Genomic DNA, 57671 nt, shown 5'->3' on the forward strand with positions numbered 1-57671 from the left:
TATTATTATCCCACGGTGCCCATCTTATGATCTTAACAATGGGGAAATTAAAAACCGGACTGCCTCCAGTTCTTACGGAGGGAGTTACCGACTATACTGACCCATTACCACAAGCACTAATATTAACTTCTATTGTTATTAGTTTCGGTATAACAGGTTTATTATTAGTACTTGCATACCGAACCACACAAGAGAATAATACAGATAATATGGAACAGTTAAGGGGTAAATCAAATGAGTAATTTAGCAGTCTTACCTATTATCTTGCCGTTAGCTTCAGCCATAATCTTGATTTTCTTTAATTCAAATGTAAAGGTTTCAAGATTTCTAACCAAGATTTTTACATTAATAGGAGTAATAGTAGCAGGCTATATAACGTCTGAAACCCTATTCAATGGTTCGATCATACTAGAAACCGGAAGTTGGGTGGCTCCTTTTGGAATCATATTAGTTGTTGATACACTTTCAGCAGTACTTGTTTTGACAACTAACATTATTGCAGTTGCATGTGCATTTTATGCCCCCTACTCTAACTTAGGAGAAAAAGAAAATTATTATTTCTATCCCTTTTTCTTCTTTCTAATAACAGGGGTGTCTGGTGCCTTTGTTACAGGGGACCTTTTTAACTTATTCGTGTTCTTCGAAGTATTATTGATGGCTTCCTATGCATTAATCGTATTAGGCGGAGACAAGGTCCAATTTAGAGAATCACTAAAATATTTATTAATTAATCTATTCTCATCTATGTTATTTGTAACTGCTGTCGCTTTTCTTTATGGTGTTGTTGGAACAGTCAATATGGCGCAAATAGCTGAAAGAATATCTGAAGTAGATCAGCAGGGAATATTAACAACTATCGCCTTTTTACTTTTCTTTGTATTTGGAACGAAAGCGGCTCTATTCCCACTGTATTACTGGCTACCAAATTCGTATATTGTTCCAAATCCTATCATTTCAGCTTTATTTGGCGCTCTCTTGACTAAAGTAGGTGTATATTCTATTATTCGAGTGTTTACATTAATGTTTGTACACCGACTTGAACTTACGCATGAATTCTTTATTTGGATAGCTGGACTTTCTATGATTTTCGGGGTAATAGGAGCCCTTTCAACTAATAACATTAAACTAATAGTGGCCTATAATATAATCCCAGCAATCGGGTATATGATAATGGGAATTGGAATTTTCAACCAAGAAGCTTTAAATGGTTCGATTTACTACCTTATTCAGGACATGATTGTGAAAGCGGCCTTGTTCCTACTAGTTGGAATCATTGCCTATGTAGCTGGAACATCTGATTTGCGAAAAATGGGTGGACTCATTCACCACTATCCGCTATTAGGTTGGTTATTATTTATATCAGCATTTGTCCTAGCTGGAATCCCACCATTTAGTGGTTTCATCGGTAAATTACTTTTACTTGATGGTGCTTTTCAAACTGATCGTATAATTATTTCTATTATCGCTCTTGGTACGAGTCTATTAATACTATATTCTATTATCAAAATCTTTATTAGAGGGTTTTGGGGCGAAAAAGATACGATGAAAAACCTAGATATAAAATCAACAAAAGGGATGATTGGTCCAGTAGTATTCCTGCTGTTATTCACTGTAATCTTAGGGGTTGGAGCAGAATATTTCTACCCTATCAGTAATTCTATAGCTGAATATTTGCTCGATCCTCAAGTTTATATTGATTCTGTACTAAAGGAGTAGATGATAAATGGCCTTTCAAATTTTCATTAATATAATCATCGCAATTATGTGGATGTTTTTAAGTGAATCATATACAGCTCCAAGCTTTATTGCAGGATATTTCTTTGGTATTCTATTTATATTTTTACTAAGAAGATTTATCCCAGGGGAGTTTTATTTTAAAAGGGTATTTAAAATATTAAAGCTAACAATTATATTTATAAAAGAACTAATCTTGTCGAATATTGATATGCTCAAATATGTTTATTCACCAAAACAAATTGCAGAACCAGGAATATTTGAACTTCCATTAGATGTGAAAACAAATTGGGAAATAACACTTTTAACATCTCTAATATCTTTAACGCCTGGTACTTTATCTGTAGCTTTATCAGACGATAATGAAAAATTATTTGTACATGCAATGGACATTGATGATGTTCATGAATCAATTGAGTCCATTAAAGGAACATTTGAAAAGCTTATTCTGGAGGTGACAAGATGAATGAAGTATTGGCATTAACAGATCATTTAGTAAAAATTAGTGTTTGGATTGGATTTTTAGTTATATCCATTTCGGTTATTTTATTAATGTATCAAACAATTGTCGGACCAGAAAATGTGGACAGAGCTGTTGCTTTAGATACGATTGCTGTTAATTTAATGGCAGTGGCTGGACTTTTGGCTATTTATCTTGTCACCGATAAATTAAATGATATCGTCCTATTAATTGGTGTTTTAGCCTTCTTAGGAACAGTAGGAATTGCTAAATATCTGGAAGAAGGTGTTATCATTGACAGAAATTGATATGTTAATTCAAATTATTTTCAATGTCATTATCATATTATCGATTTTAATAGGTTCATTCTTTATGCTGTCAGCCACAATTGGCATTATTCGCTTTCCTGATGTATATACCAAACTACATGCGGCAACAAAAGCAACTACCTTAGGAATAGCTGGTATCCTTATTGGCGGTTTTATCTTCCTTTATGTGCACTACAACATTGTTAGCGGAAAATTAATTCTAGCTATATTGTTTATGATGATTACAAATCCGGTTTCCGCTCATATGATATCTCGAGCAGCTCACAATAAAGGAATTAAGCCTGTATTAAAAAATCGACAAGATGCGTATGATCAATACAAATCAAAATTAACGAGTAAGTGACCCAAAGTTTTGGGTCACTTTATTTAGTTTAAGCTAACTAACCCTTCGTGTAATACAAGGCTTTACCTGCATAATCATAATTTTTTACAAAATAAAATCGTTAACCTTCTCTGAAAACGAACTGATTTATAAAGAAGACTCGGTTCAGGTGGAGTTTTAGTAACGCCGCGTAGATAAAGGAAATTCTTAATTTTATTTGTTTGGACAGACACGAAACAAGCCCTCTCCTCATAAAGATGTTATATAGGCAAATACCCAACCAAGATTGATTGGATTTACCACTTTAGGAGGTGCATGTGTTTGTCTGGAATATTAACCGTTCTTGCTCTTCTTGTTAAGGAAGTACTTTTTTTTGTATCCTATGTAAAAAATCATGCCTTTCCTCAACCTTTGCCACCAGATGAAGAATTAAAATATATTAAGGAAATGCAAGATGGCAGTGAAACAGCTCGAAATAAACTTATTGAGCACAATTTACGGTTAGTAGCTCATATAGTAAAGAAGTTTGAAAATACAGGCGAAGATATGGAGGATTTAATTTCTATCGGTACAATTGGGTTAATTAAAGGGGTAGAGAGTTTTTCTTTAGATAAAGGCACTAAACTAGCAACCTACGCGGCACGTTGTATAGAAAATGAAATTCTTATGCATTTGAGGGCATTAAAAAAGGTCAAAAAGGATGTCTCTCTTCATGACCCTATAGGCCAAGATAAGGAAGGTAACGAGATTAGTCTTATAGATATATTAGAGGCAGAAAACGAGAACATCATCGAGTATATCCAATTGAATATGGAAATCGAAAAAATGCAGGAATATTTTACTATTCTAGATAAACGTGAACGAGAAGTTATCATTTATAGATACGGATTAAATAATACGAAAGAAATGACTCAAAGAGAAATTGCTAAAAAGTTAAATATTTCTAGAAGTTATGTGTCTCGAATCGAAAAGAGGGCATTAATGAAAGTGTTTCACGAGTATTACCGAAAAGAAAGAGATAACCATTAAAACATAAAGTAAAACCCAAATAATGAGTGTTCTTCCATCCCCACTGAATAAATTAAAGCACTTAATCCATCTGGATAAGTGCTTTAGTTTAGATGTCCTTACATTTTCTTTATCATTAACATAATTAATTCTGCAGCATGTTTAGCAGCTTTATCAAGGAACTGGTCGAAAGAGACAGAGGATTCTTTTCCTGCAATATCTGAGAGCGCTCGGATGATAACAAAAGGTTTTTCATATTGGTAACATACCTGGGCAACTGCAGCAGCTTCCATTTCCGCTGCAATCATTGTTGGAAATTTCCCCCTTACAAATTCCACTCTTTTAGAATCGTCCATGAAAGAATCTCCTGTTGCAATAACCCCTTCTTCATAATTCAATCCGATTTCGCCAATAACCTCTATTGCTGATTGTACTAAATTTGGATTTGCTTCAAACATCGGTGGCTGACCAGGAACTTGTCCATATTCATAGTTAAACGCTGTAACATCCACATCGTGATGTACAACTTTATTGGAAATGACAACATCCCCAACCTCTAATCGTTCTGAAAATCCTCCCGCTGAACCAGTATTGATAACAGATGTTGGTGAAAATCTCTCATGCATAATTGTTGTAGCCATTGCTGCATTTACCTTACCGATTCCTGATTTTAATAATACAACTTCTTTCCCATGTAATTGACCTTCTACAAAGAAACAACCAGCAACGGTATGTTCACTTTTATTAGTCATACTTTCTTGTAATAAACTTATTTCTTCATCCATTGCTCCTATTATGCCGATTGTCATAAACATATTACCTCCATTTTATTTGTGATTACTGATATTTTTTCCAATCATTTTCTTTTAATAATTCAACTTTTGTAGGTTGCCAACCTTCCCCATCATTCCATGCCAAATATACACGATATACCTCTGACTGATTTGAATCCGAAACAGTAGCAATAACTTTTTGATCGCCACCATTCGCTACCCACCATTCACGATAATTACCTTCTACCAACCCTGTAGCCGTTTGAATAGCTACTGTCATCTCTTTTCGGTCTTGTGAACCTTCTGAGTAATTTACGGTATGTTGACCTTCTTGTTCTGTCCCGACTGCTTCCCAATTTCCTTCATAAGCTTTGACTACATTATCATCTGAAGGATCTACTTCTTCTGTCGTAATTTCTTGCTCTTCGTTTTCTTTTTCTTCGCCACCATTATCGTCTTTTACTATTGACTGATCCTCTTGTTCACTGTTAGTGGTAGTTCCTGTTTCATTTGATGTGTCATTTTGTGCTTGTTCAGTTTCTTCAACGAGGGTACTATCTCCGTCACCAAACAACCAAATACTAATTAAGGAAATAAAAAGGATAATACCAATAACGATAAAAAATGAAATTAACTTTGTGTTTTTACGACGTTTTTCGTATTTATTAATTCGCGAACCATTTTCTTTTGCAGCCAATAAAACTCCCTCCCTACCATATTCTACTATCTTATCATAATTGCAATGCTTTCTAATAATAAAGTATTCATGAAGTGAAACTTATGAGATAATAAAACTTCTTTACTAATATCTGCCCAAAAATAAAAGCAGGAGTAGACTTCTCCTGCTTCATTTGGCTATTCTACTTTTATAATTTTAACTTGTATATCTCCACCAGGGGTTGAAACAGTTACTTCTGAACCAATTTCTTTACCTATTAAGCTTTTCGCCATAGGAGAATCATTTGAGATTTTTCCTTCAAAAGGATCTGCCTCAGCACTTCCAACTATGGTATATGTTTCTTCTTCACCCTCAGGAAGTTCTACAAAAGTTACAGATTTTCCTAATGATACGATATTCGCATTTGCTTCATCATTTTCAATAATTACAGCATTACGGATCATCTTTTCAAGTTGTGTAATTCGTTGTTCAACAAAAGCTTGTTCATCCTTTGCCGCATCGTACTCAGAGTTCTCCGATAAATCGCCAAAATCGCGAGCTATTTTAATGCGTTCCACTACCTCTTGTCTTCTATCCGTTTTTAAAAATTCTAATTCCTTTTCAAGTTTCTCTTTTCCCTCAGTTGTCATGTAATAACTTTTCTCTACAGCCATTTAAAACACTCCTTTTCACACTAAACATATCAAATGAACGTTGTATTACATTCAAAATACTAATAGTTATAATTATGCTAATCATTACTATGGCAGAATTTCAACAAATAATCAAGAATTTTATTTGTTATTTTCATGCTTTTTTGATAATATATTTTCAATTTTAGAAGCCATTAAATCAATCGCTACATGGTTTTCTCCACCTTCTGGAATGATGATATCTGCATAACGTTTCGTTGGCTCTATAAACTGTAAATGAGATGGTCTTACCTCATTTAGATATTGTTCAATTACTGAATCCAAGGATCTACCTCGTTCTTTAATATCGCGACTAAGGCGTCTTATAATTCGAATATCAGAATCTGTATCCACGAATACTTTAATATCCATTAAATTAACTAAACGTGGATCCTCTAGAATCAGGATACCTTCAATAATGATGACATCCTTTGGCTCGATCAAAATAGTTTCGTTCGAACGAGTATGTAACTTATAATCATAAACTGGTTTGTTTATCGATTTATTGTCTAATAAATCATGTAAATGCTCAATAAGTAAATCATTATCAAATGCTAGAGGATGATCATAATTCGTCTTTAATCTATCTTCAAACGGAAGGTGACTTTGGTCTTTATAATAATAATCCTGTTCTATAACCAAAATGGTTTTATCGGAAAATTTATTACAAATAGATTTGGTCACGGAAGTTTTACCACTACCACTGCCACCAGTAACTCCAATAATAACTGGTTTTCTTTTCATAAATTTAACTCCTTTTTACTTGTAACTACTTAGAGCGACTCCATCTCCAATTGGTATAATTGACGTATTAAATTCAGGCTGATTCATAAGAAAATCATTATATTTTATTATTTTTTCAACCATTTTTTCATATCGCTTAGGGCTTACTTCAGGATTAGCTACATATCCTCTAAACAACACATTATCCGTAATAATTAATCCATCTGAATTCAACAACGGTAAAGAAAGTTCAAAAAACCGTTGATACTGCCCTTTTGCAGCATCAATAAATATTAAATCAAACTTTTCTTCTTTATCCATTAATTCTTCAAGCTTCTCTAAAGCATCTCCAAAAATAACATCGATATTCTTTTCTTTATTCAAATGTTTAATATTTTGAATAGCTTGTTTATAACGAACATCATCTCTTTCAATTGTCACAATCTGAGATTTTGGACATGCATCATGCATTCGTAGGGCCGAATAACCTATTGCTGTTCCTATTTCTAGAATTCTTTTTGGTTTTTTAATTTGAATAATTTGTGTTACAAAATGCATACTAACCTGATCCATAATGGGAATACTGTCTATTTTAGCTTGTTCCTCTATCTCTTTAATCCAAGTTTCCTTTTCCGGAAGTATATGTAGTAAATAGTTATTAATTAAATCATCCATCATAAGTACCTCTTTCATTATTAGAAAACTTAGCGTTCGCTTTTGTTTGGGCGAATGCCTTAATTGCACTTATGCAGGTGAAGAAAATTAATACTTTCTTCACCTGCAAAAATTAGAAGTGTGATCCTATGTCTCATTTTTTTATTATTTTAATTTAAATATTTTTTTATATTTTCACTATGTTCTTCATAGGTTTTCGCATAATGTATTTTTCCTTCATGGTCATGCAAGAAAAATACATAGTCGGAATTCTCAGGTTGCAATACGGCCTCTAAAGAACTTTTAGAAAAATTCGCAATTGGACCAATCGGTAAACCGTTGATTCGATAGGTATTATATGGTGATTCTACTTCTAAATGTTTATATAGGGTTGTCTCTAGGTGTTCTCCAAGCGCATATGCAACTGTAGGATCCGTTTCAAGTCGCATTCCTTTTTCTAATCGGTTATAAAATACACCCGCGATTTCTTTTCTTTGAACATTATTACTTGCCTCTTTTTCAACAAGTGAAGCAAAGGTTAACACTTCATGAAGACTAAATTTACTGTTTTCAATTTGATCCATATAAGGTGATACAACATCTTGTGTCTGAGAAACCATCCCTTCTATTATAGATCGGATGGAGGGCTTCTCTTCATAATATAAGTAAGTGGCAGCAAATAAATATCCTTCTAATGGAGAAATAATTTCATCCTGTAATATGTCTTTTGGTAAAATAGAATATTTTCTCATCAACTCAGATATAAAATCTCTATCGTTAACAACGTTTAAAAATTTTTCTTTTGAAAAATAAAAATCTTTTGCATAAATATCAGCTATTTGATCTATAGTTAGCCCTTCAGGAATCGTAACAGTATATAATGCTGTTGCTTTCCCCATTTGTAAGCTTTCCGTGATTTCATCTAGAGTCATGGATGGAGTGAACGTATAACTCCCCGGTTGTAAGTTGGATTCGTTATTTAATTTTATATATAATAGATAGATAATAGCATTTTTGATAACACCGTTTTCTTCTAAAATACTAGCTATTGAAGAAGAAGAAGAACCTAAAGGGATTTCTACGATAATTTCCTTATCACTACTAGGATCCACCGGTTTAAGTGCGGATTTCACGTAAAAATAGCCAGCAATTCCACTTAAACCTATTATTAAAACGATTGCTAGAATTACCAAAGATACTATCTTTCTGACCTTACTTGCTTCTTCATTCGTCGCAATGAGATTGTCCACAAACTTACCATTTGATTTCTTTTTGGACATTTGGTTTCCCCCTCTCATTCGACTTATTATACTAAAAAAGGGCAATATTATCCATGATTTTCACTAAAACCATAGGATGTTTGAATAGTTGGTATTCTCTATTCGATTACGGAATTCCATAGTTGCATTTCTGAGAATCTTTAATGTAGGGCGGGTTAGCGAAGTCCCGGACGCCTAATTTCTTAGGATCTAAGGGCGATTCTCTTTGGATTCACTCCCATGAAAAAACTGATACCAAAATAGGTATCAGTTCGGTTGCTTTCATAAAGAAGACTTGGTTCAGGCGGAGTTTTAACTTCACATGAAACTCAGTCGCCCTTATTTCGAAGCTTGGGGTAGATAAATTAAGAATCCAACTCTTCATCAGCAAGAGTATTCAACATTTCTTCAACCATTTCCCATTCCTCATCAGACTCAATTGGAAATAACGTTATATCCTCTTTTTCCGTTTCCTCATATCTAAAAGCGTAAACCTCTACTTCTTCATCATCAGCTTGTTCAACAGGTACTACCGCAATATATGAGTTTCCTGTTTGATCAACATCGAAAGTAAAAAGAACTTCAAATAAATGTTCTTCTCCATTCTCATCAGGAACAATAATACGTTCTTTTTTATCTAGTGACACACTCTCACCTCATTTTTGATCTAAGTATCCTTGTAATATCATGACTGCAGCCATTTTATCAATGACTTTTTTCCTTTTTTTTCGGCTAACATCAGCTTGTAACAAGATTCTCTCGGCCGCCATAGTTGTTAATCTTTCATCCCACATAACAGTTGGAATGTTAAAAGTTTCTTCAATATGTTCTGCAAATCGTTGGGATGCTTCTCCACGTTCACCAATCGTACCATTCATGTTTTTAGGAAGACCAACTATAGCCTTACTAATTTCATGTTCTTTTATTATTTTAGAAAGTTCTTCATCTGCTGATGTTATATTGGTTTCATCCCAATAAATTGTAGTTAATCCTTGTGCTGTCCACCCGAGTGCATCACTTATTGCGACTCCAATTGTTTTGGAGCCAACATCAAATCCTATTATTTTCATTTAATCCGCCTTTTTTTGTTCCAAATAAGATTTCACTAGTTCTTCTATTACTTCGTCACGTTCAACTTTTCTTATTAGATTTCTGGCATCATTATACCTTGGAATATATGCCGGATCACCTGATAATAAATATCCAACAATTTGATTAATTGGATTGTAACCCTTCTCTTTTAAAGAACCATGGACCGTGAAAAGAATTTCTTTTATGTCCTGTTCGTATGGTTCTTCGGAAAAGTTAAACTTCATTGTTTTATCAATTGAACTCATTTTGACACCCCGTTCTTAGAAAAACTATCATTTACTTAACTATTGGAAGCATACCATATGTTTATATAAAGTTAAACTTATTCAGTGGGTGTATTGTTCCAACTCCCACTGAATATTAATCGCCCTTATCAGGATTCTACTTTCTGACGGCCCCACTTACAATTCATGTTTTTAACTCAATTCCTCGAAATGCAGGCCTTCAATCATAAAAACGCGATAAAACATAAAATGTCGAATATTACTGTGTTCATTGTAACATGTAAGTAAATAAAGTGAAACATAGTAGGTGGAAAAATTTCCTTAATCCTTTTTATAGCATTTTACATTATTCTTTATTACTTATTTGGTTTTCTCCAGCACGTAATCTTTTGCAAATCGAACAGCTTCAGAGATTTTTGCGGGATCTTTTCCTCCTGCTTGAGCCATATCTGGGCGACCTCCTCCGCCACCTCCACAAATTTGTGCAGCTTGTTTAATTAATTTACCTGCATGGAAACCTTGCTCAACCAAATCCTTGGATACGCCAGAAGCAAGTTGAACTTTTCCATTATTCTCAGTTGCCAACAAAATAATACAAGAACCTAGTTTTTGTTTTAGATCGTCAATCATATTTCTTAACTGATTCATATCTTTCACATGAACTTGTTGTGCTAATAAATTGACACCCTCAATGCTTTCAACTTGTTCCAAAACCTGTGAACTTTCTGCATTTGCAATTTTGGCACTTAATGATTCGTTTTCTTTTTGCAATTGTTTTATTTCATGGAATAGATGATCAATGCGTTCTGGTAGATTTTCCTCTTTTGTTTTTAATAAACTTGCTGTGGAATGTAAAATATTTAATTTTTCATTTAAAAATTGATAAGCTTCTTTACTAGTTACAGCCTCAATCCTTCTTGTACCTGCACCTATTCCACTTTCTGAAACAAGTTTAAATAACCCGATGTCAGATGTGTTTCTAACATGGCATCCCCCACATAGCTCTAAACTATAGTCCCCCATTTGAACAACGCGAACAATATCTCCATATTTTTCACCAAATAGTGCCATAGCTCCCATTTCTTTTGCTTCTTGTAGTTTTTTAAGATTTATTTCTACCGGAATTGCTTCCCATACTTTCTCATTTACGATTTCTTCTATTTTCTTTAGCTCTTCATCAGATACCGGATTAAAATGAGAGAAGTCAAATCGTAATCTTTCTGGTGTAACTAAAGATCCTGCCTGATTCACATGGGAACCAAGTACATCTTTCAACGCTTGATGCAGTAAGTGTGTTGCAGAGTGGTTCTTAATGATTGATTGACGGAATTCAAAATCTACAACAGCTTTTACAGAATCATTTACGTTAAATTCTCCGTCTTTGACAACAATTCGATGGATATTTTGACCTTTTGGTGATTTTTGTACATCTTCAACAAACGCAGAGGACTTTTCAGTATAAATCCATCCCTTGTCAGCTACTTGTCCACCACTTTCTGCATAAAATGGAGTTTTATTTAGAAAAAGGAAAACTGTATCTCCTACTTTAGCAGTATTGATCATTTCATTTCCATCAAATAATGCTGCGACCTTGGTTTCTACCTCTACATTTTCATACCCAATAAATTCACTGTCAATTTTTATTTCACTTAATACCGTATCTTGAACCTGCATAGACTCTACCTTTTGTCTTGCGTTTCTTGCTCTACTACGTTGTTTTTCCATTTCTTGATTATAACCATCTTGATCAATGGAAAAACCATGCTCTTCTACATATTCCTCTGTTAATTCTTTAGGGAATCCATAGGTGTCATATAAACGAAATACTTCTTTCCCAGGGAATACCTTACTTCCATTTGCTTTCTCTTTTTCGATAATGGTCGTTAATATTTCTAATCCATCATTTAATGTTTCATGGAAACGTTCTTCCTCTACTTTTACAACAGATTCAATAAAGTCTCTTTGTTTTATTACCTCTGGGTAGAAATCCTTCATAATTTCCCCAACTGTTTCCACTAATTCATACATAAATGGCTTATTAATACCAATTTCTTTAGCAAATCTAACAGCTCTGCGTAGAAGTCTTCTTAATACATAACCTCTACCCTCATTAGAAGGTAGTGCACCATCACCAACAGCAAAACTAACGGTACGAATATGGTCAGCAATTACTTTAAATGCAGTGTCACTCTCTACTGATTTTCCATAATTCGTTGTCGCTAATTCTTCTGTCTTACGAATGATTGGTAAAAACAAGTCAGTTTCAAAGTTTGTAGGTGTATTTTGTATAACTGAAGTTACACGTTCCAATCCCATACCAGTATCTATATTTTTCTTAGGTAAAGGCGTATACGTATGATCCGAATTATGATTAAATTGAGAGAAAACTAAGTTCCAAATTTCTAAATAACGGCTGTTTTCTCCACCAGGATATAATTCCGGATCATTCGGGTCGTTCCCAAATTCTTCTCCTCTATCATAAAAGATCTCCGTGTTTGGACCACTTGGACCTTCACCAATGTCCCAGAAGTTCTCTTCTATACGAATAATTCTTTCTTTCGGCAATTTAATATCGTTTAACCAAAAATCATAAGCTTCATCATCTTCAGGATGAACCGTAACAGATAGTAATTCTGAATCTAAATTCAACCATTTTTCATCAGTTAAAAATTCCCAAGCCCATTCAATCGCTTCTTTTTTAAAATAATCGCCAATGGAAAAGTTACCTAACATTTCAAAAAATGTATGGTGGCGGGCTGTATATCCAACATTTTCGATATCATTTGTACGAATTGCTTTTTGAGCATTAACAATACGTGGATTTTCTGGTATCACTCGACCATCAAAATATTTTTTTAAAGTTGCTACCCCACTATTAATCCATAATAAAGTCGGATCATCTTTAGGTACTAAAGAAACACTAGGTTCTACACGATGACCTTTTTCTTTAAAAAAATCAATATACATTTGTCTAATTTCTGCTGATGTTAATTGTTTCATACATTAATCCTCCATTGTTGACATAATAATAACTAAAAAAATCTCCTCTCTGCATGAATGCAGGGACGAGATTTATTCGCGGTACCACCCTTTTTATGAACGAATTATTCAGTTCATCACTTATATCATCATAACGGTATGAGACCGACGAGTATTAATCGCACTCCAGTGTAGCTTTCCACGATAATGAACTAGGATTTTTTCCAGCCAATGAAAACCCTTCTCTGAGAGCCAAACTATCATGTACTTTTCACTTTCAACGTTTTTATTCATTTATTGATATAATTTTCCTTATTCCATTACTTTATACTTTAAGAAAATTAAGCTTTCCTAAAGTATAAAAAATATTGAAGTACTTGTCAATTACGAACAGGAACTGTAAAAATATGTTTCATAATGACTTTAATAATCGACAATACTGGAACTGCTAAAATCATTCCTATGACACCGAACAGTTGTCCACCTAATAAAAGTGCAAAAATAATCGCAACAGGATGAATTGCCACACTTCTACCAACTATGTATGGAGATAATAGATTCCCTTCTATTATTTGAATAATGAAAATACCAATAACGGCAAATAAAACTAATTTAACAGAATTTGTCGTTGTAAAAGCGATAATAACAACAGGTATTGCACCAATGATCGGTCCAAAATAAGGAATAATATTCATTACTCCCATAATAATGGCTAATATCAAGGAGTAATCAAAATTTAAAATCTTAAAAATAATAAATGCGGTTAAACCAACAAAGAAACAAACAATAAATTGTCCACGAATATAATCACCTAGACTATCATCTATCGCATGAATAATTCTAGTTGTTCGTGTTTCATACTTTATAGGAATAAATCGTTTTAAGAATTTTTTAATTTTGTCATAGTCCTTTAAAAAATAAAATACTAGTACTGGAATTACTGTAATAGTAATAACCATATCAAAAACTTTTGTAAAACCGCCAATTAATTTTGTTAATAATTGATCTAATGAACCTTCGATATTAATAAAAAACTCATCCATTTTATCATGTACCGTCTCTGGCATAAACGCGGTGTATTCATATAAACTATAAATCATCGTTTGATACGTTTTTGTCATTTCTGGTAAGTGATCAGCTAAATCCTGAATTTGATGAACTATCAATGGATAAAGTTTATACACTAAATATCCAACTCCACCAAAAAACAAAATATAAATCAGTAAAATCGCTATTCCCCTATGAATGTTATAACTACTAAGTTTTTCGATAATCGGATAAAGCAAATAAGCGATTAAGCAAGAAATTAAAAACGGGGTCAACAACTTCCATAAAAAGGAAAAGACTTTACCATAATAAGGAAAGGTTTTTATAAGTAAAAAAGCAAAAAGAATGAATAGTACTCCAATAATAAGCCAATATATAATTGATATTCTCTTTCCATCATCAAACATCATTTGACCCTCCTTAGCTTTATTTTTTTACAACTAAGGAGTTCTATTGTAATCTAAGTTCCTCATCGGAAAATAAATCATTTAATGAACTTAAACTACCATCCGCCTCTATTTGATGAACTGCTAACTCATTATTTACAACTGTCATTTCAATGAAACAAGACCAACAATAATAATTTTGTGCTCCAATTTTTCCAATGTCCTTGCTATTACAATTTGGGCAACGCAATACCATCTAAACACCTCTTTTTAAGATACGTTTTTTTAGAAAAACTCACATTCGTTCGTTCTTTAGCGAAGCAACTCCCTGGATTACTACTTGAATTTCTTCTTAAACATACTTCCTGTAGCTTTGCGAGGAGGACGCTTCCCTGAATAATCTTGCAACACAACGAGCACATTTGTGTTAGTTTTTCTTATACTTGGAACGTTAAAATTTTAACTACGTCGTAATGCTTCTTGCTAAAATTTTATAATTTCCTAACGTACAATGATAGGCTTGCCCATTTTTTTCTAAAATATACTTTTTACTCCATAAAATCATATGGAGATAGCTCTTCGTCGTTATTTCCTGTTTCGATGATTTTTATTTTTTCAATATCCAGTCTTTTGGAAAGTCGTTCTTTTAGTGAGGTAAATCTCCTATTTGTATCGATGGTTTGGATACCTTTTATAAAAGCCTTTCTTTCACCGCAGATAATTAAAGAATCCTTGCTCCTTGTAATGGCAGTATATAATAAGTTTTTTCTTAGCATTCTATGGTAGGTTGAAACTACCGGAAATACTACAATTGGAAATTCACTTCCTTGTGATTTATGGATAGAAATACAATATGCGTGTGTAAAGTTTACATAGTCTTTTCTTGGATATACTACTTCCCTATCGTCATAAGAAATGACTATTTGTTCTTCATTTTCCTTATTTTCGTCTGTCTTAAAGATAGCCACAATTTCGCCTATATCTCCGTTATAAACCCCATCTTCCGGTTGATTCACTAATTGAATGACTCTATCGCCAACACGATAAATAACGTCTTGGAATCTTACTTCTCTTTTTCCTTTTTTCTTTGGATTAATCAATTGCTGAAGATGTTCGTTTATAACTGTTATCCCCGCTTGGGAGCGATACATCGGTGCAAGAACTTGCATATCATTGTAATGAATACCTTTAACATTCGCCTTCTCAAAGATAGTTGTAATCGCCTGAATCATTTGATATTCATTACACGAAATAAAACTGAAATCCTTCGCGTTTTTTAAAGATTCAACTGTACAATTATTATTTTTAATTTCATGTGCCAGTTGTATAATCTTTGATCCTTCTTTTTGCCGGTAGACTTCCTTCAAGCTAACAGAAGGAATATATCCACTATTTAATAAGTCGGATAATACTTGTCCGGGGCCAACGGAAGGGAGTTGATCCTCATCACCAACTAATAATACTTGCATATCATCTGGTATAGCTTTAAATAAACTATTTGCTAACCAGATATCAACCATGGAAAACTCATCGACAATTAAAAATTTCCCGTCTAACTTCTCATTTTCTCCTTTATCAAATTCATTCATACCGTTCCAACCTAAAAGTCTATGAATCGTTGAAGCTGGAAGACCAGTGGATTCATTTAGTCGTTTTGCAGCCCTTCCAGTAGGAGCAACTAAAACAAATGGAAATTCAGCTTTATTTTTGTAGTCAGCAAGGTCTAATGAAAGGTTAAATATGGCAGCATATGCCTTAATAATCCCTTTAATTACCGTTGTTTTCCCAGTTCCCGGTCCACCTGTTAAGATCATTATTTTAGAATGAATTGCCTGATTAATTGCCTCAAATTGTTCTTTTCCATAACTTAACACTTCTTGTTCTTCTATTTCCCCAATAATTTTCATTAATTCAGCTACTGGAGTATGTTCATCATTTTCATTTTGGATTATTCTATTTAAGTGGGTTGCAAAGCCATCTTCCGCATAATACAAGGATGGCAAATAGACATTACCTTCCTGAATAATTACCTTCTTTTCTTGATTTAGTTCGTCTAGTCTATTTGCTATAAGGTTGTCTGTTAAATCAACACTTGAAGCAAGTAGATCCTTCACTTCACTTACACAGAAATCAAGCGGTATATATACATGGCCATCTTGTACACTTTTTTGCAAAACATAAATACATCCCGCACCTATTCGGTTAGGATGTGTTAACGAAAGTCCGTTCTGTTTTGCAATTGCATCCGCTGTTTGAAAACCAAATCCTTCAATATCAAATACAAACTGATAAGGATCCTCTTCCATGTTTTCAATCGTTGATTGTTTATAGGTAGCAAAAAGTTTTTGTGCCATCTTTAAACCGATTTGATATTTTGATAAATAAAGAACCACATGTTCAAATCCTTGATTTTCCTGAAGACTCTGTACTAAATGATCTCTAGTTTCTTTTTTCAAACCTTTGATATCATGAAGACTTTCTGGATCATCTAATATTTTTGAAATAGCATTCGAACCCAATTTTTTTACGATTCTTGATGCTAATCTTTTACCAATACCATGAAACAATTCGCTTGAAAGATACGCTATAAGTCCATCCTTTGAATTAGGTACAAAAGTTTGATAGGAGACAACATTATATTGTAATCCAAATTTGGGATGGCGTTCAAATTCCCCATAAAAATAGTAAGATGTTGCTTCTATCAAATTTGAAAAATACCCTTTTATGACAACATCTTTTTCTTTAAAATCTTCATTCGTCTCTATAACCTTTATTTTGGCTATGGAAAAATGTTCATGCTCATTGTGAAAAATCGTATATAATAATTCACCTTTAATATACTTTTTATCTTCCAAATTATGAACACTTTCCATAGTAAACCCCCACTATTCGTTGCTATTTTCTTCTAACAGGCTTTCCACATTCGTCTTTCCGTTCATTGCAAGTAGATGATCTGGTTGAATTCTTAGTGCTTTATTAAAGCAATCTAATGCATCTACCATATTTTCATTAAATAATTCGATGACTCCTAGATTATAGTAAGAGTCAGAATGATTTGGATTTAGTTTCAATACATCCAAAAACACTTGTTTTGCATCGTTTAGAATATTACTTTGCGCCAAGGCAAGCCCATACTGAAAAAGAATATCATCATCTTTACGGTTCAGCTCACTCGCCCTTAGTAAATATGGTAATGAAAGCTTGAACTGTTCTTGATTCATAAATGATAAACCCAACATAAAATATACATCAGCTTCATTCAGCCCTAACTGTTCAGCTTTTTGAAAGTTCGTTATGGCATGGTCAAATTGTGATTGTTCAAAGTAAAGATTACCAAGTCCATAAAAAGCTGTTGCACTATCATTATCCAATTCAAGTGCTTTATTAAAAAAACGCTCGGCACGTTCATATTCCTTTAAATGCAGCAATAGGTTACCAAAATTTATATAACCTAGTGGATCAGTTGGATTTTCCTCAATTACTTCATTAAATAGTCTTGCCGCTTCTTCATATTTTTGTTCTTGCATATAAGTAATGCCTTGTGTATTTTTATCCATATAAAAACCCCTCAACCTAACCTACATACGGAAGTGCTTCATTATTTTTTATAATCTCATCTATTGTTCCTCCGCCAAGGCATACATCCCCATCGTAAAAAACAACTGCTTGGCCAGGTGTAATGGCACGTTGATTCTCATGAAAATCAACTTTTACTTTACCATCATCCATTAATGTAACTGTAACCCCACTATCTTTTTGACGATAACGGAATTTGGCCGTACAAGTAAATGTTTTTTCTATATCATTAGGATTAATCCAGTTCACGTCAGTCGCAATTAGTGATTCGGAATACAATTTATCGTTGGAATATCCTTGTTCCACATAAAGCACATTTTCCTTTAGATTTTTACCTACCACAAACCAAGGATCTCCTGCACCACCAATACCAAGCCCTTGTCTTTGGCCAATAGTATAATACATTAACCCATCATGACGTCCTTTAACTTCCCCATCTAATGTTCTCATTTCTCCTGGTTGAGCTGGAAGATATTCACTTAAAAATTGCTTAAAGTTTCGTTCGCCAATAAAGCAAATTCCGGTAGAATCTTTTTTCGTTGCGGTAACTAATCCTGCCTCTTTCGCAATTTCACGTACTTTGGGCTTCGGTATTTCCCCTAGAGGAAACATCACTTTACTTAATACTTCTTCCGATAATTGATTTAGAAAATAAGTTTGATCCTTATTATCGTCAACACCTTTTAACATTTGTACCTGTCCATCTACTTCCCTTACACGAGCATAATGACCGGTTGCTAAATAGTCTGCCCCAAGAGATAAAGCATGGTCTAAAAATGCTTTAAATTTTATTTCCTTATTACACATCACATCTGGGTTTGGCGTTCTTCCAGCCTTATATTCATCTAGAAAATACGTAAATACTTTATTCCAGTATTCCTTTTCAAAGTTAACAGAGTAGTATGGGATGTCCAATTGATTACATACTCGAACAACATCATCAAAGTCTTCTGTTGCCGTACAAACACCAAATTCGTCCGTATCATCCCAGTTCTTCATGAAAATGCCAACTACATCATAGCCTTGTTCCTTTAATAGTAATGCAGCTACAGATGAGTCGACACCTCCACTCATACCTACTACAACACGTATATCTTTATTATCCTTCATTTATTTTCACTTTCCTTTTGTTAATCGATTTACTATTTTCGCAACACGCTTTGCTGCGTCTTTAACATTTTCATCTGTATTAAAGATTCCAAAACTAAATCGAATAGAATTAGTCGTGCAGGGGTTATCTTTTCCAAACATAGCAGAAAGTACATGTGAAGGGTCAACACTACCAGCTGTACAAGCACTTCCACTAGATGCGGCAATACCTTCTAAATCAAAATTAGTTAATAACTGCTCCACGTTCGTTCCAGGGAAACTAATATTCACAATAGAAGAAATCTGTGAATTATAATCTCCATTTATTTCGAATTCAACATCATTTTCATTAAGTTCGTTCAAGAATATTTTCTTATATGAATGATATAGTTCCCTTCTTTCTTCTTTCTTCTTCATCGCTATTTCAACCGCTTTTTGAAACCCAACTATACTTACTACATTTTCAGTTCCGGGGCGTCGTTTTCGCTCTTGTTCTCCACCAAAATGTAGCGTTTGAATAGCTATACCATCTTTTACATATAAAAAACCGACACCTTTAGGGCCATATATTTTATGGGAGGATACAGTTAATAAATCTATCCCTAATTCCTTCACATTAATATCTAATAGACCATAAGCTTGTACTGCATCTGTATGAAAATAAGCTTGATGATTCATTAAAAGTTTGCCAATTTCTATAACTGGTTGGATGATACCAGTTTCGTTATTTACATACATAACAGATACGATGATAGTATCGTCCCTTAAAGATTTCTTCAAATCTTCCACACGAATCTTACCATCCTCATAAACAGGTAAATACGTAACATCAAATCCACTTTCTTCTAGAAACTCTGCTGTGTGAAGCATTGCATGATGTTCTTGATTAGTCGTTATAATATGGTTCCCTTTATTTCGGTTAGCGAAAGCTGTTCCTATTAAAGCTAGATTATCTGCTTCCGTTCCCCCACTAGTAAAGATAATTTCCTTCTCATTCGCATGAATACTTTGAGCCATGACACGTCTCGCTTCATCTAACAATTGTCTTGCTTTTCTTCCAAATGAATGAACACTTGAAGGGTTACCGAATGTTTGTTGATAAATGGGAATCATTGCATCTATTACTTCTTGCTCCATTGGGGTCGTTGCAGCATGATCCAAATAAATTGGTTCCATTATCTTCTTTCCTTTCCTACATAACACTCACTGCTTACTATTCGTTTTAATATTCTATTAAATATAAAACATATAAGCTTGTTGTTTTTCACCGTCACCATAGTTTTTAAGGTCCTCTAGAGTTGTTTTATCTAATACATCTTTTATTGCATCGCGAATTCTCCCCCATAATTCCTGTTGGGCTGGTGGTTCATCTTCAATACCTTCGACAAGGGTAATAGGTCCCTCTAATACACGAACAACATCTCCTGCGGTTATATTTTTTGCATCTTTAGCTAATACATAACCCCCATAAGCACCACGAATACTTTTAATAAGTCCAGCGTTACGTAATGGAGAGGCTAACTGTTCTAAGTAGTGTTCTGATAAATCATTGTCTTTTGCTATAGATTTTAATGAAGTAGGGCCCTCTCCGTGCTTTTTAGCTAAATCAATCATAATAGTTAATCCGTATCTTCCCTTAGTAGATATTTTCATTATACGCACCTCAATTTTATAAAACTCTTTATTTGTTAGATTCTTTTTTTATTATTAGACAAACTTTACTTTTTTAGATTGCGAATATTCCTCGAACATAACCATTAAAAACACCATTGTAAACTAGTATGTCCGTATATACAATACTTGATATTATAGCATGAACACCATGCCTCTTGCATTTATGTCGAATTGGAATTAAGCTTTATACTAAAAATATCATAAAATAAGTGGCATCAAAAGGGATATATGATGGATGATCCACTTTGGCAAGGGGGAGCATTAAATGAATCACAAACCATTGGCCTATCGTATGCGCCCGACAGATATAGACGAAGTAATCGGTCAAAAACACCTAATCGGGGAAGGTAAAATTTTATATCGAATGGTTAAAGCTAATCTATTATCTTCTATGATTTTGTTCGGACCACCTGGAACAGGAAAAACCTCTATGGCAACAGCATTAGCTAGAACTTTAAGTCTTCCTGTAAAATTATTAAATGCTGTTACGGATAAAAAGAAAGATATGGAAATAGTTGTAGAAGAAGCAAAGATGCGGGGAAACATGGTTTTAATTCTTGATGAAGTTCATCGTCTTGATAAAGCGAAACAAGATTTTCTCTTACCACATTTGGAAAGTAATTTAGTTACCTTAATTGGTTGTACAACTAGTAATCCATATCATGCCATTAATCCAGCAATAAGGAGTAGATGTCATTTATTTGAACTACATCCACTAACAATAGAAGATATTCGTACGGCTCTGACACGTGCCATACAACAAAATGAGAAAGGATTCGGATCAAAAGATATACATATTAGTGAAGAGGCACTAAATCATTTCTCGTTTGCTTCCGGAGGCGATTTACGTTCATCTTTAAATGGATTAGAGCTGGCAGTCCTTTCAACACCTGGTGATAAAAATAATAGAATTGAGATTACATTAGAAATAGCTGAGGAATGTATGCAGAAGAAAAGTTTCTCTCACGATAAAAATGGGGATGCTCATTACGATGTTATTTCAGCTTTTCAAAAGTCGATACGGGGCAGTGATGTGGATGCAGCTTTGCATTATTTAGGGCGCTTAATTGAAGCAGGTGATCTTGATAGTATTGCAAGAAGAATGATTGTTACTGCATATGAAGACATCGGTCTAGCCAATCCCCAGGCTGGACCAAGAGCAATAGCGGCTGTTCAAGCGGCAGAACGATTAGGTTTTCCGGAAGCACGAATCCCTTTAAGCGTTGCTATTATTGAACTTTGCCTTTCTCCAAAATCTAATACTGCTTATAAAGCATTGGATCATGCACTAGCTGATATTAGAGGCGGAAAAGCCGGTGAAATACCTGCACACCTTAAAGATACTCATTATGAAGGTGCAAAAAGTCTAGGAAGAGGTATAAATTATCTTTATCCACATAATTATGATAGCGGTTGGGTAGACCAACAATATTTGCCTGATTCTATAAAAAACAAACACTATTATCAACCTAAGAAATCTGGTAAATTTGAACAGGCCTTAAAACAAGTCTATGATAAAATTAATCAAGAAAAAAGAAATTAAAAAACTTGGCACAGCTATTGGACTGATGAATACCCAAGATGCATTAACCTTTATGGAGGGACGGGTAATCGGGGATCCAGAATAAGAAAGTTTATACTTTTCTAATAGCCAAGGTATAATTCCTATTTCTGGCGGCAAGAATAATAAAAACTTCACCTTGAGAAAATCTTTAAGAAATATTTAAACATGGTGAGATTAATATCCTATTAGACTAATGATTAAGTACAAGTAGTTATAACTGCAAAAGTACAAATCTATTGATTTATGTCGCTAGAAAAGGAGTTGTAGATAATGGCAAAAGTTAGACAAGATGCTTGGTCACATGAAGATGATTTGTTATTAGCGGAGACTGTATTACGTCATATTAGAGAAGGTAGTACACAATTAAACGCATTTGAAGAGGTTGGGGACAAATTAAATCGCACTTCTGCAGCTTGCGGTTTTCGTTGGAATGCAGAAGTTAGACAAAAATATGATAGCGCGATTGATTTAGCCAAGAGACAAAGAAAAGAGAAAAAACGTGCACTAGCAAAACGAACCGGGCACTTCCAACAACCAGTAATGGCGTTACCTTCTAACTTAGAAGAGATTACTAATGAAAACATCATCTATCAACCAGAAGAAAGCAGCAATGAAATACAGGTACCAACCATTAATTTGGACATGGTAATACAGTTTTTAAGAGAATTGAAAAAAGACTATCATGCTTCTAATCAATCAAAAGCATCATTAGAACAAACACAAAATGAAAACAACGTGTTAAAAACGCAAGTACAAGATTTAGAAAAACAATTAGAGCATACTGAAAATGAAATGAATTCGATTAAAGAGGATTATCAAGCTTTTATTCAAATAATGGAAAGAGCTAGAAAGATGACTGTTCTTGAGGATCAAGGAACGATAAAAGCCCCTACATTTAGAATGGACAAAAATGGTAATCTAGAGCAAGTCGCACAAGGATCTAATTAAACAAAAAAGCTGCCTTCCGATGAAGTCAGCTTTTTTTCTCTCGCTTATGTATATACCCAATCCCGATTATGCCGTCCATTTTATGTTTTGATCCCGCATTAAGCAGGTGGGTGCTCTATTTTATATTTATTATGGTTCCGACTCTTGTACGGCATCCACGCAATATAAAAACTTGAAGCTCCCTTTTAATTATGTTGTTCGGTCAAAATACGTTAAACGAACAAACATATCAGGATTAAGTATGTTTAAACTTTGTAAATTTATATTATCATACGAATATAATTTTTGCAATATTCTTTTTGTTCATAATTAACAAAATGATGGATTTTTTAATTTTTATCCCCAACAAATGGTTCGTTTAAATTAATTCCAAGTTCATTTAGCTGTGCGTTACTCACTTCACTTGGAGCTTCTGTCAATAAATCAGAAGCCGAAGAAGTTTTAGGGAATAGAATTGTATCACGCAAGTTAGACCTTCCTGCTAATAACATAATCATACGGTCTAACCCAAGTGCAACACCTCCATGTGGTGGCGCACCAAATTCTAATGCTTCTAGTAAGAATCCAAATTGCTCTTGCGCTTGCTCTTCTGTGAATCCTAAAGCTTTGAACATTTGGTTCTGTACTTCACGTTTATGAATACGAACGGACCCTCCACCAAGCTCATAGCCGTTTAAGACAATATCATATGCATTAGCACGAACATCTTGTGGTGCTGTTTCAAGTTTGTCTATATCACTTTCAACTGGTGAGGTGAATGGATGGTGAGCAGCCGTATATCTTCTTAACTCCTCATCATATTCAAGTAACGGCCAATCCGTTACCCATAAAAAGTTAAATTTAGATTCATCAATAAGATTTAATTCATGTCCTAATTTTAATCTTAATGCTCCTAAACTATCGTAAACAACGCTATTCTTATCTGCAACGAATAAAAGTAAATCCCCATTTTTTACATTAGCTTTTGCAATTATACCTGATTTTTCATCATCACTTAAGAATTTCACAATTGGACCTTTTAATTCATCTTCTTCTAGTTTAAGCCATGCTAATCCTTTTGCACCATATATTTTTACAAAGTCGGTTAATTTATCAATATCTTTTCTAGAATAATTGCTAGCCTCTCCTTGAACATTTAGTAGTGCAACTTTACCATCCGTTTCCACCGCTTGTTTAAATACTTTGAAGTTGGAATCAGCAACTACATCCGATACGTGAACTAATTCAAGTCCAAATCTAGTATCTGGTTTATCTGAACCAAATCGATCCATCGCTTCTAGATAAGGCATTCTTGGAAGTGGTAATTCGATGTCGACTTCTTTTACTTCCTTCATCACTTTTTGCATCATACGTTCTGTCATTTCCATAATTTCATCACTCGTTAGAAATGATGTTTCAATATCCACTTGAGTGAATTCGGGTTGGCGATCTGCTCTCAAGTCTTCATCACGGAAGCATCGAGCAATTTGATAATATTTTTCAAATCCACTCATCATAATCAATTGTTTAAATAATTGAGGAGATTGTGGTAATGCATAAAATTCACCTGGATGTACACGACTAGGAACGAGATAATCACGAGCTCCTTCAGGTGTACTTTTCGTCAAAATTGGTGTTTCCATTTCCAAGAATCCTTCATCATTAAGGAAATTACGTATTGCTTGTGTGGTATGATGACGTAATTTAAATGTATCCTGTAATGCACTTCTACGTAAGTCCATATAACGATATTTCAAACGTAAATCCTCGGATACATCTGTTTCATCTTGGATGGTAAATGGCGGTGTGTTTGATTTATTTAAAATGTCAATTTCATGAGCTATAACTTCTATCGTTCCTGTTTTGATAGCAGGATTATAAGTAGATTCATCACGCGCCACTACTTCCCCTTTAATTTCCACTACATATTCCGATCTAATTTTATCCGCAATTTCTAAAGCTTCTTTAGAAAAGTCTGGGTTAAAGACAACTTGGACGATACCAGAAACATCGCGGAGATCAATAAAAATTAATCCCCCTAAGTCACGTCTTCTTTGTACCCAACCTTTTAGTAGAACTTTTTGACTTATATGATCTTCTATTAATGAACCTGCTAAAAATCGTTTATCCATTTTGTTTGCCTCCTTGAAGCTTGTCCTTCATTACATCAATTAATTTTTCTATTGGAACTTCTGTTTGCTCACCAGATTCCATAGATTTGACATTTACGATGTTTTTTTCTAATTCATTTTCACCTAAAATTAAAACATATTTTGCGTTTAATCGATCGGCAGATTTGAACTGTCCTTTCATTTTTCGATCCTGGTAATCTTTATCTACCTGAATTCCATTCCATCTTAATTCATGAACTAAGCGTACTGCTTCATTAACCGATTGTTCTCCTACTGCAACAAAATAACAATCTAATTCTTCATCCAACGGAACCGTGATACTTTCGGCTTCTAATGCCATTAATAGTCTTTCTAATCCCATTCCAAAACCTATACCCGGTGTACTCGGTCCACCTAATTCCTCTATCAAACCATTATATCTTCCGCCACCAGCTAATGTCGTTATGGCACCGAAGCCTTTTGCATTACTCATAATTTCAAAGGCAGTGTGGTTGTAATAATCCAGTCCACGAACTAAATTAGGGTCTACTTCATATTCAATTCCCATACTGGTTAAATGTAATTTCACTTGTTCAAAATATTCGTTGGAAGATTCATTTAGATAGTCTAATATTGAAGGAGCAGTCTCCATAGCCGGATGTTCTCTATCCTTTTTACAATCTAATACGCGAAGTGGGTTCTGCTCTAATCTTAGCTGACAGTCTTCACAAAGTTCTTCTTTATGTGGTGTAAAATGGTTGATCAATGCATTTCTATGATTTGTTCTACTTTCTTTATCACCTAAAGAATTAATGACTAATTTCAATGATTTTAATCCAAGTTCCTTGTATACGGTCATAGCTAAATCAATAGCCTCCGCATCCACAGCCGGATCATCACTCCCAAGAACTTCCACTCCAAATTGGTTTAATTGACGCATTCTTCCTTTTTGTGGACGTTCATAACGGAACATTTGGGCAAAATAATATAATTTAACCGGTTGATTTGCTTCACCAAATAATTTATGTTCTACAAATGCACGGGAAACAGCGGCTGTTCCTTCTGGCCTAAGGGTTAAACTTCTCCCCCCACGGTCATTGAATGTATACATTTCCTTTTGAACAATATCAGTGGTATCCCCTACTCCGCGTGAGAATACTTCCGTATGTTCAAATAATGGCGTTCTAATTTCCTCATAATTAAATCTACTACATATATTCTTTATCTTTGATTCCACATATTGCCATTTTTTAGCATTTTTCGGCAAAATATCAACTGTACCTCTAGGCGCTTTCATATTCAATTGTTTTACCTCCCGAATTCCAATTATTTTTATGTATAAAAAAACCCTCATCCCCTATTTAATAGAAGGGACGAGAGTTTGCCCGCGTTGCCACCCTAGTTAATGCCTTTACGCATTCGCTTTTCACAGTTAACGCCTGCAAAACGTTCATACCTACTATATTTCGATACAAATCCTAAGGAATGTCTTTCATTAGTACGTTCTGCGAAGATGTTTTCAGCCAAGACATCTTTTCTCTTTTCAGCCGTTCCCTAATTACTCTTTCCCTCAATGGATGTAAGCTATTAAATCTAATCATGAATGAATATAATAATAATCTTTAATTTTTGTAATGTCAAGAGCGATTTAACTTTTTCTTTAACATTTTCACTTCACCAATAGAAATCCCGAATTCCTCTGCTATTTCCATATAATTAGCATGCCCTTCGAGGTCATTAAACCGATGTAAATCAACACCAAAAATATCCTTACTATTTCCTGCAGACCATTGTTTATCTTGTAATCTCAATTCGTCTCCTCCTTTAGTTATTATAGCTTTGCCTAAAGAAGTGAATTTTATTATACGAAGGGGAAATATTATATTGGATAATGATTCGATGGTTCAGGAGGATAAGTTATTTGCTTTATTTAAGTAAAATATTGAGTTTCTTAGTAGGCGTCTTTATTATATCAAATAAAGAAATAGCCAAAATTAAAAAGAAGGTTGTCTCAAAACTAAAAATAGCTCCATTAAGACAACCTTCTCTTATCATTTATCTTTAGTGTCTATAATAAAAGTTACCGGGCCTACATTCGTAAGAGCAACATCCATCATTGCTCCGAACTTTCCCGTTTGAACAGAGATTCCTTGTTCTCCTAGTTTTTCATTAAACTTTTCATACAACTCGTTGGCAAAATCCGGTTGTGCTGCTTTTGTAAAACTCGGCCTTCTTCCCTTTCTTGTATCACCATAAAGGGTGAATTGGGAAATGGATAATATGCTACCACCAATGTCTAAAAGAGAATCATTCATTTTCCCATTTTCATCCTCAAACACTCTTAAATGAATGATCTTCTTTACAAGATAGTCCATATCTTCCTCATTGTCTTCATGTGTTACACCTAAAAGAACAACAAATCCATTATCTATTTCCCCAATGATTTTTCCGTCTACTTTTACATTTGCATTTCGGGCACGTTGTATTACGGCTTTCATAAAAAATCATACCTTCTTTACAATAGATAATTAATGCAATACTCTTGTTACACTATATACATCTTTAATTTGTTTAATCCGTTCCACTATTTTTCTTAAATGTTGTGTATTATGAATTAGAATCGTTATTTGGATGGTTGCAATTCGATTTCGATCTGCTTTTCCATTTACATGAGTCATGTTCGTACGCATTTCATTCACCGCTTGTAAGACTTCATTTAAAAGACCTCTACGGTCGTAAGCAAATACTTCTAAATCTACATGATAGGTCTTATCAACCGTCTGTTCATTTGTCCAATCAACCTGCAGAAAACGTTGTTTAGCTTCTTCCGTTTGTACATTTGGACAGTCTGCACGATGAACGGATACTCCTCTTCCTTTCGTTATATATCCGGTAATTTCGTCACCCGGCACTGGACTGCAGCATTTAGCTAGTCGAACTAAAAGGTTATCAACACCCTCAACACGTACACCTGAGTCTTTTTTATTTAACTTCCAATCATTTACTCCTGATTTTGATTCATTTATTTTCTTTTCTAAATCTTGTTCTTTTTGTTGTGCTTCCCGTATCTTTTCCGTTAAACGGGTTGCAACTAAAGCGGCTGTAATCCCTTGATACCCTACTGCAGCATACATATCCTCTTCATTCACAAAATTAAAACGCTCTAATACTCGTTGCAAATTATCCGGGGTTAGTACATCTTTAGGTCGTATTCCTAATGCACGTATCTCTTTTTCAACCGCTTCTTTTCCTTTAAGTACATTTTCTTCTTTACGTTGTTTTTTGAAAAACGCTCTAATTTTACTTTTTGCTTGCGATGTTTGGGTTATCTTTAACCAATCATGTGAAGGACCATAAGAATGTTTAGATGTCATCACTTCAATAATATCGCCATTTTTCAATTTGTAATCCAATGGTTCCATCTTCCCATTAATCTTGGCTCCGACCGTTCTATTACCTATTTCCGTATGAATTTTATAAGCAAAATCAAGTGGAACGGAACCTGAAGGAAGTTCAATTACATCTCCCTTTGGTGTGAAAACATAAACCATATCAGAAAACAGATCAACTTTTAGTGATTCAATAAATTCTTCAGCATCATGTGCGTCACTTTGCCATTCAAGAATTTCTCTAAAGAGTGTTAGTTTCTCTTCAAATGATTTAGTGCCGTTCTTAACTTGTTTTCCTTCCTTGTAAGCCCAATGAGCTGCTATTCCATATTCGGCAATTTCATGCATTTCTTTTGTTCGTATTTGAACTTCTAAAGGATCTCCTTTTGGACCAATAACAGTTGTATGAAGTGATTGGTAAAGATTTTGCTTCGGCATGGCAATATAATCTTTAAATCTACCAGGCATTGGCTTCCAGTTCGTATGAATGATCCCAAGTGCTGCATAACAATCCTTGATACTATTTACAATGATTCGAACTGCTAACAAATCATATATCTCATTAAACTGTTTATTTTGTTTTGCCATTTTTTGATAGATGCTATATAAATGTTTCGGTCTACCTGATATCTCCGCTTCAATATTTACGTCTCGTAATTCCTTCGTCAATCCTTCAATTACTTCCTTAATATAAAACTCTCGCTCTTCTCTTTTTTGCTTCATTAAATGGACAATACGGTAATATTGTTGGGGATTTAAATAGCGTAATGCGGTATCTTCTAATTCCCATTTAATTGTTGAGATACCTAATCGATGAGCTAAAGGAGCAAATATTTCGATTGTTTCCTTTGCCTTGATACGTTGTTTTTCTGGAGGCAAATATTTTAACGTTCTCATGTTGTGTAAACGGTCAGCTAATTTTATTAAAATAACCCGAATATCTTTTGCCATCGCTACAAACATTTTTCGATGATTTTCTGCTTGCAAATCTTGTTTTGACTTATATTTAATTTTTCCTAATTTCGTAACACCATCAACTAGCATAGCAACTTCATGATTAAATTCTTTCTCGATATCGTCCAAAGTAATATCAGTGTCTTCTACCACATCATGAAGAAAGCCACCTACAATCGTTTCTGCATCCATTTCTAAATCGACTAAAATCCCTGCGACTTGAATAGGATGAATGATATAAGGCTCACCTGATTTTCTAAATTGCTCCTTATGTGCTTCTTTCGCATATTCGTATGCACGATTAATAAAAGCTATTTCTTCTTGATTAAGGTATTTGCTAGCTTTTTGAGTAATGTCTTCTATTGTATAGTTGCTGTCTTTTGGCATATAATCACCTTTATTGAATTTTAGAAAACGAAGGCATTCGCTAATAGGATGGCCGGATGCCTTTGTTGCATTTACGCAGGAAGAAAGTTTATATTTATCACCAAGGTGAAATCCTAATACTAAGAGAGTATAGGAAAAAACTCCCAATCGCTTGCTGTATCGAATCTGCTTCCTGCTATATTTTTAACTTTTCCTAACGTGTAAATATAATCATCATTATAGGACCTTTTTCTAACAGTGTCCACCATAAATTTTGAATAAGTATTTATATATGAAATTTAACAATAATTTAAAGAGGTCCGACGCAAGATATTTCCCGTCAGACCTCTTTTATTAATAACTCATAAGAGTTAATACGTCATAGTCTTTTAATTTATCCATTCCATTTAAGTAAGTTAGTTCTATTATAAATGCACAACCTACAACGATTCCGCCCAATTCTTCTACTAGCTTAATGGTTGCTTCGATTGTTCCACCTGTTGCTAACAAATCATCTGTAATTAAAACACGTTGTCCTGGTTTGATAGAATCTTTGTGAATGGTTAAGACATCTTTTCCATATTCTAACCCATAATCTACTTTTATTACCTCTCGTGGTAATTTACCTTCTTTTCGTACTGGTGCAAACCCAATACCTAGAGCATATGATACCGGGCAACCAATAATAAATCCTCTAGCTTCCGGACCAACTACAATATCTACTTCTTTTTCTTTTGCATAGTTAACAATTTCATTTATTGCAGACTTATAAGCATCTCCATCATTCATTAAAGGAGTAATATCCTTAAATTGAATTCCTTCTTTTGGGTAGTTCTCCACAATTTCTATATAGTTTTTATAGTCCATTGACAACTTCCTCCTTGGTGGTTTCCGACTGTTCTCTACAATTTGTAAACCAAGTCTTTAATTCCTCATAATTTGAATAGTATAACGTTTTTTCGACTTCTATTCTTTTCAGTCTATCTTTATATGATGCAGAATCGGTAAGATCACGTTTTTCTGGATTTGGATTTACTTTAACAATACCGTTCTCTATTTTAACAAAATCCAATTCGAAAAACACTTTTGACATAAAAATAATTCTTTCTTTATTCCAACCCTTTACATTCATAATTGCCTTTAATTCTCGTTTTAAATCCACCATCTTTCGTTTTTTTATGAGGGCATAATACCAAATAAATTCTTCTCTTTTTGGAAATGAAGTAAGATAAGCACTTTCTTCGACTGAATAACATGCATAAATTATTTTTGGTTTTGTAGCATTGACAACCCTCTTAAGGATTTCTAAATTCGGTGGTAAATCACATATATACAGCATATCTATTTCTTCTAAATTCATCATTTCTTGATACATTTTATGATAAATAGATGCGTCAACATTTAGCTGTCCGTTACTTACAGCCAAAATCCTTTGATCAGAGATTGGCTGAATTTGAATCTGTCTTCTCCCTCTTTGATCAAACAACTGCCAAGAGTCAATTTTCATGTCCTGGATCATAATTTGTGCTTTTTTATTTCCATTCCACTCATTGATCCCAAGATCCCCAACAACAGATATGGGAGTATTTGGCGATATAGAATGATATAAGTGACCAAGGCCAAATCCAATACTCTCTATTTGTGAAGAATCCTTATTAAATTGAAGCTTAAGATGATTTCTAGCACTTCCAATTTGGCGAACATCAGTAGGAATATCTTTTATTTCAAAAACAGGTTTCGGATTTTTCATTCCAAATGGTGCAAGACGGCCAATTTCATAAATTAAATCTACACTTATTCCAGAAATATCTAACGTACTGCTAATTTCAATTTCTTGTTTAAAATCTTCTTCCGTTAATTCTTCTAATATAAATGAATTTAATCTTTCGCTTATAAGTTCTATATTTCCTAGCGGGATTGTCATTCCAGCAGCCTGAGCATGTCCTCCAAAATGAGTAAACAGTTCCCTTACCTTCATACAATGAGTAAACAGATCAAATGCCGGTATACTCCTTGCAGATCCCTTTGCTGCTTGTAATTCAGGCTTAATTGTGAGAACAATAGCAGGTCGATCATATTTTCTAACTAATTTTGAAGCAACTATCCCTAATACTCCTTCATTCCAACCTTCTTTCGCAACTACAATGACTCCATTAATATCCTGAATTATTTCTTCAGCTTCTTTCACAATTTCATTTACAATTTTTTGCCTTTTTTCGTTCAGACCTTGGATTTCTCGAGCAATCTCCATTGCTTCTACTAGATTATCTGACATTAAAAGTTGTACAGCTAAGTCGGCATCCTGTAATCTTCCAACAGCGTTAAGTCTAGGTCCTATTGAAAAGCCAACATCCTCTTCCGTGACATTTCCCTCAATATTACTTACGCTTTTTAAAGCTTGGATTCCAACATTTTTTGATATTGTTAATGCATGCAATCCAAAATACGCAAAAATTCGATTTTCATCAACTAATGGTACTAAGTCTGCTATTGTTCCAATCGCAACAAATTCAAGCAAATGTTTAGGGAAATATCCTAATAAACTTTCCGCAAATTTAAAAGCTACCCCTACTCCTGCAAGTTCTTTAAAAGGGTAATTTGGAGAACATTTAGGATGGATAATTGCAAACGCTTCTGGTAATTCTTCTTGTATCTCATGGTGATCCGTAATAATTAAATCAATCCCTAATTCCTTGGCAACAAAGGCTTCATATACTGCAGCAATACCTGTATCTACAGTAATAATCACCGAGAATCCTTCTTCATGGGCTTTTACAAATGCATCTTCATTAGGCCCATAGCCTTCCGTAAATCGGTTTGGTATATAAAATTCACAATCAGCACCAAGTTCTTGCAACGTTTTTAACATAACAGTCGTTGAGCTAACACCGTCAGCATCATAATCACCAAAGACTAGTATTTTTTCCTTATTATGAATAGCATCATGAATTCGTTCGCTCGCTTTCCCTATCGAATCGAACCATTCTGCGCTATGTAGATTATTTAAATCAGGCGATAAAAATCGATTCACTTCATCTTCTGATGTTATTCCTCTTTGTACTAACATCTTTTTTAGAACTGGAGATAGGTCAGTGAATTCGTCCATGGACGCTACCGCATTATCTTCCACCTCTACATATTTCCACTTAGATCTATTCTGTAACATACATTCACCCCTGACCAACCTATTATACTAGAGTGTGGTAGGGGTAGCAAACTAGATTTTTTATGAATGTCCTATTTCAGTTTCTTCCAATCCAGAATCCTTATCTAGTAATTCATTTTCATTTAAGATTGTTTCCATACGAATCTTCTCTTTCTTTAATTGTTTCATTTGTTTTTGTAGTTTAAACATTTTTAATGCCCCAACTGCTGCTGTTATTAATCCCCCCATTAGTACCGAAAACAATATTACTAATATTAATGGGGAGGAACCCGACCAAAATAAGTAATTAACTTCTACTGGCTCAACATTCATAATGGCAAACACTGCTACAATAATAATAAAAATAATTGCTAAAAGAACATAAGATTGCCCCTTCATTTTTATTCCTCCTAACGTATTATAAAGGTTTCCACTTTAACTTACCCTTTTTTAAGAAATTAAACCCACATTGCAGTAGCAACATGGGTTTAATTGTATATATATTTATACTTGTGGACCATCAACACGTTTTTTCTTTCTAAAATCAAGTGGGCGAGTTTTAATTGATTTTCCACGCCACACTAACCATAATTGAGCTGCCAGGAATAGTGATGAATAGGTTCCCGCTAATAACCCTACTGCTAATGCGATTGCAAAAGTAGTAATGGATTGAGCTCCAAGAAATAGAAAGGCCAAAACAGCTATGAAAGTTGTTAAGAACGTATTGATACTTCTAGTAAAGGATTGAATAAAGCTTCTATTTACAATAGTAGCTAATTCTTTAAAAGATTTAACTTGTTTTCTTAATCGAATATTTTCTCGAATTCGATCAAAGATAACAATCGTGTTATTAATGGAATAACCTACAATCGTAAGTATAGCGGACACTATTGTTATATCAAATTCTATCTGTGTTATGCTAAATATCGCTAACATAATAAATACATCATGTAACAAAGCAATTAGAGCCGTTATTGCAAAGAAAAGCTCAAAACGGATTGTAACATAAAGAATAATAAAGATAGAAGCTAAAGTGACCGCAAAGATAGCATTTTTTACCAACTCTTGTCCAACAATAGGAGAAACTACACTTATTGTTGGTTCTTTTCCGTATTGTTCTGTGAAATAGCTTTGCACTTCTGATACTTCAGATTCTGATAATACATTTTCAAATCTTGATACTGCTATTTCTCCCTTATCACCTGATATTACTGTTGATTTTGGAATAAACCCAAGTTCTTCAAATCCTTGTTCAACTTCTTCTACATTTAAACTATTTTCCGATACAACTTCTATTCGAGAACCACTTGTAAAATCAATACCAGGATTTATTTGGAATACGATAAACGAGATTACTCCTATAATTAAAGTAATCGTTGAAAAGATAAAAAATTTCTTTCGGTGTTTAGCAACATTCACATTACGATTAAATAATTTTGGTTCCTCTTGGGAAGTGCTCGTTATATCACTAATTTCACTTTCTTTAACCGCCAGCCAAGTCTTACGTTTAGTTAAGAAACCACTGTCAACCCAAAATCCTAGTAGAAGTCTTGTACCAAAGACAGCAGTTAGAAAACTAACAAGAATACTAATAATTAACATTGTAGCAAACCCTTTTACAGAACTAGTTCCAAATATAAATAGGACTACTGCTGCAATTAGGGTTGTTAAATTGGCATCAAAAATAGTTACAAAAGAGTTTTTTGTTCCTGCTTTGAATGATGCTTTAACTGATTTCCCTAGACGCAATTCTTCCTTTATTCTTTCAAAGGTAATAACATTCGCATCAACTGCCATCCCGATACCTAGTATAAGAGCTGCAATACCAGAGAGGGTTAGTACCCCGTTCATTAGTTCAAACACAGCTAGCACAATAAATGTATAGATAAGCAGATTAATCGATGCTATTACACCGGTAAAACGATATACTACTATTAAAAACAAAATAATGATAGCTACCCCTATAATACCAGCATATACTGTTTCATTTAACGCCTGCGCGCCGAATTGGGCTCCAACCGAGTTAGAATAAATTTCTGTCATATGTACTGGTAAAGATCCCGAGTTAATAATGTCGGCCAATTGTTTTGCAGAGTCCACCGTAAAATTACCGCTAATCATGACATCAGTAGTATTTAGTGTTTCATTTACACTAGGTGCAGAAATATACTTAGTTTCTGTTTTTCCGAATTCATTACTAAACGAATCCCCTTCTCGATAATCCATCCAAATGACTAATAAATTATCAGGATATGGTGTTTCTGGATTATTCATATCCTTTATTTGGGTTGTTACCTGACCAAATTTTTGCGCATCTTTTAATTTTAATGTAACAATAGGAGCATTTGTATTTGGGTCGAAATCTTGCGACGCGCTGCCTTCTTTAATATCTGTTCCACCTAATAATTCATTATCATTTACATCACGAAAAGATAATTGAGCAGATGTCCCAATTAATTCCCTAGCCTGTTCTTGATTTTCCACACCAGCAAGCTGTACTCTTATTCGATTTTCCCCTTCTATATCAATGACTGATTCGCTGATTCCCAATCTATTCACTCGGTCATTTAGTGTTTGTACAGTTCCTTCTAACAAACTTCTTGTTACCTCTTGGGATTGATCTACTGGTTCGACTTCGTAAAGAATTTCAAAACCACCCTGGAGATCAAGTCCTAACTTAATATTTTTAGTTACTCCTGTAATCGTTGTTCCAATCGTTAATGCAAAGAGTAATACGATTAGAAAAAAGGCAACGATTCTGCCTCTCTTTTTCATGGATCTAGTGCCTCCTATAATTTCGTGTTCAAAAAGGAACGAAGTCGGCTAAATGCTAACGTCCTATTGCCAAAGAGCTTCCACAGGTTGTGATGACTTTTTGAACACCCTCTTAAATTACTTACTATTTTTCTTTAGTTGCCCCGGTTAAAGCGGCGATGGAAGCCATTAAATCATCATTTTCATATGATTTAACTGTCAAATAGCTTAAATATACATTTGATCCTAGATGAAAAATATCTTGTGTGATTTCATGCATACGTTTTTTGGGATTTCCCTTCCAAACCTTTGCTACTAAACAATTCCATACTTCTTCCGTTGTTACTTGTGAATAACCCATCGATTGAAATTCGAAAGCTTTACTCTCTAATATTGGTTTCATTTGTTCTTTCCATTCATTTACCGTATATAATACTCCCATTTTCCCCCTCCTGTTATTCGGAGATTATTTTAGTGTCATGCTTGACTACTGCTCTAGCATATACATTATTGTATATGAATTTTTATTTTTTGAGAAGGCAGGTCGACAAAAAATGACCAAACAATCATTTTTACAAGGTGCTCTTATATTAATTCTAGCTGGAATGATTACACGTTTCTTAGGATTCATCAACCGAATTGTAATGGCTAGGTTAATGGGTGAAGAAGGTATCGGTTTATATATGATGGCTTTACCTACTTTATTTTTAGTTATGACATTAACCCAATTAGGTCTACCTGTTGCAATTTCGAAACGTGTTGCAGAAGCAGATGCGGTCGGTGACCATAAAAAAGTAAAACGTATTTTAGTCGTATCCTTAGTAATAACCGGGGTTACAAGTATATTATTTACCATTGTTATGATTATCGGTGCACCTTTTATAGCTAAAACGTTACTAACGGACGAGCGTACCATGTTACCTTTAATTGCAATTAGTCCAATTGTCCCAATTACTGCTATTTCCGCTGTACTTAGAGGGTATTTTCAAGGAAAACAAAATATGAAACCACAAAGCTTTGCCCAAGTAATTGAGCAAATTGTTCGAATTACTTGTGTCGCTTTATTTATCAATCTTCTACTCCCTTTTGGCATAGAATATGCAGCAGCAGGAGCCATGTTTAGCGTAATCTTAGGTGAATTTATCTCCATGTTATACATGATTGGAAGTTTTAAACGTAGAAAAATAGTTAAAATTCGGACAAACTTCTTCTCATATTTAAAATCAAGTAAAGATACTTTAAAAGAATTGTTTTCAATTGCTCTTCCAAGTACAGGTAGTAGAATGATTGGTTCTATTTCTAACTTTCTTGAACCCATTTTAGTTGCCCAAAGCCTTGCTGTTGCGGGTGTAGCAACAACTTTAGCAACCAAACAATATGGGGAGCTAACAGGATATGTATTGCCTTTACTGTTTTTGCCAACTTTTATTACTCATTCATTAGCTATAGCTTTAGTACCGAATATATCGGAAGCAGAAGCGAGAAATAATAAAAAATTAATTCACTATCGTATCCATCAATCCATTCGTATCTCTTTTGCTTCTGGTGCCATCGCAACTGTCATCCTTACATTATTTTCTGTACAAATATTATCTTATATGTATGGTACTGCAAATGCTAGTGCATTTATCATGCTTATGGCTCCATTTTATATATTATTGTATATTCAGTCCCCATTACAAGCAGCATTACAAGCCTTAGACCTAGCTAAACCCGCGATGTGGAATAGTTTGATTGGTGCCACAGTTAAATTTGCTGTTTTACTAGTATTAGCTTCCAACCCTAATTTCGGAATAATGGGTGTTGCTATCGCAATGTGTGTTGGCGTAGTGTTAATCACACTATTACATCTGATTACATTACAGAAAGCGATAAACTATTATATTCCTTTTAAAGATATAAGTAAAATGATTCTATTAATGGTATTAACGTGGGTTGTTGGTGATTTCATGAAAAATATATACGAATCACTAAATCCAAATATTATCATCTTTATGGCTATTCTTATTATTCTCGTTCTAGTATACACCCTATTTTTATTCATTCTCCGCTTTCTAACTAAAGAAGAATTAAAGCAAGTTCCTTTCATCCAAAAATGGTTATAGTGGTTTGGCAGTACATTTACAAAGTTTGTACTGCTTTTTTATTTTTTTATATAATTTTCTTCTAATTCTATATCAACATGAATAAGCTTACTATAGAAATGGACAAAGGTTAAGGAGGCGGATTCATGCGTAAACAATTATTTCACGCACTTTTATTTGGTTGGATTACAGTATTAGGTTTAATTCTTATATCCAGTGTTATTATTGCTTTTTTACTTAAAGTAACATCCTTAGATGAAAACTTACTATCCTGGATTGCTTTAGTAATTGGTATCCTTTCTCTATTTATAGGAGGGCTCATTACAGGTTTAAAAGGAAAAACAAAAGGTTGGATCATTGGTGCTATTACTGGGATTGGATTTACTATTTTTACGTTTCTAATCCAGTATTTAGGCTATCAACAAGGTTTTTCAATAGAACAATCCATACATCATATTGGATTCATTTTTGCCGCCGTGATCGGTGGTGTTATTGGGGTAAATATTATTGGGGATACAAGAGAATAAAATATAAAAAAGAAGCTGTCGTAAAAACTTTTACTGACAACTTCTTTTTTTATTGACATATGTAACATTCTACACTTATATCAAACTTAGCCTTGTTTAACTTCACGAATCGCTGAGCGATCGTACGTAAGTTTTGTACCATTTTCGGTGATTAAAACAACCGTCGCTTCATCTATAGCGTGCACCTTCGCATGAAAACCTCCAATTGTAACAACGTCTTCACCTTTTTGGATGTTATTTTGCATCTCTTGAACTTTCTTCTGCCTTTTTTGTTGTGGCCGAATCAATAGGAAGTAGAAAATAACAAACATTAAAATAATAGGTAATAACGAAACTAACATTTCCATGATACTATCCCTCCTTCATTACTATATTTTTAAAAGCTCTTTGCATCCGGTTTATTAAAACCATATTGTTCAAAGAATTCTTCTCTAAAATCGCCAAGTCGATCTTCGCTTATCGCAATTCGTACTTGCTCCATTAATTTTAACAGAAAATGGAGGTTATGATAAGTCGTAAGTCTGAAACCAAATGTTTCATTACATTTTACTAAATGACGAATATAAGCACGGGAATAATTTTTACATACATGGCAATCACAGTTTTCATCAATTGGCCCAAAATCCCTTGCATATTTTGCATTGCGAACCACTAATCTACCAGTTGAAGTCATACATGTTCCATTACGGGCAATTCTTGTTGGCAATACACAGTCAAACATATCTATTCCACGTATGGCTCCATCAATCAAAGAATCCGGAGACCCTACTCCCATTAGATAACGTGGTTTATTCGACGGTAATATCGGCGTTGTAAACTCTAAAACACGATTCATCACATCTTTTGGTTCACCAACTGATAAACCACCGATTGCATAACCAGGGAAATCTAAAGACATTAAATCATTAGCACTTTGCTTTCTTAAATCTTCAAATTCTCCACCTTGTACAATTCCAAATAATCCTTGTACATCTTTCCGGTTATGTGCTTCTAAACATCTTTCTGCCCATCTAGAAGTTCTCTCTACAGATGCTTTCATATATTCATAAGTGGCAGGGTATGGTGGACATTCATCAAAGGCCATCATAATATCTGACCCTAATGCGTTTTGAATTTCCATCGCTTTTTCGGGTGACAGGAATAATTTTTCTCCGTTCAAATGATTGCGAAAATGTACTCCTTCTTCTTTGATTTCCCTCATGTCACTAAGGCTAAATACTTGGAAACCACCAGAATCCGTTAAAATAGCTCCATCCCAGTTCATAAATTTATGAAGACCACCTGCTTCACGAATAATATCCTCACCAGGTCTTAACCATAAATGATACGTATTTGATAGTATGATATTTGCATTCATACTTTCCAATTCTTCTGGACTCATAGTTTTTACAGTCGCTAATGTCCCCACTGGCATAAATGTAGGAGTGTCAAACGACCCATGAGGTGTATGAACTCGTCCAAGTCTTGCCCCAGTTTGCTTATCTGTTTTAATTAATTCATATGTTATTGGTGTCAATTTCATACGTCCTTTTCTATATGGGATTGTTCAAAAAGTCCGGTGAAAATGACACTTCGCATTTCTTCGTTGGCTTGCTTTTCCGCTACTCACGTATTAACAGCATACGTTCCGTTGCTCTAAGCTGAACCGCCTCGAACTGCGACGCACAGGACGTGCTAGTGTCGGCTTGCAGCAGGAAGTTGCGCATTTAGCCGACATCGGTCCTTTTCATCCTACTTTTGAACACTATCTATAAGATTAACATTGCATCTCCAAAACTAAAGAAACGATACCGCTCTTCTACTGCTTCATTGTACACTTTTAAAATTGTATCCCTATCAACTAAAGAACTAACAAGCATAATAAGTGTTGATTTAGGTAAATGGAAATTCGTTATTAAACCATCAATTGCTTTAAATTCATATGGAGGATATATAAAAATATCAGTCCATCCACTTGCTTCAACAAATTTATCATGGTCCCTCCGTATCGTTTCCAAGGTCCTTGTTGAAGTAGTGCCAACGGAAATAATTCTCCCACCATTTTCTTTAACCTTATTTAACGTTTCTGCAGTTTCCTTTGTCATTTGATAAAATTCGGAATGCATTTCGTGTTCCTCTATATTATCAACATTAACAGGTCTAAATGTACCTAAACCAACATGCAACGTAATAAATGCGGTAGTAACTCCCATCGCTTTTATTTCATCTAATAATTCCGTAGTGAAATGTAAACCTGCTGTTGGAGCCGCAGCCGAGCCTTCTTCTTTTGCATATACCGTTTGATATCGATCCTTATCTTCCTCCGGTAATTGTTCTTTAATATATGGAGGTAAAGGCATTTCGCCAAGTTGATCCAGAACTTCATAAAAAATCCCATCATAACTAAATTCTAAAATTCTTCCGCCATGTTCCTTAAAGCCAACACAAGTTGCTTGAAGCAATCCATCACCAAAAACCAATACAGTACCTTTTTTTACTTTTTTGGCCGGTTTGGTAAGAACTTCCCATGTATTTTCTTCTTGTTGATGAAGTAATAAAACTTCGATTTTCGCCCCTGTATCTTCTTTTATACCGTATAATCTTGCTGGAAGCACTTTCGTATTATTAAGTACGAGACAATCTCCTGGTTTCAGATGTTCTTTAATATCTGAAAAATGTTGATGTGTCACATTCTTCGTTTGTCTATCTAATACTAATAGGCGCGATGAGGTTCGGTCTTTTAAAGGTGTCTGTGCAATTAACTCTTCTGGTAAATGATAATCAAAATCTTCTATGTTCATGCTAAATCTCCTTATTCTTGTTGGTTAAAATTCCTTATCGAAAGCGGCCTATTATTGAAAATATAATTGTTAAAATAATACTTATAACAATAGATGTGACGATTGGAAAATGAAAGGATACATTTCCTATTTTAAAATGAATATCGCCGGGCAATCTGCCAATGAAGGTCCAAATGACTCCAATAATTAGGAAAATAATTCCCAGTATAATAAAGAGCTTTCCCAAATTCACTTATCCTCATGCCCTTTCAAACCAAAATGTTCATAAGCTTTATCAGTCACTACTCTTCCCCTTGGAGTCCGTTGGATAAAACCAAGTTGCAATAAATATGGTTCATAAACATCTTCTATTGTCTGGGACTCTTCCCCAATCGTCGCTGCTATCGTGTCAAGTCCCACTGGTCCACCTCGAAATCCTTCTATAATCCCTTTTAATAATTTATGATCGGTATGATCTAAACCAACTTCATCCACTTGTAACATGTTTAATGCTTCATTCGTTGTTTCTAGACTTATTTCTTCTTCCCCTTTTACTTGGGAAATATCCCGAATCCGTTTGAGTAGTCGATTTGCAATTCTAGGAGTCCCCCTAGATCTTTTTGCAACTTCTAATGCCGCTTCTTTCGTTATTGATGTTTGAAAAATTTCCGCAGTTCGTTCTACAATAGATTGTAAATGATTTGCATCATAAAATTCTAATCTCGAAAGTACCCCAAACCTATCTCTTAACGGGGCTGAAAGTAGACCTGCCCTTGTAGTTGCACCTACTAATGTAAAGGGTGGTAAATCTATTCTTACTGATCTAGCACTAGGACCAGTTCCTATTACAATATCCAAAAAGAAATCCTCCATGGCAGGGTATAAAACCTCTTCGACCGTTCGCGGTAAACGATGAATCTCATCAATAAATAAAACATCTCCAGGCTCTAATGATGACAAGATAGCCGCTAAGTCCCCAGCTCTCTCAATAGCAGGCCCTGATGTGGAACGAAATTGAACCCCCATTTCATTTGCAATAATAGCAGCTAATGTTGTTTTTCCTAATCCAGGAGGTCCATAGAGCAGCACATGATCTAACGGTTCTTCACGCATTTTTGCAGCTTTGATAAAGATTTGTAGATTTTCTTTAACCTTATCTTGACCAATATATTGATTTAATCGTATCGGACGAAGACTTTGTTCTATAGAAAAATCATCATCCTGCATTTCACCAGCTACCATCCGTTCATTCACGTCGATTCCCTCCTGCTCTTAGTTCTTCATTAACAATGATAATGCTTTTCGTACAGCTTCATCTACGTTAAGCTTAGGTTCCTTCCTAATTTCTGGAAGAATTGTTCTTATCTCCTTATCTAAGTATCCAAGAGATTTAAGTACCTCTTGCACTTCATTAATAGTTTGATAATCTACCGTAGCGTGCTCTGATTCTTGTTCTTGATCCTTTCCAATAGAAAAGGCTATATTAAGTTTTCCTTTTAAGTCCAAAATCATTTGTCTCGCAGTTTTTTTACCAACACCGGGAAAAGTAGTTAAAAATTTATCATCCTCTTGTTCAATCGCACTTACGAACGCAGGTATATCTACCGTCCCTAAAATACTTAACGCACCTTTTGGCCCTATTCCTGACACAGAAATTAACTTAATAAATAAATATTTTTCATCTTCATTTTTAAAACCATATAGTATTTGGCTATCCTCACGAACATGATGATATGTATGAACCATTGTTTTCTCATTTATAGATGATTGAAATGAAAATGGATTTGCACAAATGATCTCATAACCAATTCCATTTACATCAATGATGATGGATTCCTCTTGTATTTTTACCAATTGACCTTTTATATAAGCTATCAATGACGTCCCCCCATGCCTTTCATTCTATCATGAATGAAATAATACAATGAACTTCTATTTCTAAATTAGAAATAGAAGTTCATTCACTCAGTCCGTTTCTTCTAAATTATGATGGATATCTTGAACATCCTCATTATCTTCTAGAGTTTCAATAAGAGTTTGCATTTTTTCAATATCATCTTCAGAAATACTATTATAGTTCTGAGGAATTAATGTAACTTCACTTTCCTCAAGGTGATACCCTGATTCCGTTAATCGATTTACAACATCTTGATAGGTTTCGGGTTCTGTAAATATTTCATAAGCATCGTCTTCTGTCTGAATATCCTCCGCTCCCGCCTCAAGTGCGTCAAGGGTCAACTCATCTTCATCAATCTTACCATCTTCATTTGAAATAACAATATACCCTTTTCTGTCAAACATAAAGGATACACTACCAGTTTCACCTAGGTTACCACCATTTTTCTTAAATGCATGTCTAACCTCGGAAGCAGTACGATTTTTATTATCTGTAAGTGCATGTACGATTACGGCAACTCCACCCGGGCCATATCCTTCATAAGTAATTTCTTCATAATTAGCACCATCTAAATCTCCAGTAGCTTTTTTAATATTTCGTTCAATATTATCATTCGGCATATTATCTGCTTTCGCTTTATCAATCGCAGTTCTTAAAGCCGCGTTAGTAGTTATATCCGCACCACCTTGCTTAGCGGCAGTGTATATATTTTTTGCGTGTCGCATAAAAACTTTACCTTTTTTGGCATCTTGTGCATTTTTTCTACTTTGAATATTTTTCCATTTAGAATGACCAGCCATGGGGCATTCTCCTCTCTTGAAATTTCCCTATATACTATACCAAAAAATGCTCATATATAAAAGTAAAACCTTTGCTAAAGCAAAGGTTATCAAGGTTGCCCACCTAAATTCGGGTGATTTATTCATTATTTTTTCTATCCTTCAATCTTGCATTATCATTTTTTCGTTTATCCCATTCAATATTATCTGTATAAACGACGATATCTTTTCTAGTATTTGGAACAATTTCTCTTACCATATTTTCTATATCATTTCCATTTGGTTTAGAATCATGGTTAAAATGTTGCTTTTTAAACATAACAGCAACGACGATACGATCTTTAGTGGAAGCTACTTGAGCTTGCATTATTTCTTCCCGCTTTATCAATTCATTATATATATAAACAGCTTCTTCATTTGTGTATGGATCCGTAAAACTATCTCCAGTATCCGGTTTTTCACTCAGCGGAGAAGTATTTTGTACTCGAGGTGATTCATTTGTTATGCCTTGTCTATCATTTTGCTCCTGTTTAGATTCATAACGAACCGGTGTTGTTCCGGTGTTAGTATCATCATTATTCGAATTATCTAATGCATTATTATCACTACATCCAAATAACATAAGCGTTAATACACCAAAGACGATGAAATTCTTTCTTTTATACATGAAATAACCTCCCTTATGAATAGTTTGTATCAGGGAGGTTATATTACACAGTAAAAGGTTGCCAATTTATCTTCTTTTAAATTGAGGTATTCCTACTCTCTTGTGTTCAGACCGCTTATGAAGCCTTTCAATAGTCTGCTTATCTTTTTCTGGTATTGATTCACCTCTTAAATAAGCATCAATACGATCATATGTCGTTCCCATTTCATTTTCATCCGTTTGATCTTCCCATAAGTCTGCACTCGGAGCTTTTGTTATGACTTCTTCTGGAACATTCAAATATTTCGCCATTTCACGAACCTCTGATTTTGTAAAATCAACAAGTGGATGTATATCTACCCCACCGTCACCATATTTGGTGAAATAACCTGTATACCATTCGGCTGCGTTATCCGTACCGACAACTAAATAATTGTAATTGGTTGCAACAGTATATAACGCACTCATCCGCAATCTTGCTCTTAAGTTTGCACCTGCAATTTGATCAGATGATTCATTAAATTCGTTTTTTTCGTCCAATTGACTTTTTATATGCGAATACATTACTTTGTGGGTTTCTGTTAAATCAATGGTCATAGAATTAATGCCACATGTTTCAATAACTTTAATACCATCAGTCATATGCTCTCGTTTCGTATAAATAGGGAGTAATACCCCCAAAGAATGTTCAGGTGCCGCTAATTTGATTAAGTTAGCAACTACGGCAGAGTCTATCCCACCACTAACACCTACTACGAAACCTTTTGCTCCCGTATCAATTAGTTTTTGCTTTAGCCAATCAACGATGTTCTCTACATGCTTTTCCATGCTTATCCCCCTTAAGGTAAGAAACAAGTCTGTCTCAATAGATAATTTTACCATTAAAACGACAATCTTCCAACGAACTTTTCTCATTCTTGAAAGTAATATGTGCAGACATATTAATAATTATACAAGTACAATAATTTTTCTTAACACAGGGAATATCATAACAAAAGTGAAGAGACGTTATACAATTAACGTCTCTTAAAATCGTTATTAATTATCATCGTCTTCTTCTCTTTGAAATGGGGAGAAATTTGGAAATGTTGGCGGAACTGGATATGAAGCGGTTGAATCTACATTAGGGTAAGGAGTTTCGTTTAACATATCCATGGTTAAATTTGGATTAGCATATAACATCGGTTGATTTGCATTAAAATCATATGTTGGATTATTTTCATATGTTGGCATCTCTGTCTTTGGTCCACCACATCCGCAATCATCTGTTGGTTGTTGATAAGCTGGTAAAGTGGTTGCAGGCATAAATGCTTCTGGCATCATCATTGGATAATGATGGCATGGTGGTGGTGGACATGGAATGTAATAGCAACATGGCATCATATGTGGCACTGGTTGGATTATAGGCTGTTGCATAATGGGTTGATGTATTGGCATTTGTGGTTGTACAGGAATTTGTGGTTGAACAGGTAATTGTGGTTGAACAGGCATTTCTACATGTTGCTCTTTAACTTCTTCTTTCACCTCTTTTTTAACTTTCTCCTTTTTTACTTCTTCCTTTGGTTTTGCCATTTCGGTAAAATTAAACTCAAAATCTTGATCTATTATCGGCATTTGTATATGCGGCTGCATTGGTAACTGGGGTTGTGTAGGCATTACAGGTTTTACATATTCTTTCTTTATCTTTTCATCTTCATGGATTACAGGCATTGGTTTGGGTGACATATCCTTAAATGGCATTTGCGTTTCTTTTGGCTTTTCTTTTACGAAAGTTTCTTTTTTAGTTTCTTTTTTTACCGCCTTCGTTTCACTAGGTATTTTAATTTTCATCCCCGGCATAATCATATCAGGACTTGCTAATTGAGAGTTTACCTTTTTTAATTCCTCAAAATCTACACCATACTTCTTTGATAGTTCCCACAACGTATCTCCCTTTTGAACAATGTGTATTTTCAAAACGGATCAAACTCCTTTCATTAATAACTGGGCTAATTACTATATCAACATATGCATCAAAGTATAAAATGTTGACCCAAACTATTAGAAAACTTGCAATTGCCCACGTCTTGGGCAATTGCCTTAGTTTTTCTTATATGGGAGGGAAAACCGTTAACAGCTAAAATAAAAACCGTCAACCAATGTTATTGGCCAACGGTAAGCATTATAATTCCATTTGATAAACAGGATAAGATCCTAATATATTCACTTGACAACCTAATGCTTCTACTTCCTCAATAACATTCGGAATGAGGATATCATTATCTGGTTGAACCACATCAATTACAAAGAAGTAGTTACCTAACCCTGTTTTGGTTGGACGTGATTCAATTTTGGATAAGTTCATTTTACGCCAAGCAAAAGCAGAAAGAATTTGATGTAAGGCACCCGGCAAATCATCAGGTAATGTAATGACAAGTGTCGTTTTTTCTCCCATTTTTTCATGTTTTAACTTCATTAATTGTTTGTTTTTTGTTAAAACAAAAAACCTTGTATGATTTTCTTTATAGTCATGAATACTTTCTTTTAAAATTTTTAAACCATATTCCTCAGCAGCAAGTCTATTAGCAATTGCGGCAATAGGCCTATTGTCTAGTTTACTAACAAATTCTGCTGCTCTTCCCGTAGACGAAGCATAGTTTATCGTTGCATTTGGCATACATTCATGAAGAAATTGATGACATTGAGCGATTGCTTGATTATGGGAATGAACTTCTTTAAGATCGGTAATGTCACCTTTAAAGTCTGGATGAACAAGTAAATGCTGTTGTATCGGAAGAACCACTTCTGCCTCTACCGGTAAATTTACTTGGTGAACTAAATAATCCAACGTTAATAAAACTGTACCTTCGATTGCATTCTCAATAGGTACTACAGCAATATCTACTTCATTTTTTTCAACAGCATCCATACATTGCGGAATAGTCTTATAACTAATTTTTTCTTCCCTATTAAACGCTAAATCAGTTACTAATTTTGTAAAGGTTCCCTTTGGACCTAAATAACCTATTGTAGTCAAAACCTCTTCCCCCTTGTTACTTACAAATCTCAAACCCCTATTTTTTAGAACTACTATTTATTCAATAAATTCAAATTCAAAATCTAATAGACGTATTGTGTCGCCATCTTTAGCACCACGTTTTCTAAGGGCATCATCTACCCCCATTGTTCGTAGTTGACGTGAAAAACGTTGAACTGCTTCATCTCTTGTAAAATCTGTCATCTTAAAGAGTTTTTCTATTTTTGCACCGGAAAGTACAAAAGCACCGTCATCATCCCTAGAAACTTGAAAAGGATCTTCCTCTTTTTGATATCGATAAACAACTTCTTTATCCGTCTCTTCCAACTCAGTTGAAACTTTAGGTATTGAATCCAATTGATCAGCAATTGCAAAAAGAATTTCTCGAAGTCCTTCTTTGGTCAATGCAGAAACTTCAAAAATCGGTATATCTTCCTTAAGCTTTTTCTTGAATTCAATTAAGTTTTCTTTAGCACTTGGCATGTCCATTTTGTTTGCCGCAATAATTTGCGGCCGTTTTAACAAACTAGGATCGTATTCATTAAGTTCGTTATTTATTTTCACATAATCTTCGTATGGATCTCTGCCTTCCATACTCGCCATGTCTATTACATGCACGATTAATCTCGTACGTTCTACATGACGAAGAAATTGATGTCCTAAACCAACACCCGCGTGCGCACCTTCAATGAGCCCAGGTAAATCCGCCATAACAAAGCTACGATGGTCTTCGGTGTCAACTACCCCTAAATTTGGTGATAAAGTTGTAAAATGATAATCTGCAATTTTAGGTTTTGCAGCACTTACTACAGAAATAAATGTTGACTTTCCAACACTTGGAAAACCAACAAGCCCAACATCCGCAATTACTTTTAACTCTACTTTTATGTTTCGTTCTTCCCCCGGCTCACCATTTTCTGCAAAATCTGGGGCTGGATTTCTTGGTGTAGCAAACCTTGAGTTTCCTCGACCACCACGGCCACCATGTACTATTATTGCTTGCTGGCCTTGTGTAGTAAGATCGGCAATTACTTCTTCCGTATCTTCATCCATAACAGTAGTACCTGGTGGAACAGGGATAACTAATGGCTCAGCATTTCTTCCATGTTGATTCTTACTCATACCATTTTCCCCACGTTTACCCTTGAAATGGCGATTATATCTAAAGTCCATCAATGTGTTAAGCCCTTCATCGACTTCGAATATAATGTCGGAACCATTCCCACCATCACCACCAGCCGGGCCACCTTTCGGAACATATTTTTCTCTACGGTAAGCAACAAGACCGTTACCCCCGTCACCAGCTTTTACATATACTCGTACCTGATCTACAAACATGCAGACTCACCTCACTATATCTTTGGAGTAATAAATCGGCTTACTATTCCATCTTCAGTTTCATACATATTTCCATTATTATTTTCTTCAGTAACATTCAAAGTATGAGACTTATTCACAAGTCCATCAATAAAAAAATTAATTTCAATACTTTGTCTATCTTCAGTTTCTTTTATCGTTAATTCTATTTCATATAGTTGATCCTTGCGCGATATTTCCACAGCCCATTGCAAAAATTCTTTACATTTCATTAATAAAATTTCATCAAGATGTTCAAGGTTTTGATTTTCAATATCAATTGTATATGTAATTCGAAAGTTTTCATATAAGTGGTTAAACTGAATAAGCCATAATGCAAACTTCGGTGTTTGCAATACTGTTAGTTTTCTTTCTTCATTTAAAAATGAAAATAACTCCTCCAACTTCTCTTCGACTTTATTTGTTTTCCCCATGGATAAGTAGCCTTGAACAAGTTGAAGTTTATTCAGTAAATCGTGTCGGTAATGCTGAAGTAGTTGTACAACTTCAAAATCTTTCATTTTCTCACCCTCCCCACCATGATGAAAGTATAGCAGAAAATGAAAAGAATTAACATTAAACGACTAATTTTATTGGAAACTTAACTTAGATTCCTTTTTAACTATCCTTAAGCAGTATACGTTAACTCTATTCAATAACAGTTATAGATAAGAATTAAAAAAACTCCAACCAACAATTTGGCTGGAGTTTTATTTTTTTACGCTTCTTGTGCAGCTGGATAAACACTAACTTTTTTGCGATCACGACCATAGCGTTCGAATTTTACAACACCATCAACTTTAGCAAAAAGTGTGTCATCCCCACCTCGGCCTACATTCTCACCTGGGTAAATTTTCGTACCGCGTTGACGGTATAAAATAGAACCACCAGTTACGAATTGACCATCAGCACGTTTTGCTCCAAGGCGTTTTGCTTCTGAGTCACGACCGTTCTTAGAACTACCAACACCTTTTTTCTGTGCGAAAAACTGTAAGTCTAAACGTAGCATTTATTCCACCTCCTCATTTATTCGAATAAAATCACCATATTCTTGCTCAATAGTCTTTAAGGAAATAAGCATTCCTTCGAAGAGAAGTTGTGCTTTGTTCATTATAGAAGTGTCAAGTCCATCTGGTATGGTTACATACAAATAACCACCTTCTGATCCCTGGTCAATTCCTAATTCCAATTCACACAATTCCATTACTGCATTAACAGCACCAAAAGAAACTGCTGATACTCCTGCGCACACTAGGTCAAATCCATACGGACCGCTGCCAGCATGTCCAGAAAGTTCAAATGCGTTAATTTGATTTTTCAGCCGATACACAGTAACTTGAATCATACACTTATATCCTTATGCGTTAATTTTTTCGATAACTAATTTAGTATATGGTTGACGATGACCTTGTTTACGATGATAGTTTTTCTTAGCCTTGAATTTAACTACTGAAATTTTCTTTTGACGACCATGTTTTTCAACTTTAGCCGTAACAGTAGCACCTTCAACAAAAGGAGCTCCGACTTTAACGTCATCTCCACCTACGAAAAGAACTTTTTCAAAAGTTACAGATTCATTTTCGCCTGCAGCAAGCTTTTCTACATAAATTGCTTGGCCTTCTTCAACTTTGAATTGTTTACCACCTGTTTCGATAATTGCGTACATAATTGCACCTCCTTAATTACTCAGACTCGCCATTTAGGTACTAACTAGAGGTTGTTCAAAAAGTCCGGTGAAAATGACACTTCGCATTTCTTCGTTGGCAAGACTCACCGCTCCTCACGTATTAATTGCATACGTTCCGGTGCTCAAAGCTACGCCGCCTCGAACTGCTCGGTCCTTTTCATCCTCCTATTTGAACACATAATAGTTTTAAAACCTATTCTGTGCGGTTGTAGCACTGGTGCTACGATAAATAACATATTGATGTTATCATCTATGGAACTCCTTGTCAAGAAGTAGTTATTTAAAAAGGCATAACTTTATTCTACGGCTAAGACGTGTTAAAGACTTCCCCTATTTGGCTGTTATGTTGTTTATCATTAAAATAAGAGTACAGACAGTCCGTTTCATCTACAACAATTCTATCATGATTTGCGAAGTTAATATAAATTGAATGTTTGATTTCTCTTCTAAATTGAGAAAATACATCCATCAATTTTAAATTGGATGTTACTTTTATAGGCTCAACCTTCGAAACATGGGAAGATCCTTCATAGCGATTTAATAAAAACCGTATAAACACATAGTATCTCTGTTTCCAGTCTTTCCAATTTTCCATTATTAAAAAGAGCATGATCATCACTGTACTTAAAGTAAATGAAAAAAGGCCGAGTTGTAAAATCAAGAAAATAAAACTTACTATGATAGATGATATAATAGTGATTTGATAAGCCTTCTTGTATGGTAAATATTTAGAGAGGATTAACATTAATAGTTTACCACCATCTAAAGGCCATATTGGTATTAGGTTAAACAATAGAATGATAGAATTATAATGAATTGCTATGTTAATAATATTTTCTGGTATCGGGGAAATAAAGGCTAAAAAAAACAAAAACAGGTGTATAATGACGTGTTGAAATGGTCCAGCTACCGTTACAAGTGCTTCTTCTTTTATCGAGCGATTCCCATGTTCATCAGTATCCAATACTCCTCCAAAAACCCACAACATCATTCCTCGAATTCTCCATTTAAAATGTCTTGCCATAAAAAAGTGACCAAGCTCATGAATAAATACGATAGATAAAATAATGAACAAGTCAATAAATGTTCCGGTAATAAAAGAAATGATAATGAAAATGATTAATATAGGATGTAGATGAATTTTAGGTAAGACATTAAGGCTTTTCATCAACCTGAATCACCTGGACCGGATCAATAAATTTATTATCTTTTTCAATTGAAAAATATACCATTTCATTATCACTAGAAGGTTGGAATGTTCCTAATGGTTGATTACTTACAACATATTGATATAAATGGACATCTATATCGCTTAAATGACCATAACTAGATGTAGTTCCATCTGCATGCTGTACAACCACGGTTTTTTTCGTTTCTTTATCTTTTCCAGCAAATATGACAATTCCATCACGTAATGCGGAGACTTCCGTTGTTTCTTCTGGAGCAATTTTTATTCCTTTTCCGTTCACATGAAATGACTCGGCTATATTCCCGTTTACTGGTAGAGCCATTGTTTCCGCAGTTTGTGCTTGTGCGGGTAATTCCGGCGAAAAAGCTAAAGGGCTTCCAAATGCATCACGATACCACTCACTTACTTGTGCAAAAGGAAATTCCTTTGTGAGAGCACTACTTGTCCATTGTTTAGGTGTATCAAGTGCTTCTGAATCTGTCTCATGAAGTAATGCTACACCTAAAAACAACATCACTGACAACATTCCCTTTAAAATAAAACCAGTCACTAAAGTTCCCTTTTTTTCTGATGGACTTACATCTTCTGAAAAGAAAGGATAATAACCATGTTTTTCCTCGTCTTGCGGAAATGCTGGGTAAATCTTTTTCATTTCATTTCCTTTTGAAATAGGACCTCTTAATTTCTTACGTTTTTCAATTGCCTTTCTTACCTTTTTTACTCCATTATCCATATGCCTCACTATCCTTCATCACATTTGTACAAGTATATGTGATATTTGTTAAACATATGAGTAGAAAAAACAAGAAGAGGCTGGGACAAAGATATTTTAACCACATGAAAACCGAACTTGATTGAGCGAATAATTGATCCGGAAATATACTTCGCTTTAATACTCATTGTTCGTCTTTAAGGTTAAACACTTTAGTTATGTCCCAGCCTCTTCTAGTTAGGCTCTTATTCCAAAAAACTTCTTCATTTTTTGAAACATACCTTTTTCATTTTCTAACGGTTGTAATGGAACCGTTTCTCCTAAAATTCTTCGCGCAATATTACGATAAGCGATAGATGCTTTTGTATTAGGGGTTAAAGCAACTGGTTCGCCTCTATTTGAAGCTTTAATCACTTCTTCATCATCTACAACAATACCAATTAAATCAATCGAAAGTAATTGGACTATATCATCAATATCGATCATGTCACCCGATTTCACCATGTGATTTCGAATACGATTGATAATAAGCCTTGGAGACTCCTCCATTTCCTCTTTTTCTAGTAAACCAATAATTCGGTCAGCATCTCTAACACTAGATTTTTCTGGTGTTGTGACAACTATTGCTCGATCAGCCCCTGCGATAGCATTTTGAAACCCTTGTTCTATTCCAGCAGGACAATCAATAATTATGTAGTCATACTCTTGTTTTAATTCCGCTATTATCTTTTTCATTCCTTCTTGAGTAACAGCTGACTTATCACTGGTTTGTGCAGCAGGAAGTAATGATAGATAATCAAAGCGCTTGTCCTTAATAAGTGCCTGCTTTAATTTACATCGTCCCTCAATAACATCTACAATATCATAGATGATGCGATTTTCTAATCCCATTATAACATCTAGATTTCTTAAGCCAATATCTGTATCTATTAAACATACTTTTTTCTCCATTAAAGCTAGAGCTGTTCCTATATTAGCCGATGTAGTGGTCTTACCAACACCGCCCTTACCAGAGGTAATAACGATTGCTTCACCCATTCTGTACTCTCCTTTCAAATCTGCTTAACTCTTTACTTTTATGTAAAAGAATTTGCAGCCTATCAATGATGATCTTGTTTTGTTCCCTATCCACAAGACCACACTCCATGTACACACCCTCGGATTCATAGTCAGGAGCCCGACTAATATAATCAGCTATTCTAAGCTGCGTCGGTTTCATATAAGAAGCTACGATGCAAGAATTACGATCGCCCTCCACACCTGCATGAGCAATTCCAAATAAATTCCCCATGATGTAGATATTTCCAGTCGAAATTACCTTCCCTCCAGGATTAACATCACCAATTAGGAGTAAATCCCCTTTTACTTCTAATTCTTGACCCGATCGAACGATTCGATTGATAACTTTTATTTTACTGTCATCTTTCCATTTTAAAGCATCTTCTTTTCTAATTACTTCGGATTCAATAGAATCAATCTGAAAACCGTTAGCCTCATTGATAATTTCATTAAGTTGCCTATCTTGATCGCCTTGTAAATAACGATTACCCAATTTAATTTTAACAGAAACAATGGGATCCTCTTTTTTGGGTTTATTTTTTGTTATTTTTTCATGAAGCTCTTTAATTGCTTCACTAAACGAACACGATTCGTCAATAAAAAGAGTTAACCCTTCCCTCGTTCCTTTTATTGTGATTAATTGTTTCTTATCTTGCACAATAAGTTCACCTCATTAATCCTACCCATTTGCCTATTTTTTTAGCAGTGGCTGGGACAAAAGCATTTCAATCTAGTAAAACCAAACATGATAGGAGCTAATAACTGCTTCGGAAATACCCTTCACTTAGATAGTACCTTGTCCGCCTTTATAGTTTAACACTTCAGTTTTGTCCGAGCCTCTACATAAGTACAATTAAAATACTAATCCCAGTTTAATTCACTTCCCCATTTAATGAACCTTTTTACTAGAAGGAAATACATAAGGAGAAAGAATATTATATTCAAAAATACAGTAGGGAGTAAACGGTTCAACCAGTAATGCTCCCAGCTTAAATGGATAACTCCAACTAAACTATAAATAAATGTAATTAATAAGTCACAAAGTACAAGCCCAAAAATACTAAATAAAAAAGTTACGAAAAAATTTCCATGAAGAAATCTTTTAGAAACATGAACTATATATATAACTATACCATAGGAAAACATGTATACACCTAAAATACCAGTATAGACAATGTCTATTAATAAACCAAATATGAATGCATATAAAATAGCATTATAAGACTGTCCTCTATCAAAAAACATCTCTACTAATATTAATACGATTAGAATCCAATGTGGCACAAACATTTGATCACCTAACAAAATACTAGGTGGTAGAAACTTTATAGCCACACCTTCTAAAATAAGAAACAGAAAGAGGAATAAAAGGATATATATTCGTTTCATTCCTCTTCCTCCTCTTCCGCTTCTAATTCTGTTGCATCGCGATCTAATACCATGACATGGTTAATATCATATAAATTAGCAGCTGGTTCCACTAACGCTGTTCTAGTTAATCCATATTGATCCGGTACTACGTCTTTCACTTTTCCAATAACAATACCCGCTGGAAATACTCCTCCCATTCCAGAGGATGCGACAAGTTCACCTTTTTTTAAGTCTTTATCTGATTCTTCAATAATTCGGAACATTAAAGTACCAGTCTCATTGTCAAATCCTTCAATCATTCCAAAAATATCTTTCCCTTTGTCACGGGAAATCATAGCAGAAATCCGGTTAAATTGGTCAAATCCCGTTAGTAACTGGACCTTTGATGTGTATTGCTGTACGGTTTGTATTTTTCCAACCATGCCTTCAGCAGTTCTAACAACCATGTTTTCTTTTACTCCATGTTGTTTTCCCCTATTGATTGTAACCTCATCCAACCAGCGTTCCGGCGATCTCGAAATAACAGTGGCCTGAATCGCACGAAAATCTCTTAACAAATCAGATTCTGTTAATTCAAGTGCATCTCTTAATTCCTTATTTTCTTCCTTTAACTCTTGAACCTCATAAATTAGACCTTTATATTGTCCCAATTGCTCTCTTAATATTTGGTTTTCACTATATGTGTTTTTAATGTCATCAATATTAGTAAAAATTCCAGTAAAAAATGTTACTGGTACATGAACTATATTTTGAACCCATCCTACAGTATCATTGATAAACTGTTCAGCAATCGTTACATTTTCTCTATCTCTTAACGAATATCCAATTAGTGCAACTAGCACAATAAATCCAATTAAAAAAATTAACAAACGTTTATTTCTGAAAAACGGCATTACTACACCTCTTAATTTGTAGAAGGACGAGAAGATACATTGGGATGGGTACGAAAATGTTTAATGTACTCTAATGATTTCCCTGTACCAATCGCCACACTATCTAAAGGATTTTCTGCAATAAATACGGGCATCTTAGTCTCATCACTTATTACTTTGTCTATATTTTTTAATAACGCTCCCCCACCAGATAATACTATTCCACGATCCATTATATCTGCAGCCAATTCGGGCGGAGTTTTCTCCAATGTTCCCTTCACTGCTTCAACAATAGAATCTACTGTATCTTTTAAGGATGTCGCAATTTCTTTTGAAGTAATTGTTATCGTTTTTGGTAATCCAGTTATTAAATCTCGTCCTCTTATATCTAGTTCGGCATTTTCTATCTGATTACTTGCAGATCCAATTTCCATTTTAATGGACTCAGCAGATCTCTCTCCTATTAATAAACTATATTGTTTACGTATATAATTAATAATTGCTTCGTCCATATCATCTCCAGCAATACGAATGGATTGACTAGTTACAATACCACCTAATGAAATAACTGCTACTTCAGTTGTTCCTCCACCAATATCAACAATCATACTACCAGTTGGTTCCCAAACAGGTAAACCAGAACCGATAGCGGCTGCAAAAGGTTCTGAAATTGGAAAGGCATCTTTTGCACCTGCTTGTTTTGTAGCATCTATTACAGCCCGTTCCTCAACCATCGTTATCCCCGAAGGTACGCAAACCATAACATTAGGTTTACTAGCAAATAACGAACGTTTTTTCATAGCTTTCTTTATGTAATATTTCATCATTACGGAAGTTATATCATAATCCGCAATAACACCATCTTTCATAGGGCGAATAACAGCAATATTTCCCGGTGTACGACCAATCATATTTCTAGCAGCAATTCCAACTGCCTCAACTTCGCCTGTTTCTTTATTCTTTGCAACAACAGATGGTTCTCTAACTACTATATCTTTTCCCTTTACAAAGACCAATGTATTGGCCGTACCTAAATCTATTCCGAAATCTTGTGAAAAGCTCAATTGTCCCAAATATATCTCCCTCTCCAGTTCCATCATCAACGTATAACAGGTTTACTATATCGATTAAATTTGGAAGATGCAAACATTCCTGTTTTTTCATGAAAAACCGTCATTACATCTTAAGTAGCGCCAAATTCAATAAGATATCGAAAAGGCGCTACATGTTTTAGTCTATATAATTATACGAAAAAAATTCTAAATTGGATAGCTATAAATATCCTTTTTCTTTTAAAGATATAAATTTTCTATCCCCAATAATTAAGTGATCTAAAAGTTCTATACCAATCATCTTTCCAGATTCAACTAGCCGTCTAGTAACATGAATGTCTTCTTTTGATGGTGAGGGATCGCCGGAGGGGTGATTATGAGCAACAATAATTGAGGCTGCTGATCTTTTTACCGCTTCTCTGAATAGTTCCCTTGGGTGAACTATTGAAGCATTAAGACTTCCTATAAATATAGTTTGTCTATGAATGACTTGGTTTTTTGTATCAAGAAATAGAGCAACAAAATGTTCCTGTTTCAGACTTCTCATTTCTTCCATAATATAATCCGCTCCGTCGTCTGGGGAACGAATAATATATTTATCATCTGGTTTATATTGATTCATTCTTTTCCCCAGCTCTATTGCAGCTAATAGTAGTACTCCTTTTGCATCACCTATTCCCTTTATTGCCGTCAATTCCTCGATAGTAGCATCTGTCAACAATTTTAACCCTTCAAAATGCATTAATACCCTATTGGATAATGTTATTACGGATTCT

The 57671-nt window shown here is 34.5% G+C and carries 61 protein-coding genes, 1 other RNA gene and 3 other annotated features (2 of these 65 cut by a window edge); of the genes, 10 read left to right on the forward strand and 52 right to left on the reverse strand.

Going from position 1 to position 57671, the window contains the following annotated elements; genetic code table 11:
• The 6 genes from A9178_RS08720 to sigK form a co-directional block, all read left to right on the forward strand.
• On the forward strand, positions 1 to 242 hold the 3' portion of the coding sequence (locus A9178_RS08720) for a Na(+)/H(+) antiporter subunit C (protein WP_068674395.1). It extends 97 nt beyond the left edge of the window; 242 of the gene's 339 nt are visible here — the last part of the coding sequence; the start codon falls outside the window, past its left edge; the stop codon is at positions 240 to 242.
• Positions 235 to 1716 (forward strand): Na+/H+ antiporter subunit D, encoded by a 1482-nt coding sequence (locus A9178_RS08725; RefSeq protein WP_068674397.1) that lies wholly within the window; start codon positions 235 to 237, stop codon positions 1714 to 1716. The genes A9178_RS08720 and A9178_RS08725 overlap by 8 nt, the downstream gene beginning before the upstream one ends.
• A 7-nt stretch (positions 1717 to 1723) precedes the next feature.
• Positions 1724 to 2200, forward strand: coding sequence for a Na+/H+ antiporter subunit E (locus A9178_RS08730; RefSeq protein WP_068674399.1), 477 nt, complete (start codon positions 1724 to 1726; stop codon positions 2198 to 2200).
• Positions 2197 to 2502 (forward strand): monovalent cation/H+ antiporter complex subunit F, encoded by a 306-nt coding sequence (locus A9178_RS08735; RefSeq protein ID WP_068674401.1) that lies wholly within the window; start codon positions 2197 to 2199, stop codon positions 2500 to 2502. The genes A9178_RS08730 and A9178_RS08735 overlap by 4 nt, the downstream gene beginning before the upstream one ends.
• Position 2503: 1 nt before the next feature.
• Positions 2504 to 2866 carry a monovalent cation/H(+) antiporter subunit G gene (gene mnhG / locus A9178_RS08740; RefSeq protein ID WP_068674889.1) on the forward strand — a complete coding sequence of 121 codons (363 nt, stop codon included), beginning with the start codon at positions 2504 to 2506 and terminating at the stop codon, positions 2864 to 2866.
• Between the two features lie 300 nt (positions 2867 to 3166).
• Positions 3167 to 3874 (forward strand): RNA polymerase sporulation sigma factor SigK, encoded by a 708-nt coding sequence (gene sigK / locus A9178_RS08745; RefSeq protein WP_068674403.1) that lies wholly within the window; start codon positions 3167 to 3169, stop codon positions 3872 to 3874.
• Between the two features lie 98 nt (positions 3875 to 3972).
• Here sigK and mtnN read toward each other — a convergent pair whose 3' ends face one another.
• The 17 genes from mtnN to cymR form a co-directional block, all read right to left on the reverse strand.
• A complete protein-coding gene (gene mtnN, locus A9178_RS08750; protein WP_068674405.1) occupies positions 3973 to 4662 on the reverse strand; it encodes a 5'-methylthioadenosine/S-adenosylhomocysteine nucleosidase in 690 nt (229 codons plus the stop codon).
• A gap of 28 nt (positions 4663 to 4690) precedes the next feature.
• On the reverse strand, positions 4691 to 5323 hold the full coding sequence (locus tag A9178_RS08755; RefSeq protein ID WP_068674407.1) for a YrrS family protein: 633 nt from the start codon (positions 5321 to 5323) through the stop codon (positions 4691 to 4693).
• A 158-nt stretch (positions 5324 to 5481) separates the two neighbouring features.
• A complete protein-coding gene (gene greA / locus A9178_RS08760; protein ID WP_068674409.1) occupies positions 5482 to 5958 on the reverse strand; it encodes a transcription elongation factor GreA in 477 nt (158 codons plus the stop codon).
• Between the two features lie 120 nt (positions 5959 to 6078).
• Positions 6079 to 6720, reverse strand: a complete 642-nt coding sequence (gene udk / locus A9178_RS08765; RefSeq protein WP_068674411.1) for a uridine kinase — start codon at positions 6718 to 6720, stop codon at positions 6079 to 6081.
• 15 nt (positions 6721 to 6735) lie between these two features.
• Entirely contained in the window at positions 6736 to 7374 is a 639-nt protein-coding gene (locus A9178_RS08770) for an O-methyltransferase (RefSeq protein ID WP_068674413.1), read from the reverse strand.
• 149 nt (positions 7375 to 7523) lie between these two features.
• The gene (gene mltG, locus A9178_RS08775) at positions 7524 to 8633 is read right to left on the reverse strand and encodes an endolytic transglycosylase MltG (protein WP_068674415.1); all 1110 of its coding nucleotides are present in this window, start codon (positions 8631 to 8633) and stop codon (positions 7524 to 7526) included.
• A 344-nt stretch (positions 8634 to 8977) separates the two neighbouring features.
• Positions 8978 to 9259: a DUF1292 domain-containing protein gene (locus A9178_RS08780; RefSeq protein ID WP_068674417.1), complete on the reverse strand. Its 282-nt coding sequence runs from the start codon at positions 9257 to 9259 to the stop codon at positions 8978 to 8980.
• 9 nt (positions 9260 to 9268) lie between these two features.
• The gene (ruvX, locus tag A9178_RS08785; protein ID WP_068674419.1) at positions 9269 to 9682 is read right to left on the reverse strand and encodes a Holliday junction resolvase RuvX; all 414 of its coding nucleotides are present in this window, start codon (positions 9680 to 9682) and stop codon (positions 9269 to 9271) included.
• A complete protein-coding gene (locus A9178_RS08790; RefSeq protein ID WP_047183756.1) occupies positions 9683 to 9949 on the reverse strand; it encodes an IreB family regulatory phosphoprotein in 267 nt (88 codons plus the stop codon).
• A gap of 339 nt (positions 9950 to 10288) precedes the next feature.
• A complete protein-coding gene (gene alaS / locus A9178_RS08795) occupies positions 10289 to 12928 on the reverse strand; it encodes an alanine--tRNA ligase (protein ID WP_068674421.1) in 2640 nt (879 codons plus the stop codon).
• A 58-nt stretch (positions 12929 to 12986) separates the two neighbouring features.
• Positions 12987 to 13197, reverse strand: a binding site (T-box leader).
• A 90-nt stretch (positions 13198 to 13287) separates the two neighbouring features.
• Positions 13288 to 14361 carry an AI-2E family transporter gene (locus A9178_RS08800; protein ID WP_068674423.1) on the reverse strand — a complete coding sequence of 358 codons (1074 nt, stop codon included), beginning with the start codon at positions 14359 to 14361 and terminating at the stop codon, positions 13288 to 13290.
• A 43-nt stretch (positions 14362 to 14404) separates the two neighbouring features.
• Positions 14405 to 14596, reverse strand: a complete 192-nt coding sequence (locus A9178_RS08805; protein ID WP_068674424.1) for a hypothetical protein — start codon at positions 14594 to 14596, stop codon at positions 14405 to 14407.
• Positions 14597 to 14888: 292 nt separating this feature from the next.
• Positions 14889 to 17213: an SF1B family DNA helicase RecD2 gene (gene recD2, locus A9178_RS08810; RefSeq protein ID WP_068674426.1), complete on the reverse strand. Its 2325-nt coding sequence runs from the start codon at positions 17211 to 17213 to the stop codon at positions 14889 to 14891.
• A 12-nt stretch (positions 17214 to 17225) separates the two neighbouring features.
• Positions 17226 to 17897: a tetratricopeptide repeat protein gene (locus A9178_RS08815; protein ID WP_068674428.1), complete on the reverse strand. Its 672-nt coding sequence runs from the start codon at positions 17895 to 17897 to the stop codon at positions 17226 to 17228.
• 16 nt (positions 17898 to 17913) lie between these two features.
• Positions 17914 to 19026, reverse strand: a complete 1113-nt coding sequence (mnmA, locus tag A9178_RS08820) for a tRNA 2-thiouridine(34) synthase MnmA (protein WP_068674430.1) — start codon at positions 19024 to 19026, stop codon at positions 17914 to 17916.
• Positions 19027 to 19032: 6 nt separating this feature from the next.
• Positions 19033 to 20181, reverse strand: coding sequence for a cysteine desulfurase family protein (locus tag A9178_RS08825; protein ID WP_068674432.1), 1149 nt, complete (start codon positions 20179 to 20181; stop codon positions 19033 to 19035).
• Positions 20182 to 20238: 57 nt separating this feature from the next.
• Positions 20239 to 20658 carry a cysteine metabolism transcriptional regulator CymR gene (gene cymR, locus A9178_RS08830; protein ID WP_068674434.1) on the reverse strand — a complete coding sequence of 140 codons (420 nt, stop codon included), beginning with the start codon at positions 20656 to 20658 and terminating at the stop codon, positions 20239 to 20241.
• A 286-nt stretch (positions 20659 to 20944) separates the two neighbouring features.
• On the opposite strand from cymR, the gene A9178_RS08835 reads away from it, so the two are divergent.
• Positions 20945 to 22222, forward strand: coding sequence for a replication-associated recombination protein A (locus A9178_RS08835; RefSeq protein ID WP_068674436.1), 1278 nt, complete (start codon positions 20945 to 20947; stop codon positions 22220 to 22222).
• A gap of 291 nt (positions 22223 to 22513) precedes the next feature.
• Positions 22514 to 23191, forward strand: coding sequence for an RsfA family transcriptional regulator (locus tag A9178_RS08840; protein ID WP_068674438.1), 678 nt, complete (start codon positions 22514 to 22516; stop codon positions 23189 to 23191).
• Between the two features lie 55 nt (positions 23192 to 23246).
• Here A9178_RS08840 and ssrS read toward each other — a convergent pair.
• The 11 genes from ssrS to A9178_RS08890 all read right to left on the reverse strand — a co-directional run bounded on the left by ssrS (position 23247) and on the right by A9178_RS08890 (position 36331).
• Positions 23247 to 23430: non-coding RNA, 6S RNA (gene ssrS / locus A9178_RS08845), on the reverse strand.
• A gap of 90 nt (positions 23431 to 23520) precedes the next feature.
• A complete protein-coding gene (gene aspS, locus A9178_RS08850) occupies positions 23521 to 25302 on the reverse strand; it encodes an aspartate--tRNA ligase (RefSeq protein WP_068674440.1) in 1782 nt (593 codons plus the stop codon).
• Positions 25295 to 26578, reverse strand: a complete 1284-nt coding sequence (gene hisS, locus A9178_RS08855) for a histidine--tRNA ligase (RefSeq protein ID WP_068674892.1) — start codon at positions 26576 to 26578, stop codon at positions 25295 to 25297. The genes aspS and hisS overlap by 8 nt, the downstream gene beginning before the upstream one ends.
• Positions 26579 to 26647: 69 nt before the next feature.
• Positions 26648 to 26864: a binding site (T-box leader), on the reverse strand.
• A 54-nt stretch (positions 26865 to 26918) separates the two neighbouring features.
• Positions 26919 to 27092 (reverse strand): hypothetical protein, encoded by a 174-nt coding sequence (locus tag A9178_RS19145; protein ID WP_197482170.1) that lies wholly within the window; start codon positions 27090 to 27092, stop codon positions 26919 to 26921.
• 240 nt (positions 27093 to 27332) lie between these two features.
• The gene (gene dtd, locus A9178_RS08860; RefSeq protein WP_068674442.1) at positions 27333 to 27779 is read right to left on the reverse strand and encodes a D-aminoacyl-tRNA deacylase; all 447 of its coding nucleotides are present in this window, start codon (positions 27777 to 27779) and stop codon (positions 27333 to 27335) included.
• Positions 27780 to 27809: 30 nt separating this feature from the next.
• A complete protein-coding gene (locus A9178_RS08865; RefSeq protein WP_068674894.1) occupies positions 27810 to 30011 on the reverse strand; it encodes a RelA/SpoT family protein in 2202 nt (733 codons plus the stop codon).
• A gap of 333 nt (positions 30012 to 30344) precedes the next feature.
• The gene (locus A9178_RS08870) at positions 30345 to 30857 is read right to left on the reverse strand and encodes an adenine phosphoribosyltransferase (protein WP_068674444.1); all 513 of its coding nucleotides are present in this window, start codon (positions 30855 to 30857) and stop codon (positions 30345 to 30347) included.
• A complete protein-coding gene (recJ, locus tag A9178_RS08875; RefSeq protein ID WP_068674446.1) occupies positions 30847 to 33156 on the reverse strand; it encodes a single-stranded-DNA-specific exonuclease RecJ in 2310 nt (769 codons plus the stop codon). The genes A9178_RS08870 and recJ overlap by 11 nt, the downstream gene beginning before the upstream one ends.
• A 60-nt stretch (positions 33157 to 33216) precedes the next feature.
• Entirely contained in the window at positions 33217 to 33534 is a 318-nt protein-coding gene (locus A9178_RS08880) for a LapA family protein (protein WP_068674448.1), read from the reverse strand.
• Between the two features lie 105 nt (positions 33535 to 33639).
• A complete protein-coding gene (secDF, locus tag A9178_RS08885) occupies positions 33640 to 35910 on the reverse strand; it encodes a protein translocase subunit SecDF (RefSeq protein ID WP_068674450.1) in 2271 nt (756 codons plus the stop codon).
• 124 nt (positions 35911 to 36034) lie between these two features.
• Positions 36035 to 36331 (reverse strand): post-transcriptional regulator, encoded by a 297-nt coding sequence (locus A9178_RS08890; RefSeq protein ID WP_068674453.1) that lies wholly within the window; start codon positions 36329 to 36331, stop codon positions 36035 to 36037.
• 112 nt (positions 36332 to 36443) lie between these two features.
• Between A9178_RS08890 and spoVB the strand changes: the two genes are divergently transcribed.
• Both spoVB and A9178_RS08900 read left to right on the forward strand, forming a co-directional pair.
• Positions 36444 to 37994: a stage V sporulation protein B gene (gene spoVB / locus A9178_RS08895; protein ID WP_068674896.1), complete on the forward strand. Its 1551-nt coding sequence runs from the start codon at positions 36444 to 36446 to the stop codon at positions 37992 to 37994.
• Positions 37995 to 38119: 125 nt separating this feature from the next.
• Complete coding sequence (locus tag A9178_RS08900) at positions 38120 to 38500, forward strand: TIGR04086 family membrane protein (RefSeq protein ID WP_068674455.1); 381 nt, start codon at positions 38120 to 38122, stop codon at positions 38498 to 38500.
• 86 nt (positions 38501 to 38586) lie between these two features.
• On the opposite strand, the gene yajC is transcribed toward A9178_RS08900, so the two are convergent.
• The 24 genes from yajC to radC form a co-directional block, all read right to left on the reverse strand.
• Positions 38587 to 38847, reverse strand: a complete 261-nt coding sequence (gene yajC / locus A9178_RS08905; RefSeq protein WP_068674457.1) for a preprotein translocase subunit YajC — start codon at positions 38845 to 38847, stop codon at positions 38587 to 38589.
• A 29-nt stretch (positions 38848 to 38876) separates the two neighbouring features.
• The gene (gene tgt, locus A9178_RS08910) at positions 38877 to 40022 is read right to left on the reverse strand and encodes a tRNA guanosine(34) transglycosylase Tgt (RefSeq protein ID WP_082918149.1); all 1146 of its coding nucleotides are present in this window, start codon (positions 40020 to 40022) and stop codon (positions 38877 to 38879) included.
• Between the two features lie 226 nt (positions 40023 to 40248).
• Positions 40249 to 41280, reverse strand: a complete 1032-nt coding sequence (gene queA, locus A9178_RS08915) for a tRNA preQ1(34) S-adenosylmethionine ribosyltransferase-isomerase QueA (RefSeq protein ID WP_068674461.1) — start codon at positions 41278 to 41280, stop codon at positions 40249 to 40251.
• Positions 41281 to 41314: 34 nt separating this feature from the next.
• Complete coding sequence (locus tag A9178_RS18630) at positions 41315 to 41506, reverse strand: DUF2905 family protein (RefSeq protein ID WP_197482171.1); 192 nt, start codon at positions 41504 to 41506, stop codon at positions 41315 to 41317.
• A 2-nt stretch (positions 41507 to 41508) separates the two neighbouring features.
• Positions 41509 to 42501 (reverse strand): Holliday junction branch migration DNA helicase RuvB, encoded by a 993-nt coding sequence (gene ruvB / locus A9178_RS08920; RefSeq protein WP_369801968.1) that lies wholly within the window; start codon positions 42499 to 42501, stop codon positions 41509 to 41511.
• A 30-nt stretch (positions 42502 to 42531) separates the two neighbouring features.
• Positions 42532 to 43137 (reverse strand): Holliday junction branch migration protein RuvA, encoded by a 606-nt coding sequence (gene ruvA, locus A9178_RS08925; protein WP_068674465.1) that lies wholly within the window; start codon positions 43135 to 43137, stop codon positions 42532 to 42534.
• A gap of 87 nt (positions 43138 to 43224) precedes the next feature.
• Positions 43225 to 43956 (reverse strand): YebC/PmpR family DNA-binding transcriptional regulator, encoded by a 732-nt coding sequence (locus A9178_RS08930; protein WP_068674467.1) that lies wholly within the window; start codon positions 43954 to 43956, stop codon positions 43225 to 43227.
• 118 nt (positions 43957 to 44074) lie between these two features.
• Positions 44075 to 44602: a YhcN/YlaJ family sporulation lipoprotein gene (locus tag A9178_RS08935; protein ID WP_068674469.1), complete on the reverse strand. Its 528-nt coding sequence runs from the start codon at positions 44600 to 44602 to the stop codon at positions 44075 to 44077.
• 66 nt (positions 44603 to 44668) lie between these two features.
• Entirely contained in the window at positions 44669 to 45409 is a 741-nt protein-coding gene (nadE, locus tag A9178_RS08940) for an NAD(+) synthase (RefSeq protein WP_068674471.1), read from the reverse strand.
• 210 nt (positions 45410 to 45619) lie between these two features.
• Positions 45620 to 46537 carry a SafA/ExsA family spore coat assembly protein gene (safA, locus tag A9178_RS08945; protein WP_068674473.1) on the reverse strand — a complete coding sequence of 306 codons (918 nt, stop codon included), beginning with the start codon at positions 46535 to 46537 and terminating at the stop codon, positions 45620 to 45622.
• Between the two features lie 205 nt (positions 46538 to 46742).
• On the reverse strand, positions 46743 to 47597 hold the full coding sequence (gene pheA, locus A9178_RS08950) for a prephenate dehydratase (protein ID WP_068674475.1): 855 nt from the start codon (positions 47595 to 47597) through the stop codon (positions 46743 to 46745).
• Between the two features lie 57 nt (positions 47598 to 47654).
• Positions 47655 to 48935 (reverse strand): GTPase ObgE, encoded by a 1281-nt coding sequence (gene obgE / locus A9178_RS08955; RefSeq protein WP_068674478.1) that lies wholly within the window; start codon positions 48933 to 48935, stop codon positions 47655 to 47657.
• A 14-nt stretch (positions 48936 to 48949) separates the two neighbouring features.
• Positions 48950 to 49474, reverse strand: a complete 525-nt coding sequence (locus A9178_RS08960; RefSeq protein WP_068674480.1) for a Spo0B domain-containing protein — start codon at positions 49472 to 49474, stop codon at positions 48950 to 48952.
• Between the two features lie 197 nt (positions 49475 to 49671).
• Complete coding sequence (gene rpmA / locus A9178_RS08965) at positions 49672 to 49962, reverse strand: 50S ribosomal protein L27 (RefSeq protein ID WP_068674482.1); 291 nt, start codon at positions 49960 to 49962, stop codon at positions 49672 to 49674.
• Positions 49963 to 50298 (reverse strand): ribosomal-processing cysteine protease Prp, encoded by a 336-nt coding sequence (locus A9178_RS08970; protein ID WP_068674484.1) that lies wholly within the window; start codon positions 50296 to 50298, stop codon positions 49963 to 49965. It lies immediately after the preceding gene.
• A 12-nt stretch (positions 50299 to 50310) separates the two neighbouring features.
• Positions 50311 to 50619 (reverse strand): 50S ribosomal protein L21, encoded by a 309-nt coding sequence (gene rplU / locus A9178_RS08975; protein WP_068674486.1) that lies wholly within the window; start codon positions 50617 to 50619, stop codon positions 50311 to 50313.
• Between the two features lie 12 nt (positions 50620 to 50631).
• Positions 50632 to 50858, reverse strand: a sequence feature (ribosomal protein L21 leader region).
• 89 nt (positions 50859 to 50947) lie between these two features.
• Complete coding sequence (locus tag A9178_RS08980) at positions 50948 to 51808, reverse strand: site-2 protease family protein (protein WP_068674488.1); 861 nt, start codon at positions 51806 to 51808, stop codon at positions 50948 to 50950.
• Positions 51795 to 52562, reverse strand: a complete 768-nt coding sequence (locus A9178_RS08985) for a M23 family metallopeptidase (RefSeq protein ID WP_068674490.1) — start codon at positions 52560 to 52562, stop codon at positions 51795 to 51797. Before A9178_RS08985 ends, A9178_RS08980 begins: the two co-directional genes overlap by 14 nt.
• Before the next feature lie 216 nt (positions 52563 to 52778).
• Positions 52779 to 53579 carry a septum site-determining protein MinD gene (gene minD, locus A9178_RS08990; protein WP_068674492.1) on the reverse strand — a complete coding sequence of 267 codons (801 nt, stop codon included), beginning with the start codon at positions 53577 to 53579 and terminating at the stop codon, positions 52779 to 52781.
• Positions 53572 to 54258: a septum site-determining protein MinC gene (gene minC, locus A9178_RS08995; RefSeq protein ID WP_068674493.1), complete on the reverse strand. Its 687-nt coding sequence runs from the start codon at positions 54256 to 54258 to the stop codon at positions 53572 to 53574. The genes minD and minC overlap by 8 nt, the downstream gene beginning before the upstream one ends.
• Before the next feature lie 203 nt (positions 54259 to 54461).
• Positions 54462 to 54989, reverse strand: coding sequence for a rod shape-determining protein MreD (gene mreD, locus A9178_RS09000; RefSeq protein WP_068674496.1), 528 nt, complete (start codon positions 54987 to 54989; stop codon positions 54462 to 54464).
• The gene (gene mreC, locus A9178_RS09005) at positions 54986 to 55864 is read right to left on the reverse strand and encodes a rod shape-determining protein MreC (protein WP_068674498.1); all 879 of its coding nucleotides are present in this window, start codon (positions 55862 to 55864) and stop codon (positions 54986 to 54988) included. Before mreC ends, mreD begins: the two co-directional genes overlap by 4 nt.
• A gap of 11 nt (positions 55865 to 55875) precedes the next feature.
• The gene (locus tag A9178_RS09010) at positions 55876 to 56916 is read right to left on the reverse strand and encodes a rod shape-determining protein (RefSeq protein ID WP_068674500.1); all 1041 of its coding nucleotides are present in this window, start codon (positions 56914 to 56916) and stop codon (positions 55876 to 55878) included.
• Between the two features lie 199 nt (positions 56917 to 57115).
• Positions 57116 to 57671 carry the 3' portion of a RadC family protein gene (gene radC / locus A9178_RS09015; RefSeq protein WP_068674502.1) on the reverse strand. Its footprint extends 134 nt past the window's final position, so the window shows 556 of its 690 coding nt (coding positions 135-690); the start codon falls outside the window, past its right edge — the gene reads right to left on this strand; its stop codon occupies positions 57116 to 57118.

The sequence above is a fragment of the Oceanobacillus sp. Castelsardo genome (assembly GCF_001659985.1).
Classification (GTDB): domain Bacteria; phylum Bacillota; class Bacilli; order Bacillales; family Amphibacillaceae; genus Oceanobacillus.

Excerpts from the sequence above, each read along its gene's own strand:
- alaS (WP_068674421.1), bottom strand. The coding sequence starts at position 12,928 with ATGAAACAATTAACATCAGCAGAAATTAGACAAATGTATATTGATTTT.
- ruvX (WP_068674419.1), bottom strand. The coding sequence starts at position 9,682 with ATGAAAATAATAGGATTTGATGTTGGCTCCAAAACAATTGGAGTCGCA.
- A9178_RS08930 (WP_068674467.1), bottom strand. The coding sequence starts at position 43,956 with ATGGCTGGTCATTCTAAATGGAAAAATATTCAAAGTAGAAAAAATGCA.
- A9178_RS08900 (WP_068674455.1), top strand. The coding sequence starts at position 38,120 with ATGCGTAAACAATTATTTCACGCACTTTTATTTGGTTGGATTACAGTA.
- tgt (WP_082918149.1), bottom strand. The coding sequence starts at position 40,022 with ATGAAATTGACACCAATAACATATGAATTAATTAAAACAGATAAGCAA.
- mnhG (WP_068674889.1), top strand. The coding sequence starts at position 2,504 with ATGTTAATTCAAATTATTTTCAATGTCATTATCATATTATCGATTTTA.
- ruvB (WP_369801968.1), bottom strand. The coding sequence starts at position 42,501 with ATGGTAGCTGGTGAAATGCAGGATGATGATTTTTCTATAGAACAAAGT.
- A9178_RS08970 (WP_068674484.1), bottom strand. The coding sequence starts at position 50,298 with ATGATTCAAGTTACTGTGTATCGGCTGAAAAATCAAATTAACGCATTT.
- A9178_RS08870 (WP_068674444.1), bottom strand. The coding sequence starts at position 30,857 with ATGGACTATAAAAACTATATAGAAATTGTGGAGAACTACCCAAAAGAA.
- dtd (WP_068674442.1), bottom strand. The coding sequence starts at position 27,779 with ATGAAAGCCGTAATACAACGTGCCCGAAATGCAAATGTAAAAGTAGAC.
- rpmA (WP_068674482.1), bottom strand. The coding sequence starts at position 49,962 with ATGCTACGTTTAGACTTACAGTTTTTCGCACAGAAAAAAGGTGTTGGT.
- mtnN (WP_068674405.1), bottom strand. The coding sequence starts at position 4,662 with ATGACAATCGGCATAATAGGAGCAATGGATGAAGAAATAAGTTTATTA.
- mltG (WP_068674415.1), bottom strand. The coding sequence starts at position 8,633 with ATGTCCAAAAAGAAATCAAATGGTAAGTTTGTGGACAATCTCATTGCG.
- A9178_RS08770 (WP_068674413.1), bottom strand. The coding sequence starts at position 7,374 with ATGGATGATTTAATTAATAACTATTTACTACATATACTTCCGGAAAAG.
- A9178_RS08805 (WP_068674424.1), bottom strand. The coding sequence starts at position 14,596 with ATGGTATTGCGTTGCCCAAATTGTAATAGCAAGGACATTGGAAAAATT.
- A9178_RS08790 (WP_047183756.1), bottom strand. The coding sequence starts at position 9,949 with ATGAGTTCAATTGATAAAACAATGAAGTTTAACTTTTCCGAAGAACCA.
- udk (WP_068674411.1), bottom strand. The coding sequence starts at position 6,720 with ATGAAAAGAAAACCAGTTATTATTGGAGTTACTGGTGGCAGTGGTAGT.
- recJ (WP_068674446.1), bottom strand. The coding sequence starts at position 33,156 with ATGTTACAGAATAGATCTAAGTGGAAATATGTAGAGGTGGAAGATAAT.
- A9178_RS08880 (WP_068674448.1), bottom strand. The coding sequence starts at position 33,534 with ATGAAGGGGCAATCTTATGTTCTTTTAGCAATTATTTTTATTATTATT.
- A9178_RS08730 (WP_068674399.1), top strand. The coding sequence starts at position 1,724 with ATGGCCTTTCAAATTTTCATTAATATAATCATCGCAATTATGTGGATG.
- A9178_RS08815 (WP_068674428.1), bottom strand. The coding sequence starts at position 17,897 with ATGGATAAAAATACACAAGGCATTACTTATATGCAAGAACAAAAATAT.
- A9178_RS08835 (WP_068674436.1), top strand. The coding sequence starts at position 20,945 with ATGAATCACAAACCATTGGCCTATCGTATGCGCCCGACAGATATAGAC.
- A9178_RS08865 (WP_068674894.1), bottom strand. The coding sequence starts at position 30,011 with ATGCCAAAAGACAGCAACTATACAATAGAAGACATTACTCAAAAAGCT.
- A9178_RS08825 (WP_068674432.1), bottom strand. The coding sequence starts at position 20,181 with ATGGAACCAATTTATTTGGATCATGCTGCAACGACCCCAATGGAGCAA.
- secDF (WP_068674450.1), bottom strand. The coding sequence starts at position 35,910 with ATGAAAAAGAGAGGCAGAATCGTTGCCTTTTTTCTAATCGTATTACTC.
- yajC (WP_068674457.1), bottom strand. The coding sequence starts at position 38,847 with ATGGAAATGTTAGTTTCGTTATTACCTATTATTTTAATGTTTGTTATT.
- minD (WP_068674492.1), bottom strand. The coding sequence starts at position 53,579 with ATGGGTGAAGCAATCGTTATTACCTCTGGTAAGGGCGGTGTTGGTAAG.
- hisS (WP_068674892.1), bottom strand. The coding sequence starts at position 26,578 with ATGAAAGCGCCTAGAGGTACAGTTGATATTTTGCCGAAAAATGCTAAA.
- mreD (WP_068674496.1), bottom strand. The coding sequence starts at position 54,989 with ATGAAACGAATATATATCCTTTTATTCCTCTTTCTGTTTCTTATTTTA.
- spoVB (WP_068674896.1), top strand. The coding sequence starts at position 36,444 with ATGACCAAACAATCATTTTTACAAGGTGCTCTTATATTAATTCTAGCT.
- mreC (WP_068674498.1), bottom strand. The coding sequence starts at position 55,864 with ATGCCGTTTTTCAGAAATAAACGTTTGTTAATTTTTTTAATTGGATTT.
- A9178_RS08960 (WP_068674480.1), bottom strand. The coding sequence starts at position 49,474 with ATGAAAGATTTTGAAGTTGTACAACTACTTCAGCATTACCGACACGAT.
- A9178_RS08980 (WP_068674488.1), bottom strand. The coding sequence starts at position 51,808 with ATGAAAAGCCTTAATGTCTTACCTAAAATTCATCTACATCCTATATTA.
- A9178_RS08800 (WP_068674423.1), bottom strand. The coding sequence starts at position 14,361 with ATGTTTGATGATGGAAAGAGAATATCAATTATATATTGGCTTATTATT.
- A9178_RS08935 (WP_068674469.1), bottom strand. The coding sequence starts at position 44,602 with ATGTATAAAAGAAAGAATTTCATCGTCTTTGGTGTATTAACGCTTATG.
- aspS (WP_068674440.1), bottom strand. The coding sequence starts at position 25,302 with ATGGATAAACGATTTTTAGCAGGTTCATTAATAGAAGATCATATAAGT.
- A9178_RS08840 (WP_068674438.1), top strand. The coding sequence starts at position 22,514 with ATGGCAAAAGTTAGACAAGATGCTTGGTCACATGAAGATGATTTGTTA.
- nadE (WP_068674471.1), bottom strand. The coding sequence starts at position 45,409 with ATGGAAAAGCATGTAGAGAACATCGTTGATTGGCTAAAGCAAAAACTA.
- A9178_RS08735 (WP_068674401.1), top strand. The coding sequence starts at position 2,197 with ATGAATGAAGTATTGGCATTAACAGATCATTTAGTAAAAATTAGTGTT.
- rplU (WP_068674486.1), bottom strand. The coding sequence starts at position 50,619 with ATGTACGCAATTATCGAAACAGGTGGTAAACAATTCAAAGTTGAAGAA.
- recD2 (WP_068674426.1), bottom strand. The coding sequence starts at position 17,213 with ATGGAAAGTGTTCATAATTTGGAAGATAAAAAGTATATTAAAGGTGAA.
- A9178_RS08725 (WP_068674397.1), top strand. The coding sequence starts at position 235 with ATGAGTAATTTAGCAGTCTTACCTATTATCTTGCCGTTAGCTTCAGCC.
- A9178_RS08890 (WP_068674453.1), bottom strand. The coding sequence starts at position 36,331 with ATGGGAGTATTATATACGGTAAATGAATGGAAAGAACAAATGAAACCA.
- A9178_RS08985 (WP_068674490.1), bottom strand. The coding sequence starts at position 52,562 with ATGGATAATGGAGTAAAAAAGGTAAGAAAGGCAATTGAAAAACGTAAG.
- obgE (WP_068674478.1), bottom strand. The coding sequence starts at position 48,935 with ATGTTTGTAGATCAGGTACGAGTATATGTAAAAGCTGGTGACGGGGGT.
- cymR (WP_068674434.1), bottom strand. The coding sequence starts at position 20,658 with ATGAAAATATCTACTAAGGGAAGATACGGATTAACTATTATGATTGAT.
- greA (WP_068674409.1), bottom strand. The coding sequence starts at position 5,958 with ATGGCTGTAGAGAAAAGTTATTACATGACAACTGAGGGAAAAGAGAAA.
- mnmA (WP_068674430.1), bottom strand. The coding sequence starts at position 19,026 with ATGAAGGATAATAAAGATATACGTGTTGTAGTAGGTATGAGTGGAGGT.
- queA (WP_068674461.1), bottom strand. The coding sequence starts at position 41,280 with ATGAACATAGAAGATTTTGATTATCATTTACCAGAAGAGTTAATTGCA.